This window comes from Treponema bryantii NK4A124, assembly GCF_000421345.1.
In the GTDB taxonomy this organism is placed as follows: domain Bacteria; phylum Spirochaetota; class Spirochaetia; order Treponematales; family Treponemataceae; genus Treponema_D; species Treponema_D bryantii_B.
The window spans coordinates 1-53769 of sequence record NZ_ATWV01000017.1 but is presented as its reverse complement, the minus strand read 5'-3'; the positions used below and the strand labels follow the sequence as shown (position 1 = coordinate 53769).

Sequence of the window (53769 nt, the reverse complement as noted above, 5' to 3'; positions counted from 1 at the left end):
TCTCCCTAGGCAATGCCTGCCTTCCACCGGCTCTCCAAGTCCGTCAACTCAGAGTACAACTTTTTCTCGGATTATTTAATCATAACAACTAACGCAGAGCTTGAAGCTTCAAGTGCAGGAGACAGCGGAAAGAACTTCCATATTGTTGCTAATGAGGTTCGCCGTCTTGCTGCCGGAATTACAAAGTCTGTAGATCAGATTAAGGAACGCATTACTGAGATTCAGCATTCTTCTGATAACCTGATTATTACCTCAGAGTCCGGAACTGAAAAAATCCGCGAAGGTCTGGAGCTTTCAGAAAAGCTTAAGGAAAAGTTCAGCGACATTCAGAGCTCTTCTGAAATTACCGTTGAATCAGCAAATCAGATTAAAGAGATTATTCACCAGCAGTCTGCAGCCTTCGACCAGATTGTTGCAACAGTCCGCCAGATTTCTTCGGGAATTGAAAACTTCTCAAATTCTACAGGAACTGTAAACAACACTGCTCATAAACTGCAGGAAGCTGCAAATCTCCTGGAAAATCTGCATACACAAATTATCTCTTCTAAGATATAATGCAGGTATGAATGCAAAATTTACTTCAATAGCTGCCAGTGCGGGGCTGCTCCTTGCGGCCACAATCTGGGGCTTTTCCTTCGTTATTGTAAAAGACAGCCTCGATTATATCGGGGCCTTTTATATGATTGCCTACCGTTACACAATTGCGGCGGTAGTTATGTCCCTGATTTTTATAAAAAAATGGAAGCTGCTTAACCGCGAATATATAAAGCAGGGAGCCTTTACCGGCCTCTTTTTATTTCTGGCCTACGCAAGTCAGACAGTGGGCTGCGATTACACCACCGCCGGAAAAAATGCCTTTCTTACAACCTTCTATGTAATTATGATTCCTCTTTTGACCTGGCTGCTTTTTAAAAAACGTCCACGTTTTTATGTCTTTATTGCAGCCATTATGTCACTTACAGGAATAGGACTTCTTGCTCTTGGTTCTGATGATAAGGGATTTAATATTGGTGATGTACTAACTTTGATATGCGGAATATTTTTTGCCCTTCACATCATCTTTACAGAAAGATTTAATAAAAAGGGCGGAGATCCTCTTTTTCTGACTCTGCTGCAGTTTATTTTTACTGCCATTGCCGGCTGGGTAAGTGCTCCATTTTTCGACGGCGCCTTTCCTATGGCAACCGCCTTTAGCGGCAGAGTAGTGCTCTCAATGCTATACCTGGGCCTTTTGAGCACAATGGTAGGCTTCAGTCTGCAGAACATAGGTCTTAAATATGTACAGTCATCAATAGCATCTCTCTTTTTAAGCTTTGAGTCAGTTTTCGGCATTCTCTTCAGTACAATCTTCCTGCACGAGGCCTTCACATTAAAAATGTTCTTCGGCTGTTCATTGATTTTCCTGGCAGTAATTCTGGCCGAGAATGGTGATAGATTTTTCCGTAGAAAAGATTAATATACATTTGTTTATATATACTTGACCAAAAGTCCTCTTGCGGAGTGAAAAAAAGTGCGAAGACAACATCATCCCCGTTGGCTTCGTGCTTTTTTTCACGGGAGCAATAGGACTTTTGGTCTTGCATAAATATTGAATAAATATACAAAAAAATGTATATTAATGCATAAGAGGTGTTTTTTATGAAAAAATCAATGATAATTACCGCAGCTCTCGCAGCTGTTTTTGCTTTTACTGCATGCTCTAAATCAAAAGTAGAAATTAATTCTGTTGCTGATCTTGCAGGAAAAAAGATTGGTGTTCAGGCAGGAACAACAGGTGAAGCCTGGGTACAGGATAATGTAGCTGATGTACAGCTTTCTTCATTCAAAACAGGTATGGATGCCGCTCTCGATCTTAAGAATCGTGCAATCGATGCTGTTATTCTTGATGAACTTCCTGCAAAAGCAATTGTAGAACGCAATCCAGAATTACAGATTATCCGTGATTCTATATTCACAAATAACAAAGAAGCATACGCTATTGCAGTAAAGAAAGGAAATGCAGAACTCCTTTCTTCTATTAATAATACTATTGCAAGTATGAAAGAGAGCGGAGAGTATGAAAAACTCGTAAACGCTTTTATGCCTGTTGATGGAAAAATTACAATTCCTGCAAATGTGGCTGCTGATGGTTCAAAGGTTGTAAAGCTTGGAACAAACGCTGCATTCCCTCCATTTGAATATGTTGAAGGAAAGAACATTGTAGGTTTTGATATTACAATGGGACAGATTATTGCAAAGAATGCCGGTATGAAGCTCGAAGTTGTTGATATGGCATTTGACAGCCTTATTCCAGCTTTGCAGTCTGGTACAATCGACTTCATTGCAGCTGGTATGTCTGTAAACGAAGAACGCAAAAAGAACGTAGATTTCTCTGAGACTTATTTCGAGTCTGAGCAGGTTATTATCGTTCGCAAATAAAGCCAATTTTTGAAAACGGTGGCGATATTTTGTCGTTGCCGTTTTTTATTTTTTAAAGGAATTATATGATTCAATCTTTTATTGATACAATGATAGCTGGTGAACGATACATGCTTATTGTTCGCGGACTTGGGAATACACTTTTAATCGCTATCTGTGCAGTTTTAATTGGTACAGTGCTTGGTTTTATTTTTGCCTTAATGAAGATTTCAGGCAACAAGATTTTAAAAGCCATTGCCGAGCTTTATACAACAGTTCTTCGCGGTATTCCTCTCGCAACCCAGCTCATGATTTTTTATTTTGTAATCTTTGCTCCTTTGGGATTGAATCGTCTTCTTGTTGCAATTCTTGCATATGGTTTTAACTCTGGTGCTTACTGTACAGAGATTTTCCGTGCAGGTATTCAGGGAATAGACCCGGGCCAGACAGAAGCAGGCCGTTCTCTTGGCCTTTCCCAGTGGCAGACAATTTTTAAGATTGTCCTTCCTCAGGCAGTAAAGGCCGTTCTTCCAACTTACACAAGCGAGTTCATTGTATTGATAAAGGAAACCTCCGTTGCAAGTTTTATTGCCGTAATGGATATGACAAAAGCCGGCGATATGATTCGTAACGCAACCTACAACGCCTGGATTCCACTGCTTACCTGTGCAGCAATTTATCTCATTCTGACGGTTGGTCTTACAAAGCTTTTCGGCAGATTAGAAAAAAGGATGGCAAAAAGTGATAGAAGTTAAGAATCTTAAAATCAGTTTTGGAAATCTCCACGTATTAAAAGACGTTTCTATAAATATTCAGAAGGGTGAAAAGATTGTTATAATCGGACCTTCCGGCTCCGGAAAATCAACCTTCCTCCGCTGTCTCAACCGTCTGGAAACTCCTGATGGAGGACAGATTCTTTTTGAAGGAAACGATTTAACAGACCCTAAGACCAATCTGGATCTTTGCCGCCAGAAAATGGGAATGGTTTTCCAGCATTTTAATCTCTTTCCTCATCTTACAGTTTTACAGAATATTACACTTGCACCGGTAACTCTTAAACTTAAAAGTCAGGAAGAAGCTGAAAAAGAAGCTATGGAACTGCTTGAGCGCATCGGTCTTCCAGATAAGGCAAATGTATATCCCTCTACCTTAAGTGGTGGTCAGAAACAGAGAATTGCGATTGTTCGTTCACTGGCTATGCATCCGGATGTAATGCTCTTTGATGAACCTACATCAGCACTTGACCCTGAAATGGTAGGTGAGGTTCTTGAAGTTATGAAGGATCTTGCCCGTGAAGGAATGACAATGGTTGTAGTAACTCACGAAATGGGCTTTGCCCGAGAGGTTGCAGACCGCGTTTTGTTTATGAACGAAGGTTATATAGAGGAAGAAGGCAGCCCGGATGAAATCTTCCAGCATCCAAAAAGTGAAAGATTACAGCAGTTTTTTAAGTCGATCTTGTAGGAATACTTGAAAAATTCTCTAAAAAAGTCTTAAAAATCTCTTTTGTAACGCTAAAAAGTAACACAGAATCAGCACACTTTCTGTAACCAAGGTTATTTTTCAATAACCAAGGTTAATTCGTTATAAAAGTTATTGACGACAGTCTTTTTTCACTGTATGTTATAAATATAAATTAAAGTTAAAGTAAAGTTAAAAAGTATGAAGTTAAGAAAGTTACTTATTAAAAAGACATTAGCATTATCTATTCATAGAAGCGTTGCTAAGAAGAGAGTTTACACGGAGAGCCGGTTTATGATCGGTGAGAGAGTTCTTGGACTGTAGATGGAGAGAATACAGTTCGAGAACTTTTTTTTTGCTCTGAAACACGGTGGTTGAGTAGGCGCAGCCGTATCGAAACCACAAGTTATAGAAAGCATTGAATTATGTGGTTTCGATACGTCCTCTGGACTACTCAACCACCGGTGAATTTATTATACTATCCCTGATGATCAAAGAAATAACAATTACAGTCGAAGCACGGGATGAGAAAAACTCCGCCCTGCGTGATAATCTTATCCGAAAAGAACTCAAAAAAAATCATATAAAAGACAGTCAATTTGAAACTGTTTTTGTAAAAAAATCTATAGATGCCCGACACGGTCAGCTTAAGCTGCATTTACGCTATAAGGTTTATATTGGTGAGAAGCCGGATAGTGCAGGTGAATGGAATCCATTATGGAAATCTTGCGCAGGGGCGGGGCCGGAGCGAACGGTAATAATTGTAGGGGCAGGACCTGCCGGCCTTTTTGGTGCCCTCAAGCTTCTGGAAAGCGGTATTAAACCGGTAATTATTGAGCGTGGTACTCAGACCAGCCAGCGCAGAAAAGATATTGCCTTAATAAGTACCCGAGGCCAGGTAAATGGTGATTCAAATTACTGTTTTGGAGAGGGCGGAGCCGGAACTTTTTCTGACGGAAAGCTTTATACCCGCAGCAATAAGCGGGGAGATATAGGCAGCATTCTCCGTATTTTTAATTATTTTGGTGCAGATGAAAAAATCCTTACAGATGCTCATCCTCATATTGGAACAGACCGCCTGCCTCAGGTAATAAATGCTATGCGGGATAAGATTATCGAGCTTGGCGGGGAATTTCATTTTAACGAAAGGGTTACGGCTCTTGTTACAGAATCTAAGGATGGAAAGCTTTGTGTAAAAGGTGTGGAAACTCAGAATGTAGAAAGTGGAGAGAAGGGCTGTTTTTATGGAAAAGCGGTACTTCTTGCTACAGGACATTCTGCTACGGATATATACAAAATGCTTGCAAAACTTGCACCAGACTCACTTGAGGCAAAAACATTTGCAGCTGGGGTTCGTGTGGAGCATCCCCGCAGTTTAATAGATTCTATTCAATATCACGGCAGGGGAGCAGAGGCGGGCCTTGGTGCTGCGGAGTATAGGGTAACCACCCAGGTAGATGGCCGCGGAGTTTATTCTTTCTGTATGTGTCCGGGAGGCTTTGTTGTTCCTTCTTCTTCGGGGCCGGATGAAATTGTTGTAAACGGTATGTCTGCTGCTGCCCGTAATTCTAAATGGTCTAATGCGGCAATCGTAGTAGAAATAAGACCGGAAGATATTCCGGAAAGCTTTAAGGCTGCGGCTGAAAAAGCTGGCTGTCCTCAACTGGCGGGGCTTTTCTTCCGTCGCGAAATAGAAAAACTTGCCTTTGAAAACGGTAATGGCCAGGCGGCTCCTGCCCAGCGCCTTACAGATTTTCTTGCCGGCCGTAAATCAGCTGATTTGCCTGCATCAAGTTATACTCCAGGACTTGTGTCTTCTGAACTCGGAAGCTGGCTCCCGTCTCACATCAGCGAACGTCTTAAAAAAGGCTTTAAGCAGATAGACCAGAGCATGCATGGTTTTATAAGCGACGAGGCCCTTATGATTGCGCCGGAAACCCGTACAAGTACGCCGGTCCGCATCCTCCGCGATAAGGAAACTTATGAGTGTAATGCCATAGGTGGTTTATATCCGGCAGGAGAAGGCTCGGGTTATTCAGGTGGAATTGTTTCAAGTGCAATGGATGGAGAAAATGCCTGTGCCCGTATTGCAGAAATCATAAAATAACTCTGGTTATAACCAGGGTTATTTTAAAAGCAAATAGTTATTGGTAAAAAAACGATTTATATGTTATAATTGAAGAACTATGAATAGAAACAGAATCAGCTCGGAGAGAGTTGTTGCTGTTGTGGGACTCGTATTTTTACTTATTGCCGGTATAATCAGTGTTTTGCTGAACGGCGATCCTAAATCAATTATTGAAAAAATAGCTCCTACTAATATAGTTATTCCTGTTGTACATTTTTTATGTGTCGGTCTCGCAATTGTTCTTCTTATAACTAAGAACTTATATTTTATGATTGCAATTTTTCTGCTTGAAAGTGAGCTGACAATTCTGACTCATTATGAGCAGCTTGGAATCTTTTTCTTTTATGCAGCCCTCATTCTTATCCTTTGTAAAGATCTGGTAAAAAATAAACCACGTAAAAAGATTTTCATACTCTTTTTACTGCATCTTATTACAATTGTACTTTCATATACTCATGGAACAATTTACATGCTGATTAATATCAGTTATTCAGTTTTCTGTTTTGCATTTTATATCTGGATTTATTATGCACTTAAGGCAAAACTTTCCTGCCTCTTCCCTCAGAATGTCCGTGATAATAATACGATTATTGGAAAGCCTGCAGGCTCAACAATCAGTCTTTCTGATTACAACCTGAACGAACGCCAGCGCAACTTCGTAATTGAAAACATTCACAACAAGTTAAGCTACAAAGAAATCAGCGAAAAATACTTCGTCAGCATTTCTACAGTAAAAAAAATCTTCGCAGAAGTTTTCAAGATTTTCAACGTTTCTAACATCGAAGAACTGCGTATTCTTTTATTACAGTATCAGGTGAAAGAATAACGTTACTTTTGAAAAATCTAATGGGCTCCCGCTGGCGTTAGGCACGGGCATGCTCGCTTTCAGCTTTTTGGGATATAAAAAATCACTTTTCTTTGAAAAGTGATTTTTTATTTTTTATGGCTAAGCGCCAAAAGCTTCAAGAGGCAGCCCGCACCTCCCGCCCGCTCCGCCCATTAGATTTTTCACATCACCGTGAGTTTTCTTTCACCCATATTGTGACGAAAGATTTTTTATGGTATAACTCTACTATGAAAGTTGCGATTTTTTTCGGGTCTAAGTCTGATAAAGACACTATGAAAAAGGCGGCCGACATTCTTACAGAGTTCGGCGTTGACTACAAGGCTTATATCATTTCTGCCCACAGAGCCGGGGCTTTACTCAAGCAGACAGTTGAAGAAGTTGAAAAAGACGGATGTCAGGTTATTATTGCCGGTGCCGGTCTTGCGGCTGCACTCCCTGGAGTTATAGCAGGTATTACAACATTGCCTGTAATTGGTGTTCCACTCGAGTGTGTAAGCGATAAGTCTAACGGACTTGGTGGTATGGATGCACTTTTGAGCATTGTTCAGATGCCGCCACAGATTCCGGTTGCAACTGTTGGTATTAATTCTGCTAAGAATGCGGCTTATCTTGCGCTGCAGATTTTAGCACTTAATGACAAAGAACTTTCACAGAAATTAAAAGATTTTAGAAAGAAGCTGGCAGATGACGCTGCAGCATCTGGTATAGACGTAAAATTTTAAGGAGCAAGCAAAACATGGCAAACTACAAAGAGTCTGGTGTTGACGTAGAAGAAGGTTACCGCGCGGTAGATAAGTACAAGGAACAGGTAAAGAGAACTGTTATTCCAGGGCTTTTGACTGGCTTGGGAAGTTTTAACGGTATGTTTGAAGTGCCTAAGGGAATTAAGAATCCTGTTATGGTAAGCGGAACTGATGGTGTTGGAACTAAGCTTGATGTTGCTTTCCAGATGAAGAAGTATGACACTGTTGGTATTGACTGTGTTGCAATGAGCGTAAACGATATTCTCTGCTCTGGTGTTCAGACTCTTTTCTTCCTTGATTATGTTGCCTGCGGTAAGCTCGATGCTGATGTTGCGGCTGAACTTGTAAAGGGTGTTGCAGACGGATGTGTTGATACTGGTTGTGCTCTTCTTGGTGGTGAGACTGCTGAGATGCCTGGCTTCTATGATGTTGGAAAATATGACCTTGCCGGCTTTGGTGTTGGTGTTGGTGAAAAGAAAGATATGATTACCGGCGAGGATATAAAGGAAGGAGATGTTCTTATTGGTTTGTCTTCTACTGGTGTTCACTCAAACGGTTTCAGCCTTGTTCGTAAGCTTGTTCCAAATGTAAATGATCCTTTCATTGTAAACGGAACTGATACTGGTAAAACAATTGGTGAAGTTCTTCTCACACCAACCCGTATTTACGTTAAGCCTGTTATGGAAGTTCTTGGAAAATACCGCAAGGCTATCCACGGTATGGTTCACGTAACTGGCGGCGGATTCTTTGAAAATATTCCACGTATGTATCCAAAGGCAAAGGAAGGAAAGAAGCAGCTGATTTCTGTAATCAAGAGAGCAAGCTGGGATATTCCTCCTGTATTTGGTGAGCTCATTCGCCGTGGTGCTGATTTTGATAACGTTTATAATACTTTCAATATGGGTATCGGTTTTGTTCTTGCTGTTAATGCAAAAGAAGCTGATGCTGTTCTTGAAATGTTCAACGCTAATGCTCATAAATATCACAAGGACTACTGTCCTGATATGAAGGCTTACAAGATTGGCCGTGTAGAATACGCTAAGGGCGAAGTAAAGAGCCAGCGCGACGCTGTACTGTTCGAGGACTAGGCCATGTTGAAGACAGCGGTTTTAGTTAGTGGTGGCGGTACAAACCTTCAGGCTCTGATTGATTATCAGGCTGCGCAGGCTCAGGCTGGGGCTGAATGTCCTTACGAGATTGTCTGTGTAATTTCTGATTCAAAAAAAGCCTTTGCTCTGGAGCGTGCCGCTAAGGCCGGAATCCCGACTGCAATCTGTTCTCCATACGCTGTTATGGGCGAAGAGGCAGCAAAGGCTTCTGACCGCGATACTAAACGTCTTGCTGTTTCAAATGCAATGCTTGAGGCTTGCCGTAAATACGGGGCCCAGGCAATTGTAGAAGCCGGTTGTCTTACAGTACTTGCCGGTGACATTCTCAAGGTTTACGAAAATAAAATCATCAATTTGCATCCGGCTCTCTTGCCTAAGTTCGGCGGAGTCGGAATGTTCGGCCATCATGTTCACGAAGCCGTAATTGCGGCCGGTGAAAAAGAAAGCGGCTGCACAATTCATATTGCGGATGGAGGCTGTGATACCGGCCGCATCCTTATCCAGAAGCGCGTTCCTGTTATGCCGGATGACACACCAGATACCCTCTATGCCCGCATTGCTCCAAAAGAGCACGAGGCTATTGTTGAAGGGCTTTGCATGCTTGCAAACAATTTGAAGAGTTTATAGGAATTGTAAAGAAAAATTATTCTGCACTTGAATAGTAGGCTTCGAGTAAAGGTCGTGCCGCAAGATAATATTTTTCAAGTGTTTTATCAAAATGTTTTCCAAAGCTTTCCATCATAATTGAATCAGCTTTTTCAAAAGACATTGCATCTTTATAAACTCTTTTACTTACAAGAGCATCATAAACATCTGCAACTGCCATAATGCGGGCTTCAAGAGGAATGTCTTCTCCCTTAAGGCCTTCCGGATATCCAGATCCATCCCAGCGTTCATGGTGATAGTGGGCGATATTTTCTGCAAGCAGATGAAAGGCCAGGTCATCTGTGCCTTTTAAAATTTCATGTACAATACGGGCTCCTTCTGCAGCGTGGGTTTTCATCACTGCAAATTCCTCATCTGTAAAACGGCCTGGTTTTCTAAGAATTGCATCATCTACTGCAATTTTGCCAAGGTCATGCATAGGAGCAGCCTTTATGATGTTATGACAGAAATCAGGAGAAAGCTGAAGTCTGTTTTCACTCTTATCTTTCTGAATTTCTGAAATAAGAATTTCTACGACTTTGCTTGTGCGCTTAATGTGACCACCTGTTGAGTTGTCGCGGCTTTCAACCATGGTTGCCATACTCATTATCAGGTTGTCATGCATTTCAATAATGTGTTCAGTTTTCTGAGCAACTTCATCGCGAAGCTTATCATTAAAGCCGTTTAGAAGTGAAATATATTTCTGGTCTTTTGTATCATCTTGTATGTAAAGAATATAACCGCGATTCACACGGCCATCAAAAAGCTTATTAATATCAACCTGAAAAATCTGCTTGCCAAAGTTCTTAAAGAAAGAATTCTGTTTTGGATTGATGATAAACTTGTGAATATTTTCTATAATCTCTTTTTTAAGTTCCGGATCATTAAGAGCAGAATCATCAACGTGCAGCTTTGCAAGTTCCGGGAAAATATCCTTTGCAATCTGATTACTGCCCAGATAATGAAAGCCATCATCAAAAGAAACAAAGCCTGTTTTACCATTAAATGCAATTGTTTCGATTACAGTTTCTGTTACATCATAAAGCACAATTCTTCGACTGATAATAATTAATACAAGACAGCTGATAACATAAGATAAAGGCATCAAATCAACTTTTAGATGAAGCAGTCTTCCTACAAAGAAGGTAAGAACAGAAAGAGTTTCACAGGCCAGCATGTAACGCAGGTTATGACGGGAAACATCATACTTTTTACGAAAAGCATAAAAGGTTGCGCTGATAGTTATAATCGTGTAGATAAAAATCTGTATGTAATATAGGGTATGAAGAATGCCATAGCTTTTATGCAAAATCAAATTTTTTCCAATGAGTTCTCCGGTAAGCTCCTTGTAAAAAATTGATGAAGAGCCGATTGAAAGAGAGGAAAGAAAGAAAAATGTGGAAACAGCCAGCAGTATTAATCTGAGGGATTTTTTTATATTCAGATTACAAAGGTTAAATATTGCATACATAATGAAAGTATGGGTAAAAACACCAAGATATGAAATCTTAATTCCAATTATTGCTTCTGGAACAGTTTGAGAATTTGCAATTATTACATAGCCGAGATTTGCAATTGCAACAAAAACAAAAGTCAATGTGATGAAAACAGAAAACCTTTTTCTCCAGATAAGAGCATATACCCCTGCATTTACAAGGGATAATGCAAAAAGAATTGCATAGTAAACTTTCATAATTTCTTAACACTCCAGAGGTGTATTTTTATTACTCAAAAATTTATTTTATAAGTGAACGGAAGAAATTACATTCATCATCGTTGCACTTTACTGCTTCTTCAAGCTTTGGATCGCAATGGAAGACATGCCATAAAGGCTTTCCTTCTGTGCCGTAGCAGTGGTATTCATTTTTTACCCCAAGGGCATCAAGTGCATTTTTCATAATAGGAGCCTGGGCTTTTAAGAAGTCTCCTTCGCAGGTCATGATAAAGGCCGGCGGAAAATTCTTGTCTGCATGGGCTGCAGTATTCAAAAGTTCAACCTCTTCTTTAGTGCCACCCTTTGGCATAAAGCCGCTTAGGAGAAGTTTTATCTGAGGGTCTTTATCGTCTAGAGTATATTTACCGCAGTTCAGAGCTACGCCTCGTAAGGTCAGATTTTTTTCATGGATAAAATCAAAGTTCTTTCCATATTCTTTGTTTGTAATTGCATCAGTATAAAGTGAAAGAAGATGTCCGCCCGCAGAATCTCCTACAGCAAAAACATTTGAAGTGTCAAAACCGTAAGTTGCAGCATTGTCGGCAGTCCATTGGAAAACCTTTTCTGTGTCCTGCAGGGAAGCCGGAAACTTTGCTTCCGGTGCAAGGCGGTATGAATAGTTGACTACTGCAAAGTCTCTCTGTGCAAGTCTCATGCAGTACCACTGATATTTATCCTTATCACCGTAAACCCATGCGCCACCGTGAACGCTTATAATTACCGGGAGTTTTTTGAGGGAAGCGTCGGCTTCAACTGCAGCCTTTGGGCGGTAAACATCGAGATACTGCCATTTTTTTAGCTTTGTATCATTTCCGTAAAGAATATCATCATAGCGGGAAATATCTTGTGGAGTGGTCTGTCCGGCATCGCGTTTTTTGTCATTGCCACCAAAGGATCTTCTTATTTGTCTCGAGACAAAAAACTGTTTAAGCGTAATCATTTATTCCCTCCTGAATATTGATAATATTATACCATATAATATGCAGAATTCCAAAAAAATAGTAAAATTAAAAATATGATTAAAAATATGAAAACACTTATAAATACAAGTCTCTGCTATATAGAAAAAGATAATTCTTACCTCATGCTCCACCGTACAAAAAAGGAGCACGATTATAATAAAGATAAATGGATAGGAATTGGCGGCAAGTTTGAAAACGGAGAGTCGCCGGAAGATTGTGCCGTGCGGGAGATTAGGGAAGAGACCGGTCTTGTGGTTGAGCCTGCCGATCTTGAGTACTGCGGAATTGTTACGTTTGTTGATGTTTCTGAAGCTGAAGCATACACCGAGTTCATGCACATTTTCCGTGCCCGCAAATTCAGCGGAGAGCTCAAGAGCGACTGCGATGAAGGCGACCTGGAATGGGTTCCCCTTGCAAAATTAAAGGAGCTTCCCCACTGGCAGGCAGACGAAATCTTTTACGATTTTCTGGCAGAAAATCATCCCTTTTATTCGCTCAAGGCTGTGTATAAGAATAACGTTCTGCTTGAGACCTGGCTGAACGGAAAGCCTTACGACCACTTCGGTGGTTGAGTGCCGCGAAGCGGTTTATCGAAACCACCGTTGCTGGCACTGCTTACAATGACCGTTAAAGACTAAAACTCTCCGGCAAGAGCTCGCCCAGTGTAAACACTTTCTGCTCTCCCTTGCCGTTTGCAAGAATGATTTTAAAGTCGCGGTCGCAGAACTCGCTCAGCACCTGGCGGCAGACACCGCACGGCGGGCAGAAGTCTTTAATTTCAGCCTTACCGTCTGCGCCTTCCGGGCCGCCAACAACAGCAATAGCTTCAAACTCACGGGCACCTTCACTAACTGCCTTAAATACAGCAGTACGCTCGGCACAGTTGCTTGGTCCGTAAGCGGCATTTTCAATATTACAGCCAGTCCATACCTTGCCCTTTTTATCCAGAAGAGCTGCCCCTACATGAAAGTGAGAGTAGGGAACATAAGACATATTTGTCATTTCAATTGCAGTTTTTACAAGTTCATCATAATTCATAAGGATATTTTATCACATTTTTGTTTTATTTCAGCAAAAATATTAGTATACTTTAATTGTAGTCATGCTGAACGTGTTTCAGCATCTAATACAAGAGATTCCGAAACAAGTTCGGAATGACAGAATTTTTTGGAGACGACAATGGCAAACGACCTTCAGGTAAATCAGGCAATTAATCTTACAAATCAGCTTATTGGAGAACTGGACCAGGCAGAACGCCAGCTTTCTTCTGCCCGCAACTGGGGCTTTTTAGATGTTCTGGGCGGCGGACTGATTACAGACCTTATAAAACATTCAAAACTTAATAATGCAAAAATCGCTATGGACAGAGTAAATTATCTGCTTCAGGAGCTTCGTCGTGTTCTCGGCGGTATAAGCATGGCCGGAGACTACAGCATGAACGTAAGCGGATTTGCAACCTTTGCAGATTTCTTTTTTGACAGCGGTATTGTTGATGTTTATATGACGGCAAAGATTATGAGCAGCCTCAACGAAGTCCGTAACCTCAAAAACCGCTGTTACGAACTCCGTTCAAGACTGTCAAATTTAAGATAATAAGTTGTCATTCCCGTGCTTGACACGGGAATCTAGAAAGGTCCGCGATGCCTGGATTGCCGGATCAAGTCCGGCAATGACAGTGTCATTATGCGAATTGAGCCTGACGAAGTTTATAATATTCGCCTTTCATGTTCATCAGTTCTGTCGGGCTGCCACTCTCCACGATTCCTCCTTTATCAATTACAAAAATGCGGTCGGCATTCTGAATTGTTGAAAGGCGGTGGGCAATTACAAAGCTTGTGCGGCCCTTGAGCATCTGTGCAATTCCTTTCTGAACAAGCAGCTCTGTCTTAGTATCAATACTAGAAGTTGCCTCATCCAGAATCAGAATGCGCGGGTTACTGAGCATGGTACGCGCAAAGGCAACCAGCTGTCTCTGTCCGTTGCTCAGTTCTCCACCGCGGGCTGTGAGCTTTGTGTCGTAGCCGTCCGGCAGTTCGCGGATAAAATCATCTGCGTGAACGGCGCGGCTTGCAGCCAGCATTTCTTCTTCACTCGCATCCAGCTTGCCATACATAATATTTTCACGGATTGTGCCGCTGAAAATATAGTTGTCCTGAGTCATAATTCCCATCTGGGTGCGCAGGCTTGCAAGCTCTACATTACGAATGTCTTTTCCGTCAATCAGGATGGCCCCGTCCTTAATATCATAAAAACGGCTCACCAGATTAACTACCGTAGATTTACCGGCGCCCGTAGGTCCTACAAGAGCAATTGTTTCACCCTGAGTCACAGAGAAATCAACATTTTTAAGAACATCTACATCTTCCTTATAACCGAAGGTAACGCCCTTAAAGTCAACATTTCCCTTGATTGCAGGCATCTGTTCTGCATCCTCGCGGCTGGTAACTAGCGGCTGCTTATCAATAATTTCAAAGATACGCTCAGCACCGCTGGCCGCATTAATAAACTGGTTGTAAAAATTACTCAGGTTCAAAATTGGCTGCCAGAACATTCCCACGTAGCTTCCAAAGGCTATGTAAGTTCCAATGGAAACACCTTCAATTCCAAGCAGCTTGATTCCTACCATATATAAGGCCATGGTTCCAACGCTCCAGCACAAGTCAATCCAGGAACCAAAGCCGTCGCACCAGCGCACAGCACGAAGGAACTCGCGGCGGTCATCCCAAACCAGCTGCTGGAAGGTCTTGTCGGTTTCCTGCTCGGCGCGGAAGCTCTGAATGATTTTTATGCCCGAAAGGTCTTCGTTGATAAAGGCATTAATATTCGAAGACTTCTGGCGTTTTGCCTTCCAGTGCTTTTCTGCCATAATCGAAATCAGAAAAACTCCGCCAATCAAAAATGGCAGACTGCAGAGGGCGGCCAGAGCCAGCTTCCAGTTTTTAATGAACATAATTACCATTACCGCAATAACCGTAACAAGGTTCGGAATTAAAGTAGTAACGGCATTTTCAATAATATCCTTGAGCGAGTTCGAGTCGCCGATAATTCTCGCAAGAATCTTTCCGGATGGTCGTGAGTCAAAAAAGGCCAGGTCCAGACTCTGAATGTGGTCGTACAATTCTTGCCGCAGCTCCTGAATAACCTTGTTACTGGTCTTTGCCATCAAAAGCATACGAAGCTTAATTGCCAGCACCGCAAGAATATTGATGGTCGCGCCAAGAGCCACAATGCGAATCAGGCCCGCAACATTTCCCGGAATAATATAGCGGTCAATGGCCCTCTCACTCAAAAGCGGATTCACAAGGTCCACCGCCGTACCAAATGCCATGAGTGCAAAAACTCCCGCAATCCGTTTTTTATATTTAAGCAGGTAACGGAAAAGCCGTGGCATCGTTTCGAAGTTAGACTTCTGCACCTGCTGTTCGTCGATTTTATAACTGTTCATAATTTTCTCCGTAATGACCGGTGGTTGAGTAGGCGTAGCCGTATCGAAACCACCAGTCCATCGGCTCACAGGTGGTTGCGATATGATGCTTCGCATCACTCAACCACCGCTTTGCCTATTTCTAATACTGACTATCGTAAGTCTCCTTATAAAGACCTCCGAGTGCCAGAAGCTCTTCGTGAGTGCCACACTCGGCAACTTTACCCTTATCAAGAACAATAATCTTATCTGCCTTGCGAACCGCGCTGATTCTGTGGGCGATGATGATTTTTGTCATGCCGGAAAGTTCTGCGAGAACGCCCTGAATTTCCTGCTCGGTTTCTGTATCCAGAGCCGAAGTTGAATCATCAAGAACCAGCACCGGTGTCTTTCGGGCCAGGGCTCGCGCAATTGTGATTCGCTGCTTCTGTCCACCGCTAAGGCCGACCCCACGCTCACCAATTACGGTGTTTTCTTTTTCTTCCATCTTGTCTACAAACTCAGAAGCGTGCGACTGGTTCAGAGCCGAACGAACTTCTGCAGTTGTAATGCTCTCGCGGGCACCAAGGCGGATGTTTCCATCAATTGTGTCGCTGAACAAAAAGATGTCCTGCATAACACAAGAGATTGCGCGTCGCAGGGTAGGCAAGGGCAGCTCCCGGATATCAATTCCATCAAGCTTGATGCTTCCGCCTGTAACGTCGTACATGCGCTTAAGCAGGTTGATGATTGTCGTCTTTCCGGAACCGGTTGAACCCATGATTCCCAGAGTCTGGCCGGCTTTGATGTCGAAACTTACGTCGTCGAGAATCTTGCGTGGTTCTGCAGATTCTGAAGATTCTGTAGCTTCAGAATTCTTTTCGCTGGAATCTTCTTCGCCTTCATTTTTTTTGCCACTAACTTCGTAGGTTACATGCTCAAAAGAAATATCTCCCGCAATATCAAACTGCGAGAACATTGCGTCTGCAAGTTCTACGTCGTCACCTTCTGTAATCTTCGCAAGCTCGCTGTTTTCTGTAATATCCGGCATCTCGGCATAAATCTTGTTCAGACGTTTAACGCTTGCTCTTGCACTGGAAAGTCCGTTTGTGAGCCAGCCAAGCATTTCCATTGGCCAGATCATTCCGCCAACGTACTGGGTAAAAGCAATCAGCTCACCCACAGACATTTTTGCGCCGCCCTGCAGCGGATTTCCCTTCATTACAATCAGGCCGCCCAGGAGCAAAGAAATCACCGAAAGCAGTCTTGTAATTGTCTGAATCATCGGGTTGTACTTTACGAAGACACGGCTCAAATCAATGTTGAGCTCATAGAACTTCTGGTTGTGCTTGTGGAACTTTGCAATCTCAAAGCCCTCGCGAGCGAATGCCTTAACTGTGCGCACTCCCGCAAGATTTTCTGCCGCAGTATTGTTCATCTCTGAACCTTCCTGCATAACGGCGCCGTACAAATCATCCAGCTGCTTTTCCATCATAATGGCAATTACGCCAGAGCCAATCATTCCCACAATCGGAATCAGGGCCAGCTGCCAGTTTATGCGGACCATAAAAATAATTGTGGTCACAGTGCGGATGAAAACTTCGGCCATCAAAATACCCATAAAGGCTGCAATATCCCAGATGCGGTCTACGTCGTCCTTTACGCGGCTCATAAGCTCTCCGGAGTTTATGCCGTCAAAAAAGTTTGCAGAAAGGCTCTGAATCTTCTGAAAAAGATTTATGCGGACCTCACTTGCAATTTTACTTCCGGCATAGTCGCAGGCATATTCCTTTGTGTACTGGAAGATGCAGCGGCCCACTCCTATTCCAAGAATGCCAAGCAGAAGGAAGTTCAAAATTTCCATGCGCTTCGCAATCAAAACATCATCAATAATATGCTGGACAATCAGAGGTGCTGCCTGGTCCAGCATTGTGCCTGCGCTCATGGCAAGCAGGGCAATCAGATACAGAAAACTGTAGCGTTTAAAATAGCGAAATAAATTCAGTTTGTTCATAATTCAAGTTACAAATAATAAGCAGGAACGATTCGGTAACGAGCCGAAAACAATAATACACACGCCGAGGTATCGTGCGGTCGATTTTCGTGAGGTACTTTCCTAAAGGAAAGTTTTAAATTTTAAGTGGGAACTAATTCTCTTTTGTGCGAGGGAGAATCATTCCGCACTTAAAATCAAAATACACTACACTGTTATCCATGGGAGTGACCTCCTTAAAAAGAATTTCTAGAGCGCGCGAGGATGTTTGCGCTCATCAATGTTTTCAATCTAGTGGGAAGAAAAATTTTTGTCAAGGGGTTATTATTTCAAATACTCCTGAATTATCTGGTTGAGCTCAATTGAGGAAGGTTTTGTCTTTGAAGTTTCCATCGTAATGATCAGATTTTTTCCGGGGAAGTAACCGTTCTGCTGGTAGAGTATTATTTTTTCTGCGGCACGAGTTGAATACTCTGCCTCATCCATCATTCCAAAATGTTCCCAGATATATTCTTTTCGTGTCCGCAAATTCAGACAATAAAAATCCGGGTGAAATGTTTGGATGACAGGAACTTGTGATGGATCACCTGCTTTAAGATTTATTTTGATTGGAAACTCGTAACGATAGGGAATACCTGAAGTTTTCATCGCATTTGCAATTAAAACTTCAGCTTTGGAACGAACCTGTTCTTTATTATCTGTAAAGAGTTTAGGGATATCCGGTGGAATCTTCTTCCTGGGATATTTTTCTGAAAGCCAGAGTTCTGCATATTTAGAATCTGTGAGTGTAAGAGGAGTAACTATTTTCTGGCGGGAGTCCGGCAGTTTTTTGAAATGATGATTTGTGTTAGTTGTCTGATATTTTGTAAGAAAGAGTTTTATAAATGAGATTTCCTCTTTGATGGCTGCGAGGGCTTTTTTATCATAATCAGATTGAATTAATTTGTAGGCGAGTTGATTTTGTGAGCGTGGCATGTAAGTGCCCTGTAAATCTGATTTTGATTTGCGTTTATAAAATTGCAGCTGACCGTGATTTTTTACAATTCGAATTAAGCCGGATGGATTTCGTTTTACCTCCAGCTGCTTTGTTTTGTAAGCCTGTTCGAGTTCTGAAAGCCGTGTGTGAATAGGTGCGATAAACTGTTCCGGTGATAATAATTCTTTTAACTTATACATTTTCCTCCGTTTGCGGTGATATTTATAAGATATGTATAAATTGCAGGGGAGGCAAGAAAAAAATGAGAGAGAATTACATATTTTTAGATTTGATGGTGTGAAAAATATGTAATTTTGCTGGTGAAGAGGCTAGTTTTGAAATGAGATGTAAGTGGATTTACATATTATTTGTGATTTGAATTGAGATAATATGTAAATTGGTGGTCGAAGCAGAGTAATGATGAATAAACTTTTGTGTGAATTACATATTAACTGGATGATTTTTCAAAATAATATGTAATTCACTTTGATTAGTTGTAATTATTGAAGTGGCGTAAACGATATTTTACATATAATTTAGCTGATTTAGATTAAAAATATGTAAAAGTACACGAAGTGTGTGCCAAACACTGCATGTGGATTGCTTCGTCGCCTGTCAGCTCCTCGCAATGACAGCTAACTTTTTCTGCCGTCGCGGTAATCAATCACCCAGCCGCCGTTGTAAAAGCCGTTGTCATTGCGGGTTGGAGTGACGAAGATTACCTTTGTCGGGTTTTCTGTGTTGTATTCAAAAACATTTGATTCCCACTGGAAGGGCTGACTTTGCGAATATTCTGCGACACCGGATTGAAGCGCTGTTCTGGCTTCTTCTCCTGACTCCGGGTAAACAAAATTGTTCTGCTGGTCAACAGGGGTGTAGAGGGAAATCTTATAACGGCCCTTTTTGAGCTTGAGGTGCATGGCCATGCCGCCGCTGAGAAAATAGGTGTGCTTGTAATTACGGATGATGTCTGGGGTACTCATCCATTCGTAAGTGGCTGTGATGCGGCTTGTGTCGTAGGTGATGTCCTTGCCGGCTTCCTCTTCGATGCGCAGAAAACAGCGGATGTCGTTGAGAACTCCGACATTGTCCGGCCGGTAGATAATCAGCGAGGTTTTGTCGTGGCCAGCCGGCAGTTTTTTTGTGGCGTCGATAAAGTCGTAGTAGGAGCCTGGTACCGGCTGGGCGGCAGCGGAAAGAGTAATTAGAAAAGAGAAGAGTAGAAATAAAAAAGATGGTTTCGATACGCCCTTCGGGCTACTCAACCACCGTGACTTTAGATTCCTCATACCGTCATTATCTGCTGGATTTTTGCGTGGTCTGTTTTTTCATTTCCAGCCTCATTCGCATTTGTTCTGAAAGGACAGAGTGGTAATCCGTTCTTGCCGTAAATTGTAACAGGTCCATAATTGTACCAGCCGTAGCGGGCTGCAAGAGGCTGGCTTACTTTTTTACTGCAAACTACAATTGTATTCTGTTTGCCGTCAGCTCCTCCAAGTGCAAATTCTGCAGGGTACCATACTCCGTCACTTCCGCAAACTTCAAAGCCAGTGAAGTCTTCGCTCACAGTGTTGCCCTGAAGCTCTTCCATTTTTTTATATTCTTCAAACCTAACTTCATCTGAGCGAACTTCAAAACCAAGAGGAGCATTTGCGAAAGTCATAAGAATACGGCCGAAGCCACTTTCATCATAAAGAGTCATACAGCTTTCAAACTCAGGTTCACAGGCATCTACAGAAGGAATCAGCTGATATACCTTTGCACGAGCAAGGTTTTCCATGCGCTCAGCGAGAACCTTTTTTGCACGCGGATGAATGTCGCTGTACTGGCCCAAGTCAAAGGCACTTGTAAGCCATACATTATTGATTCTGGCTGAAGCCTTTGCCTGCTCTTCGCGTACTATGCACCAGTGTTTAAAATCAGGATCTGCCTCGTATCGGTGAACAGGTAGCTGTACACAAACGAACGGTAGTAAGTTATCTCCCCAGTCACTGCGCCAGTTATCTACCAACGCGCGGAAGAGTTTGTAGTAAGAGCTCGGTTTGTGGTCATCACTTTCTCCCTGATACCACAAAACACCCTTCAGTGTGTAAGGTAAAATCCGCGAAATCATACAGTCATATAGTCCGCAGGGGCGGTAAGGGTTTTTACAAGACTTTGGACCCGGCCATGGATTTTTGCCTAAAACTTTTTCTGCTTCCTCCCAGGTAACTCCCGGCTGCTTTTCCCAAAGTTTAGCAAACTTTTCCTGCCATTTATTGTTTTCAATTTCGTAATCATCAAATTCTTTACACTGCTGCTCAATAGATTTACCACGGGTTGCTTCTTCATATTCTGTAAGATAGGTATTAAGGTCTTGGTCTGCTTCAAGATACTCACGACGCATCCAGGCAGAGGCAGAAGTTCCTCCCCAGTTACATCCGATTACCCCGACTACGCAATCTAAATCAGACGCAAGCTTTTTCGCAAAAAAATAACCAACTGCAGACCAGGCTCCCCGCGAAGGACTTTCCCAGGTCTGCCAGGCAGTCTGCTTTTCTGCCTCATAAAAGTGCTGGTCCTTCCAGCCAATTTTATTTGTATAATAGAAGCGCACGTTTTTGCCCGCAGCATCATCAGCTAATTCAGCCGGGCCTTCTGTGCAGTTCTGTAATTCAAATTCCATATTGCTCTGACCGCCTGCCAGCCACACTTCGCCAAAGGCAATGTCAGTAAAAGTTTTGATTTCACAATCGCCATAGCTTACAACAAGCTTACAGCCGGTCTGAGCAGGCTGAGGTTCAAGCTTTAGAAGCCATCTGTCCCCTTCTGCGACAGAGCTGTTTTTACAAAGAAGCTCCCCCTTTGCATTAAAAAGCTCAGCACTTATAATCGCCCCGTCCGAAGCATCCCCAAAAACTGCTGTATATTTATTTCTCTGTAAAACCATGTGGTCAGAAAAAATTGCTGCTACCGAAAAACTTTTAGAATCTGTCATATTGTCCTCTTTGTTCTATTATAATGTAATAATAAAAATCAGGTAAATACAGAGACTTTCTTATAAGAAATATTTTCATTATTCGCTGACAGTTTTTATCTACACTTTATATTCCTTTTTGTTTTTAAAGATTTGTTATAAAAATCAAAAGGTTTGCGAATTTCTATATACAGTAATAAAATTAATATGAAGTTTAAAATACTACAGGGAGTTTTAGTATGAATGCTAAGCTTAAGAAAATTACGATAATTGTTTTTACAATTGAGGTTATTGCAGCAATCGGTTTATTTACTCTTGTCAGAACAGTTGCCAGAAATCATGCCAGAACAAATGCTTTTGCAGATATGGAGATGACAGCCCGCGTAAAGCGAGCAAGCTTTGAAACCTCCATGAACGAGCAGCTTACACTTGCCCTTCAAATGGTAAAGATGCCGGCAATTAAAGAGTATATGCTTCATCCGGAAAATGAAGAGCTTCGACAGGCGGCATTTAAGGATTTTTTACCTTTCAAAGATTCATTTAAATCAAAGTCAATTTTCTGGGTTTCAGATGCAGACAAAATGTTCTGGAGTGATATGCAGGCCAGTTATGTAGTTAATCCTTCTAATCCGGATGAATACTGGTACAATATGACTTTGCTGGAGACACAGGTTTACAACTTTAATATCAACTATAACCCTACGCTCAAGCAGACAAACCTCTGGGTAAATGCTGTTGTCCGTGATGATGCAGGTAAGCCTATTGGTATTCTAGGAACCGGAATTCCCCTTACAGATATGATTCAGGAAATGTACAAGGGACTTGATCCATTAATTACAATGTACCTTTATAATGATGCTCAGGAAATCACCGGTGCTCTGGATGATTCTATAATTGAAAAGAAACTACCGATTCTCGAAAAAATGCCTCAGGTTGCAGAGCTTGATTATTTGACAAAGGATATTTCTTTTGAAAGCAAGACTGCGTCTGATTTTGTTTTTGCCTCAATTCCTCTTGTAGGCTGGCATCTTGCAATGCAGAGAGATTATACCTTTGCTGATTTTATTCTAAACGGACGTACAGCTCTTATTGCGGGAATCATTACTGTTATTATCATTGTCTTCCTTTCTATCCAGCTTGTGAACATGGTTAATCAGCTTACAATTTTGAGTGATGCTGTTTACGATTTAAGTTCAGGTAATGCCGACCTTACAAAACGCGTGACCTTGAGCCGACGTTCTATCTTTAAGGTATTTGGAACCCTGGTTGAAAATGAAAACCTCTTTATCGAAAAACTGCAGGGAATTATTGAAAAGCTTAAGGTTTCGGAAAAGGAGCTGGATGCAGTTGGTCTTGATATGACTGGCAGTATGCAGAATACAGCAAGCGCTATTACACAAATTATTTCTAATATTGATTCTGTTCATGCACAGATTAATCAGCAGTCGGAAAATGTTCAGGAAACTGCAGGAGCCGTAAATGAGATTTCTGCAAATATCGACTCGCTTGAAAGAATGATCCGCCAGCAGGCTGATGGAGTTTCTGAAGCTTCCTCTGCTGTTGAACAGATGATTGGAAACATTCAGTCTGTAAATACATCTGTAGATAAGATGGCAGAATCATTCTCTCAGCTTGAAAAACAGGCACAGTCAGGTCAGGCTAAGCAGGCTGCAGTAAATGAAAAGATTTACCAGATTGAAGATAAGTCAAAGATGCTTCAGGAAGCTAACCAGGCAATTGCAAATATCGCCGAGCAGACAAACCTTCTTGCTATGAACGCTGCTATTGAGGCGGCTCATGCGGGTGAAGCAGGTAAGGGCTTTGCTGTCGTTGCAGATGAAATCCGTAAGCTTTCTGAAACTTCTACAGAACAGTCTAAGACAATCGGTGATCAGTTGAATAGTATTCAGTCTTCTATTCTTGAAGTTGTTGAAGGTTCTCAGGAATCTAGCCGTGCCTTCTCTATGGTATCTCACGAAATCGATAATACAAATCAGCTTGTAAATGAAATTAAGATTGCCATGTCTGAGCAGAATGAAGGTTCAAAACAGGTTATTGAAACTCTTCGTGTAATGAACATGAGTACTTCTGAAGTTTCTACTTCTGCTCAGGAAATGATTGAAGGAAATAAACTGATTTTCAACAACATTGCCAGTCTACAGGATTCATCTAATACTATGAAAGAAAGTATGGAAGAAATGTCTCTTGGTGCAGAAAAAATCAATGAAAGTGGAAAGCAGCTTTCTTCTATTTCTGAGAAAATGAAGGATTCTATTACGGATATGGGAGAACAGATAGATCAGTTCACAGTATAGTCTCTAGTTCAGCATCTATAATATTTTTACGAAATTATTTGAATCCCTGTCTGTCGAAAAGCCTAATTTTTGCAGGTATTTCTGATGGGCAGGGTTATTTGTTTCTGCATAAACTTTTCTTACTCCAATCAGTTTCAAATGATTGTAAATAAATTTACCGGCTGAACAGTCACGGTAGGCTGGAGTGGTGTAATCAAGTTTTACAGTAAAGCTGCCATCGCCCTTGTCTTTTGCAATAAAAACTCCGGCAGGTGCCTGGCCGCAGGTAATCATAAAGATTGTGTCGTCCTTTTCTGTAGTGGAAAAATCCGGAAAAAACTTTTTGATGTCCCTTTCATTTGCACAGAGAAAGTAATAGAGAAATCCATCTGTAGAAGAAACGTTTACTGCCGAATACTGCTTCTTGGTATTATTGAGCTTGTAAAGATTTATTATGTTTATGATAATCAGACAAACCTGCATGGCGGCTGTAGGGTAAGAATGAATTGCAAGTGCATAAGCGCAGAAAATCACACTGCCTATTGTGTTTATAATTCTCAGCTTTACAACCGAAGTCATAAGCATAGAAACAATAACCAGCGCCGAGCCAAGATAACCGATAAGTTCTAAAATAAGGTTAATACTCATACATCAATTTTAATATATATTCACTAAAAGCACAATTTTTACTATAATATTCCCCATGGCAACACAACATAAAGAAATTGATGAAGAGACACTTACAAACTTACTTTATTTGTCTCGTTTGTCTCCGGAAAGTACTGACATGGAGACTTTGAAAAAACAGGTTGATGATATCGTAGGATATTTTGATATTCTCTCTAAATATGATGACAGCGAAAATCCTTATGACGCTTATCCTCGCACAGAAGCAGACAAGCTTCGCGGTGACACTGTCGTAGAAGGACTTGAAATCAGCGACGTAAAGAAGGTTTCAGAAAACTTTATGGACGGCTATTTCCAGGTTCCTAAGGTACTCGGGGAGGGCGCTTAATATGTATTACACAATTAAAGAAACACGCGACGCTCTCAAAAAAGGCGAAACTACCAGCGAAAAACTCGTTCGTGACGCAATTGATACTTTCAACAAAGATAAATCAGCACCAATTCCGCTTAACGCATTTATCGAAATGTTCGACGATGCTGCAGATGTAGCCGCCGCTGCTGACAAGGAAATCGCCGCTGCCCGCTCTACCGGCGCCGATGCCCTGGACAAGCTTTTTGCAGAAAAGCCACTCCTTGGAATTCCTTTTGCATTAAAAGATAACATGAACTCAAAAGGCCACCGCCTTACCTGTGCTTCAAAAATCCTGGAAGGCTATGTAGCTCCATACAACGCAACTGTAATTGACCGTTTGGAAAAGGCTGGTGCAATTCCTCTTGGCCGTTGTAATCAGGATGAGTTTGCCATGGGTTCTTCTACAGAATACTCATGCTACGGTCCAACCCGTAACCCAATTAACCGCGAGTTTGTATCTGGTGGTTCTTCGGGAGGTTCTGCTGCCGCTGTTGCTGCAAACCAGGCTCTTTTTGGTCTTGGTACAGAAACTGGTGGTTCAGTTCGTCTGCCAGCCAGCTACTGTGGAATCTACGGTCTTAAGACAACTTACGGTGTACTCAGCCGCTGGGGTATCGTTGCCTACGGTTCATCTCTGGATCAGGTTGGTATTCTTGGCCACACTCCTGCCGATATTGCTGAACCACTCAGCCTTATGTGTGGAGTTGATTTTTATGATGATACATCAGCTGATTTACCGGAAGGAAAATCTTTGAATAAACTCGAAGCCCTCAGCGACGCAGAATTCAAGGCTCTCAAGATTGCAATTCCAAAGCAGTTCCTTAAGACAGAAGGTGCTGACCCTGATGTTGTAAAATGCTTTGAAGAAACCCGCAAGTGGTTTACAGATAAAGGTGCAAGCGTAGAAGAAGTTGACCTTCCAATTCTCGACGCTTCTATTGCCGCTTACTATGTAATCGCTCTTTCTGAAGCAGCCAGCAACCTCAGCCGTTTTGACGGTATCCGCTATGGCCGCCGTGTAGACAATGGTCAGGGCTATGATGAGCTTTATGTTGATACTCGTTCAGAAGGCTTTGGACCTGAAGTAAAGCGCCGTATCGTAATTGGAAACTATGTTCTTTCTGAGCAGTTCTCAGGAGATACTTATAAAAAGGGTATGACAGTTCGTGCCCGCATTCAGCGCGAGGTTGCAGCTGTATTTGAAAAGTACGACATCATTCTCTGTCCAACCTGTCCTACTGCTGCATTTAAGCTTGGTTCAAAAGTTGATAATCCTCTTGAGATGTACCTTTCAGACCTTTATACAACCTTTGTAAACCTTGCCCGCATTCCTTCTATCAACGTTCCGGCCGGACGTACAAGTGCAGACAATATGCCAATCGGCATGCAGTTTGCAGGTGCCATGTTCAGCGAGAAGAAGATTCTTCAGCTGGCACAGAACTGGGAATGTGATCATCCGGAAATTGGTATTCCTGTGAAATAATAACAGCAACCGGTGGTTGAGTAGGCGAAGCCATATCGAAACCACCGGTTGAGTCGGCAAGCACAGCTTGCCTCTGAGCCATTCTTTCGATGAACCTAAACAAACCGCTGTCGCGCTTTGTTTTTAACGGTTCTTCGATTATAGGCTTATTTGACCTTCATTTCAAACACACCATCCCACTTCTTCGGAGGTGGGTTTGTTTTAAAGTGAGAGATGCGGTCAAGGAATACTACAGACGGCATGTCCTGATATTTTTCGTTACAAAGCTGGAACATTTCTTCTGCCTTATCCCAGCTTTGTTTACGGTAGGCGGCAAGGCCTTTTTCAAATAAATCTTTAATTTCAAAAAGCTTATCTACAGCAGCAGCCTTAGTCTGTAAAATCTCATAAATACGAACCGGCTCGTTCTTTCCTTTGACCTTGATAAAGTCGAGTTCACGGCAGACAAAAGAATCCTTGAGCTTTTCAAAAACAGCCTCTGTAATGATTGCTTTTGAACCGTATGCCTTGTTAGCGCCCTCTAACCTTGCTGCAAGGTTTACAGTGTCACCGATAGAGGTAAAGTCCATGCGGCTTCGGGCTCCAACTGAACCAAAAACAACTCGGCCGGTATTAATTCCAATTCCCATTGAAATGTAGTCTGAACCATCGGCCAGAGCCTGCTCCTGCTGAAAGCGCATGGCGGCCCTGATTTCCATTGCAGCCTTGCAGGCATTGTATTCTTTTTTCGGACCCGCAAAAAAGGCCATCATCTCGTCACCTACAAACTTGTCTATATCTCCGCCGTTATTAAGAATGATTTCAGTTTCAATATCAAGATAGTGATTTAAAATTTCAACAACATCCTGAGGTTTCTTTCCTTCGCAAAGGGTAGTGAAGCCGCGGATATCTGTAAACAAAAAGCATAGCTCTCGCGAAGTTGTAGCTTTTTTCGTATCCTTGTCGGCAGCCTGCAGGGTTGAAAAAGAAATATATGGAATAATTCCGCGGATAATACCGACCATGTTTTTAATTTCTTTTGAAAGGTCTTTTGTTTCATCACGGGTTTTGATGGAATCAATAAAGGTGAGCTGCTCTGCAGTAATCTTAGAATTACCATCAAGAATCTCTTCGAGTGTATTAGCAGACTTACGAACGTTAGTCTTAAGATACAAAAGAGGATTAGTGATAAAGTCTGCAATTAAAAGAGAAAAAATAATCGAGATGTAAAGAAACATTACAACCATAGTGTAAACAAAAATCTTTACATGGAAATAAGAACGCATAAGGATTTCTGTTTTATAAGTTACAATAGAAAAGCCTACAAGTTTAAAACCGGCCTTGCGGGTAAAAGAAACCGGGTAAATGTACTTGCAAAGGTTGCCGTCTAATACAGGCTGCTTTTTATAGTTTCCGTTCATAAAGTTTGTAAAATATTCACGAGCTCTGGCAGCAGAAATTTTCTTTTCTGTGTCCGGTATGTCTTTTACGTGACCGGTGGCTGTTGTGTAAGAAAATACATCATATTCGGGCCAGTCAATACTATCAATTGTAAGTTCAATGCCTTCTTCTACAGGCACAAAGCTTACTTTATCACCTTCCTTTTTGAAGATAATGTTACCAGCCTGGCTTGCAGTAATGATATCAATGCGTTCAAAAGGAGTATCGGCATAGGAGTTTGCTTCTTTCTGCTGGGTAAAATAAGGGGCAATTTTTTCGTATTTACCATCAGCTGAATCATAAACTGTAGAAGTCTGTTCAGCCTGTGAACGACCTACATCACTTACAGCTTCAGTAAACATTTTTTTATAACTGCGCAAAATCAGGATTGTAAAGAAGACCATGATTACGGCAATAACACTTATGATTGTAATGGTAAGCTTTGTCTTAATAGAAATCTTTGTCTTCTGTTTAGATTCTGCCTGAATCTTTTTATACTCAGCAAATTCCGGATTCATCTCCCTCAAAAAGAGAATTCCAAAAATAGACATTAAAGCATGTGAAATAAAGGCAAAGCCAAAGGCTGCATAAACAGGAATCGGTAAATGCAGAAACCATCTCCAGCAGTTTGCAAAAATCACAAGACTGGTAACTGAACAGAAGAGATAAACGGTGAAACTAAGATAAGTTATTACATAAAGAAGAACGTTTACCTTTCCTTTTATAAAAAGAGAAATTAAAAGGAAAAGAGCTGTAAAAGGCAGAAAGTAAATCAAAAAGTAAACAAAATGAAGCAGCGATTCCTGAATGGCCTGGGCCTGGGTAAAGGGCAGCAGATAAGGGTAAATAAGGCTTGCTGTGCTTTCGGCATCTCCAAGACTTATGCTTTGCATTCCCATTGGTAAAAGGAAAAGCGTAACCATAACGGCGGCCGGAACTATTCTGCAGAAAAAGAAAAAGAACTTTTTAGAATTGAATTTGATTTTGCCCTTGAAAGGTGAGCGGGCTTTTTTTGATTTTGTACTTTTACTTGCCATCTTTTTTCCATCTTACAATTTATATTCTATAAATTATATTCTATGAAATGGAAAAAAGAAAGATATTTTGCCAGCATCGATAATTCTATATAATCATTTAAAATTGTGGTAAACTAAAAATATGAAAGATACAAGTCGACTTATATTGCGATTCCTGCTGGTTACTCTCGGTGCTTTAATTATGGCTGTAAACCTCAATACCTTTGTTCATGCCGCAGGACTTCTTCCTGGTGGTTTTACAGGAATAACTCTTTTAATTCAGGAAATCTTTGCAAAGTATCTTAATATTCATATTCCCTTTGTTGTTTTCTACTGGGGCCTTAATGTGGTGCCGGCTCTTATCTGTTTTCGTTATGTGGGCAAGCGCTTTACTCTTCTTTCTCTTTGGGCAATTATTGCATCCGGACTTTTTACAGATCTGCTTCCTGGCCTTGATGTAACCAGCGATGTTATGCTCTGTTCAATTTTTGGTGGCATTATTAACGGCGTTGCAATAAGCTTCTGTTTGTTAGCGGGGGCTACCAGCGGAGGAACAGATTTTATTTCAATTTATGTTTCTGAAAAAACTGGCCGCAGTATCTGGAATCATATTCTCTTTTTTAATGTGCTAGTTCTTGCAACTTTTGGCCTTTTGTTCGGCTGGAATAGAGCACTTTATTCAATCATATTCCAGTTTGTAAGTACCCAGATTTTGAATACGCTTTATAAACGTTATCAGAAATCAACTATTCTTATTATTTCAGAAAAAACTGATGAACTTGTTCAGGTGATACGTGATGTTACCGGTCACGATGCAACTCTTTTTACCGGCCAGGGCTGTTATCAGGGGGCAGAGCGAAAAATGCTTTATACCGTTGTTTCTTCTGATGAAGAGGATAAGCTTCTGCGTTCAATCAAAAAGACGGACCCTGCAGCCTTTATAAATATCCTTCAGACTAAAATGCTCAAGGGCAATTTTATTATGAAAAAACAGGATTAGATAGCATTTTTTCAAAAATTATATTACTATGCTCTCATTATAAATCAATGTATTTTGAGGAGTAAAAAAATGATAAATAGATTCAATATCGGCGACAGCTTTGAAACTACAGTTGTTGCAGTTACAGATACAACAGTTTTTGTTGATTTGAGCGCTAAGTCTGAAGGCGTGATTGATGTTGCTGAGTTTAAGGATGCAGACGGCAATGTAAGCGTAAAAGAAGGCGATAAAATAAAAGTCTTCTTTACCGGCGAAATTCACGGTGAAATGCGCTTTACTACAAAAATCGGCGGCAGCTCAGCTGATGATACAATGATTGAAAATGCTTATAAAGGTGGCATTCCGGTAGAAGGCCACGTTGAAGCAGAGATTAAGGGCGGTTTTGAAGTTAAGCTTGGCGGAAAGCGAGCCTTCTGTCCTTATTCTCAGATGGGCTTTAAAGATAAAAAAGAACCTGCCTTCTATGTAGGAAAAACTCTCAGCTTTATCATTACAGAATATAAAAATGATGGAAAAGACATTCTCGTAAGCAACCGCAAAATCGGTGAATCAGAATATGCAAACAAACTCGGTAAGCTTGCCACTCAGATTACCGAGGGGGCAGTAGTTACTGCCACAGTTGAAAGCATTGAAAAGTTTGGTGCTTTTGTAAACATTCAGGGCTTTAGAGCTCTTCTCCCAATCAGTGAGCTTTCTTTTGACCGCGTTGCTGATGCCGGTGAGGTTGTAGAAGTAGGGCAGGAGCTCAATGTAAAGGTTATCCACACAGACTGGAAAAACGAGCGTGTTAGTGTAAGCCTTAAGGCTCTGCTCCGCGACCCTTGGGAAGAGGCTGCAGAAAAGTTCCCTGTTGGCACAAAGGTAGACGGCAAAATCAGCAAGATTATGGACTTTGGTCTCTTTGTTAATCTTGATAAGGGAATTGATGGTCTTGTTCACATCAGCGAACTGGAAGGCTTGAGCGCAAATACAAACCTCCGCAAGGTATACAAGCCTGGGCAGGAAATGAGTGTTGTTGTAGAAAAGGTTGATGCTGCTGCAAAACGTATTTCTCTTGTTCCGGCAACTTCTAAAGAGCAGGATGATACAGCTGCCCGGTACATGAGCAGCCAGGATGATGACGGCGAAACTTATAATCCGTTCGCGGCGTTGTTGAAGAAATAGATTGCCACGTCGCTACGCTCCTCGCAATGACGACAAGGCTCTGTCATTGCGAGCGCAGCGAAGCAATCCATATAATTAAGATGTCTTTGATTGAAATAACCCCTGAAATCTCATATCTTCCCTCTGTTGAAAATCCCCTTTCGAGCGATGTGGTTTTTATAAAACCAGAAGGCTCGGATATCACCTGGATTTTCGACACGGGAACCTGTGGCGAAGCTGCAAACCTCATCAATCAGATAGAGGGCAAAAAGAATATCGTCATTTCTCATTTTCATCCGGACCACATTCTAAATCTGCTTAAGGTAAAATACGACAAGCTTTACGTTACAAAATACACAAAAAAATATACAAGGGCAGGGGAGATTGTGGAAGGCGAAGAGTCTTTTGCAGACGGCATAAAGCTTTATCCAATCCCTTCCAGCCACTCAAAAGGCAGCCTTGTTCTGGAATATAAGGACTATGCCTTTCTTGGCGATGCCACTTACTGTCATTTCCGTCTTTCAGCCCGGGAATATAACGTACAGCTGCTGGAACAGATGATTAAGAAGATGGAAGAAATTCAGGCTCCAAACTTCTGCCTGAGTCACGACAAAGGCTTTGTTCAGCCAAAAGAAAGCGTTTTACGAATCTACCGGAAAATCCTCGCCCGCCGTAAAGCCGGCAACCCTACAATCAATGTTAATGACTTTTTCAACGAAGACGGCGGCGTAAAAGAAAGCGAAGATGCCCTTGGGAATAACGCTAAGGTGAAAATTTAATCCTTAAATTCTCTTTTTTTCCTGCCGATAATCAACTATATGCCTAAAAACTCTTATGAAAAACCAGATTACTGGTCACAGAAAGCTTTCTCAGAAGGATATCCTGCACGCTCAGTTTATAAGCTCAAGGAAATTGATGAAAAATTCGGAATGATTAAGAAAAATTATACCGTTCTGGATTTGGGATCAGCTCCTGGCAGCTGGACTACTTTTTTGCTGCGCACAATGGATGGAACCGGTAAAGTTGTTTCCTGTGACTTGAATCCACTTTCAAAGTCTGTAAAGGGCGATAATTTGATTTTTATTCAGGGAGATCTTAATGCACCTGAAATTAGAAATCAGATCAAGAGTGAGGGGCCTTACGACCTTGTAGTTTGCGACGCAGCTCCAAAAACTACAGGAAATCGTACTGTAGATACAGCAAGAAGTGAACAGCTGGTTGAAATGGCTATCTGGTATGCACAGACCATGCTAAAACCGGGTGCTAACTTTTGCGTAAAAATCTTTCAAAATGGAGATCAGCAGAGACTCTTAAAGCTTATGCGCGAAACCTTTACTTCGGCTAAGGGTTTTAAACCGGAAGCCTGCCGTGCAGAGTCTTTTGAAACATATCTAGTGGGGATAAATAAAAAATGAGCGAAAAAATTGGGGAAAAGTCTTTTCTAAAAAAGTGTGAAGCAAGTCGAGAAGCCTCGTTTGAAACAAGGTCTGCGCCAAAAACAGAAAGAAAATTTGAACTGAATTTTGAGATAAGGCCGGAAATTAAGCCTCAAAAAAAATACTTTATTTCTGAAAGATTTCAATGTATAATGAATAAATTGGTAAAAAGTATCACTATGAGCTTTAAATCTAATTCAGTACAGGTAGTTTGTCTCTCCGTTTTGGGCTTTTGTGCCGGTGTTTTCTTAACTTGTCTTTTGATTACAGCCCGCCGTCCTGATTTCCGCCATGGTGTCGGAGGTCTTGAAACCACTGCCGAGCCTGAATATGAGGAAAATCTTTCAAGCCTGCTTGCAGACGTAGAAAATGACATTGCTCTTGCAGATGCTGCAGAAGATTCAGCCCTTACTGAGGCAGTCCTTCCAGAGTCAGATTCCATTATTACCTATCAGACCTACCGCGTAAAAGCCGGTGATATGATTGGTTTTATTGCAGATGCTTTTGATGTAACTCAGGATACAATTATCAGTGTAAATAACATCAAACAGAGTCGCCTTATTCAGCCGGGTCAGTATCTTAAGATTCCTTCAATGCCAGGAATTATTTATACAGTAAAGAAAAATGGTGAAACTGCTGCTACTATTGCAGAAAAATATAAGGTAAATGCCGAAAAGACAGCTTTTGCAAATAATATAAGCCTTGATTCAGAGCTTAAGGCCGGTACATCACTTTTTGTTCCGGAAGCAGAGCTTGACTGGGCAACACGTCAGGAAATTAACGGCGACCTCTTCAAAAAGCCTCTTCATGCCCGCTACTGGCTTTCTTCAAATTATGGCTGGCGTAATTCTCCATTTAATGCGGGAGCTCGTACTTTCCACGGCGGTATTGATATGGCAGTTTCTCAGGGAACTCCAATTTACGCAGCTCTGGACGGAACTGTTACTGCTGTAGGTTATAATGCAACTTACGGAAACTATGTAATCATTACCCATCATTCAGGATATAAGACTCTCTACGGTCATATGAAATCTACAGCCTGCCGCAAGGGTAACTTCGTTTATACAAATACTGTAATCGGCTATGTTGGTTCAACAGGTATGAGTACCGGTCCACATCTTCATTTTACAGTTTATAAAAATGGTAAGACAATTAATCCGATGGCGGTGCTTAATTAGTTCTATAACACGGTGGTTTCGATATGCCCTACGGGCTACTCAACCACCAGTGAGTTCCGGTGGTTGAGTGATGCGAAGCATCGTATCGAAACCACCATGCCAGACAGAAAGCTCCCTATTTTATTTTTCTCGCAAATTCTATATAATCTCACCTTATGGAAACACGAAACATTTTTGAAAACCTTTCTTGTATCGATCACAGATACTCTTTGTCGGAAGCCGATGCATTTGCCGGCCTTTCTAAGTATATTTCAGAAGAAGCTTCTATCCGTTCCTGCGCAAAATGTGAAGCAGCCCTTGTAAAAGCCCACCTTAAATTGCGCGGCAAGTTGACTGATGAGATTGCTAAAACTCTCGATGACGTTGCCGCAAATATCGACCCTCAGGAAGTTTACACAGAAGAAGAAAAAACAAAGCACAATATCCGTGCCCTTGTAAATGTAATGAAGACTAAGGTTGATTCAGAAATCGGACCTCTTATTCACCTTGGTGCTACTTCGGTTGATATTCTTGATACAGCCCTCAGCTGCCGTATGCGCGACGTTACTCAGAATGTTGTGCTTCCAGAACTTAAAAAGCTTGAAAATTATCTTTGTGATATCGCTGAGCGTGAATGCGCTACTCCACAGGTTGGCCGTACACACGGACAGCATGCTGTACCTATTACTTTCGGATGGAGCATTGCTGAGTTTGTAAGCCGCCTTGGAAAGTCTATCTTGCGCATTGAAGAACTCTCTAACCAGCTGGTAGGAAAGCTTGCCGGCCCTGTTGGTTCTTACAACGGCCCAAGCATGATTGTAAAGGATCCTGAAGAACTCGAGCGCACATATACAGAGTTCCTCGGCCTTACACCATCTGAATATTCAAATCAGCTTGTTGAACCTGAATATGTTCTCCGTCTCTTGCTTGAGATGAACGTAGCTTTCGGAATTATTGCTAACCTTGCAGATGACCTCCGCAACCTCCAGCGCTCTGAAATTGGTGAAGTATTCGAATACTTTGCTGCAACTCAGGTTGGCTCTTCAACAATGCCACAGAAACGTAATCCATGGAACAGCGAGCACGTAAAATCATTGTGGAAGGCAATGTGTCCACGCGTAATCACTTTCTATATGGATCAGATTTCTGAACACCAGCGTGACCTTACAAACTCTGCAAGCCAGCGCTTTATTGCTGATTATGTTTCTGGCTTTACAATGGCAGTTGCCCGCATGAACAGCGTTGTTAAGGGGCTCCAGGCTGATAAGGAAGGCATGGCAAGAAATCTCGAAAATGCCGGCGGAAAAGTTCGCGGTGGTGTTTTGGCTGAACCAGCTTACATCCTTCTTGGCGAAGCAGGCTACAACGACGGTCACGAAATTATCCGTAAGATTACCCTCGAAGCAGAGCAGAGTGGAAAGACCTTCTTCGAGGTTCTCAAGACTCACGAAAAAGAATACGCAGATATCACAGCCCAGCTGGAAAAACTCGGCGTAGAAAATCCTGCAAACTTCTTTGAGCATCCTTCTAACTACTGCGGCTTGGCTGCAGTTAAGTCTAAGAGACTGGCACAGAAGTATCGCGAACTTATGAAATAAATTTTACGTTAAATAAAAAAAGCGGCGGTGGTTGAGTGATGCGAAGCATCGTATCGAAACCACTACCGCTTTTTTTTGTAAACGGTGGTTTCGATACACCCTTCGGGTTACTCAACCACCGTATTATTTTTACTTCAAATTAATCATACTTGCATCATAATCACTAGGTGGCACAAATCCCATCAACATCATCAAAGTTGCAGGCCAAGACGAAATACCAAGTCCGCTGTTGAGCTCGAGTTCATACTCGCCCTTGTACTCTGGGTCGTAGATGATACCTGGAACAGGGTTCAAGCTGTGACTTGTCTTTGGCTTTGGTTCGCCGTCAGCGCCCATAGCAACAGAGCCGTCCTTCTTATGCTCGTACATATCGTCTGAGTTTCCGTGGTCAGCTGTAAGACAGAGAATACCGCCTGCCTTTTCAATAGCTGCCTTAAGGCGGCCAAGCTGAAGGTCCATACCTTCCATAGAACATACAACAGCGTTGAATACACCAGTGTGTCCAACCATATCTCCGTTAGGGTAGTTAAGACGGATGTGGTCATATTTTCCGCTTTCAATAGCTTCGATTACCTTGTCAGTAATTTCTGCACACTTCATCCAAGGGCGCTGTTCAAAAGGAACAACATCAGATGGAACTTCAATATATGTTTCAAGATTCTTGTCGAATTCACCAGGGCGGTTACCGTTGAAGAAGTAAGTAACGTGACCATATTTCTGAGTTTCAGAAATTGCCATAAGATGAACGCCAGTCTTTGTAAGATATTCACCCATTGTGCGGTCAATGCTTGGTGGGTTTACGAGGAACTGAGCCGGCTTGTGGTTATCTCCGTCGTATTCCATCATTCCTGCATATTCAACAGCAGGGCGGCGTACGCGGTCAAAGTGAGTAAAGTTGTCTTCTTCGAAAGCAGCAGTAATTTCAAGAGAGCGGTCACCGCGGAAGTTAAAGAAGATTACGCTGTCGCCGTCAACAATAGGTCCAACAGGCTTTCCGTCTTTAGCAATTACGAACTCGTGCATATCCTGATCCAGGAGGCCGGCATTTTCACTGCGGTAAGTATTGATAGCTTCTGTAGCGCTTGCAAACTGACGACCATCAGCAAGAACATGAGCGTGCCATCCGCGCTCTACCATAGACCAGTCAGCCCCATAGCGGTCCATAGTGATGTACATACGTCCACCACCAGAAGCAATCTGATAGTCAACATCGCTGAAGTCAGCAAGGAATTTTTCAAGTGGTTCAAAATATTCAAGGGCGGAAGTAGGTGGAACATCGCGACCGTCAAGAAGAGCGTGAACGCGGAGAGTCTTAACACCTTCCTTGTGAGCCTGAGTAATCATAGCCTTAAGGTGGTCAATGTGAGAGTGAACGTTACCATCAGAAACAAGACCAATAAGATGGAAAGTAGTTCCCTTGTCCTGAACATTCTTTACAAGCTTCTTCCATACAGCGCCTTCGAACATGCTGCCAGAAGCAATAGATTCACCAACAAGCTTAGCCCCCTGAGCAAAAACTCGGCCACAACCCATAGCGTTGTGACCAACCTCAGAGTTACCCATATCATCATCAGTAGGAAGACCAACAGCAGTTCCGTGAGCCTTGAGCTTAGTGTGAGGGCAGTTAGCAGTAAACCAGTCCAGGTACTTCATCTTAGAAGCCTTAACTGCATCTCCCTCTTCATACTTACCATATCCAACGCCGTCCATAATAACCAGAACAACAGGACCACGACGACCCTTCCATTTAGGGTTCTTTTCCAATGCATGCATTGTGTCTGCCATATATATTTTCTCCTATAAAATACTATATTTCTTTCAATAATATAATGAATTTGGGGAGTTTTTACAACGAGGGGGTATGCAGACTGGGCGTGCACGCGGGGGCCTGCAGACGGGATGGGCAAAAAAAAACACCTTCGAAAAGTTGAAGGTGTTTTCTGGGATGGAGAATAGGGGGTTCGAACCCCTGACCCTCGGCTTGCAAAGCCGATGCTCTAGCCAGCTGAGCTAATTCCCCAGAAGATGGTGTTATACTATAGTATTTTGACTTTTTGTGCAATATGATATCGGGATTTTATTGCGATGATACTTAGATTTTATTGCGATTTTGTATTTTATGCCTTATAATAAAATATTATAGATATAGCCTGATGGCTGTGCACAGGAGATGTTTTATGAGTGATGGATTGGATCCGGAAATTGCTGCGCTTTTAGATCAGTCAGGAGATAACGATTCTGCTAACCAGGCTTCGGCTGAATCAGCAGTTGCTTTTTCTCCAGATTCTTCTTCTGGCAATACTTCTGCACCTTCTTTTTCTTCATCTTCCGTTTCAAATAGATCAATTCATGAAGTTGATTTAAGTAAAAAAGAATTTGCTCCAATTGAAAAATTTGTCAGCGATACTCCTTCTGATGTTTATAATGATACTAAGTATTATAAAATTGCACTGACCGGCGAAAATCAGTCGGCTCAGCGTGTTCATCAGGTTCTTTCAAAATATCTTACCTGCCAGGATCCTAAAGACCGTGCTGTTTACCGCCAGCAGATAATTACAGCATACTGGGAACTTCTACGTGGAATGGTTGGAAAAATGGCTTATCCTGACACTCCAATGCCTAAGAAGATGCTGGTGCGTTTTGGGGTTCTTCTTCCATCTCTTTTCAGACAGGAATCAAAAGACTTCTTCTCGAAAATCTTTTTTGAAAATCGTGAAGGTGAGCCAATCATGTATGTTGATGAATGGTTCAAGGAAATTGCTTCCGGTCGAATGGGAAATTCTGCAACTGATGAAAAGAAGCAGGTAAAGACTGCCAATATGACTCCGGATCAGGCAGCTTCTGCAGAACAGTCCCGCCTTATGCAGCTGCAGTCAAAGAACTCTGGAAAGCTTCAGAGTGCAGAAAATGTTCTTGGAATTAAGGAAAATGAACGCCGTATGCTCGAAGGTGAGCTTCAGCGAAATATAGAAGATTTATGTAAACACAATCCAATTCTTGGACTTGATAATCATACAGCCGGCTATACAGAGCAGCAGAGAAAACTTCTTCCTGCTATTACAGATATCCTTCACCGCCTTTCAAAAAATGACAAGGAATTGTCTAAGGTTCTGGAAGAGTTTAAGGAAGCTAAGGCAACTTACGATAATGTTCAGGATAAGATTAATCAGGGTGGAGGAGCTTCTGTTGCTACAAACGATACAGAAGCAGTAAAAATTGAATTTGAAACTGTTCGCCAGATGGCAAAGATGACTGTAGGTCGCCGTGGTAATCAGTTCCCTATTTTTACACGTGAGTTTTACCACTGTACAGAACGTGGAACCGGAACCCGCGAAAATGTAATTGATGTTCTGCGCTGGATTGAAAGTCTGGATCCGGGCGTATTCCATCGTATTCACAAGAATATTCCAAATCGAATCGTACCTTATGTTTTGTTAGTACCAACTTACGGTGACCGTGGTTTCTGCTGGGAACCATTTGACCGTTATAACCGTGTAACAAGCCGTGGACGTATTGTTGTTCCAATGTATCCAAAAGATCTTAAGATTGCTGTTCTTACTGCCGTTGCTGATTTACGCTGGCAGGTAGCAAAGGAAAAGGCTTCTTACTATTGGATGGAGGAAGGTCTTACCGGTCAGTACTATCAGCATTTTGACCAGATGAAGCTTAAGGGAGATGTAAAGGAATTCTTTATTGAAGATTACATCCTCTGGATGACAAAGGAATCTACAGGTGTTCAGCGTCTTGATAAGGATGTTCGCGGAATCTTCTGGCGAAACATGCCTTATCCTAAGGAACTCAAGGAAGATTTGAGAAAGCGTTCTCTGGTTTACGACGAGCTCTGTAAGAAAGATGCCAACCGTGAAATGTCAGATGGATACTAATTCTAGATTGTCGGGTCAAGCCCGACAATGACACATCTGTCACCCTCGGGCTTGACCCGGGGGTCTTTTTTTATTCCCCGCTCAGCGCAATTACAGGATCCAGCTTTGCAGCCCTGCTTGCCGGATTCAATCCAAAAAAGATACCCACAAAAACAGAGAATACAAAAGAAATTAAACAGGCATTCCAGCTGATTATAAGCGCATTAGACTGCACATACTCTACAGCAAGACTCACCGCAATACCGACGATAATTCCCATTATTCCCCCAAGAAGGGTAATGCTTGCAGATTCAATCAAAAACTGCTGACGGATATCGGCCGGGCTTGCTCCAAGTGCTTTTCTTATTCCTATTTCCTGCCTGCGTTCAGTTACCGTAACAATCATTATGTTCATAATGCCAATGCCGCCAACTAAAAGAGAAATTGCAGCAATGGCACTAAGCATAATACTCATGGTACTGGTAATCTCGCTCATCTGCTCCAGCATAGACTGCATGCTGGTCACGTTTACATAATATTCAGAGCCAGTTTTTTCTGTGTAATAGCTTTTGATTTCTGTTGCAAGAGATACGGCCTTGTCTTGTGAGGTTGCCTGAACCATTACATTTGCAGCGGCCGGATTCGGTTTGATTTTCTTTGCATAAAAGCCGCGGGGAATAAAGGCAGATCCATTTTCCATTCCGGTTGTCTGTTCTTTTAAGACTCCTATTACTTCAAAGGTAAAGGTGGTTTTGCTTGCAACGAGAATTACCTGTTTGCCTACAGCATCTCCGTCCGGAAAATAATTTTCAGCAGTATCATGGTTCAAAATGATTTTCTGAGTGCCTTCCTCATTGTCGGTGACAGTAAAGAAGCTTCCTTTTTCAAGTTCAAGATTGTACATCTCCAGGTAGCCGCTTTCTATGGCAGAACAGTTTACAGACGATGAGGTTTCGCCGTAGGTCATGGTAACATTGAGGTTGTTTTTGTACCAGATTTTTTTGATGTCGGCAATGTTGTCAAATAATTCAGTACGGGCCGCTTCATCAAAAACGACAGATGAAGATGCACCGCGACGGCTCATAAAACCGGCACTAACATTTACCACATCAAGACCCGCACTGCCAAAGGTATTTTCAATCTGCTTAGTTGAGCTGCTTCCCATACTGGTAATTACGATTACAGATGCAACGCCTATGATTACACCCAGCAGGGAAAGAAAGGTGCGGGTTTTATTGCTCTTAAAGTTTTTGAAAGCATTAATGAAATCTTCTAACATAAAGTCTCCTTACAACGTGGTTTCGATACGTCCTTCGGACTACTCAACCACCGGCGCTACAAGCTGCCCGTCAAGTATACGGATGCAGCGTTCAGTTGACTCTCCAATCCGCGGGTCGTGGGTTACAATGATAATTGTGGTGCCCTGGTCGCGGTTTATCGCGCGGAACATTTCCATTACCTGCTTACCGGTTTCTGTATCCAGAGCACCAGTTGGTTCATCCGCTAAAAGAATCTTGGGCTGGGTAACCATGGCGCGGGCAATTGCGACACGCTGTTTCTGACCACCCGAAAGCTCGTGGGGTTTATGATGGATTCGTTCTCCAAGGCCTACCGCTTCCAGCGCAGCCTTTGCTTTTTCCATTCTTACGGCTCGCTCTACCTTCTGGTATTTCAAAGGCAGCATTACATTTTCCATAATGTTCATAGCCGGAATCAGATGATACTGCTGGAAGACAAACCCAACCGTCTGATTTCGGAGGAGAGCAAGCTCCTTTTCCGACATAGCGGCAGTTTCCCTTTCATTAATTTTTACAATGCCCGAAGTAGGGCGGTCCAGACAACCTATCATATTCATACAGGTTGATTTTCCAGAACCCGAAGGTCCCATGATAGAAACGAACTCACCCTGCTTAATATCAAAACTGATTCCACGTAAGGCATGAACCTCGTTTTCGCCCATGACATAGGTCTTTACAACGTTTGTCAGACTGACAACATTTTCCATATCAGCCTCCTACATTGGACCAGGTCCGCCAGGGAAGCCGCCACCTGGGAAGCCACCAGCCCCAGAACTTCCGTTGCCACCGCTTCCATTTCTTTGTGAGCCGCTGCCACTACCATTCCTGTTTCTGTTCATGCCAGAGCGTTTAGGAGTTGTCTGTTGAATCAGAACCTCGCCGCCTTCAAGTCCTTCAAGAACCTTTACATATTCATTACCATAAGGCTGAACCTTTACAGAAATTTTCTCATTTCCCTTGGCAAGTACAACATAAGGCTCTTTGTTTTCATAACCTATTGCATAGCGGGAAACTACAACATACTGCTCGGTTGGACTGATTTCAATTTTTCCTGTGAATGAAAAGTTTGGAAGAATTTCTTCCGGGTATTCATCAATACGAAGCTTTGCCTTTACAACAGTTGCACCACGCGAAGTAATTTCTCCAATTGCAGGCCAGCCGGTTACGTAGCCTGTTACACTTTTATTGCCGTAGGCAGGGAAGGTGAAGTTTACAGTCTGACCAACCTTGAGCTTGGAAACATCTGTTTCAGTTACTTCAACTTCTGCTGTAAGATAATCAATATTTACAAGAGTTCCTACGGTGTCTTTAGCTTCCAGGGAATCTCCAACAGCAACATCTAAATCCGCAATAATTCCGTCAAAGGTAGCAATAACCTTGCGGTCTTCCACCTTCTGCAAAAGCGAGTTCCGCTCAGTTTCCAGCAGCTTCAATTCACGCGCCGAGGCGGTCAGCTTCTTTGTTGCCATGTTGTATTCCTGTTTTTCCAGGTTATAAAGCTGCTCCGAATCATCCAGCTGAATAATTACATCGCCTTTCTTTACCTTGTCGCTGGCCTTTACGTAAACAGCTGTAACGGTACCTGCGCTGCGGGCCTGCAGAGTCTGCTCCTGGGCAGCGGCAACAGTTCCGGAGATTTCTATAATATTTTCATAAGTCTCCAGGTTTGCAGTATAGTAAACCTTTTCGCTTCCCTTCTTACTCAAGAGAGTTTTTAATACAAAAAGTCCGGCTCCAATAACAAGCAGAACTGCAATGCAGATAATAATAATTTTTATTTTTCGTTTCATAGTTCCTTCCTTATATATAATGTCATGCTGAACTTGTTTCAGCATCTTTATTATAGATCCCGAATCAAGTTCGGGATGACGTTAATTGTCACTAACAAAATTAGAAATTACATCGTCGTTATATATAATCAAATCAATAAGATTTGAAATTTTCTTTATTATGCTGCTGTTGAGATTATTCTTAGCAGAAAGATATTCTGTTTCGCTGGTATAGCCCTGCTTGTATAACTGAGCCATATCCTTTTCCAGTCCTTCGTACATAGAAAGATTTTCCTCAGCACTTTTCTTTTCCCAAAGCAGGGTATCCAGTTTCTGTTCAAGCTCGACAACCTTAGTTTCATAAGCTGCTTCTGCTGTCTGAATTGCCAGCAGCTCCTGTTCTTCTGTCAGTTCATTCTGCTGCTTTGTAATGGAGTTTTTACGGAAGGTGTTGGGGTTGAGCGTGGCGCTTAGGGTATAGGCCGGTGAGGTTTTAGAATTACTTTCACTTGTATTTCCCACCGGCATACTGATTCCGGCTCCAAGGGTAAGTCCCCCGATGCTTCCGCTTAGCCCTGCATCAATAGAATCTGATTTTGTAGAAGAATTATCAAAGGTGTAGCCTGCACTGGCAGAAAGACTGTAGTTCTTTTTAGAAGAACGCTCCATTGAATTGATGTAGTAGGTCCAGTTTGCGCTTTCAATATCAGTGTAAAGTTCCTTGTCAAAGTCTTTAATATCAACAGCATCAACCTCTTCAATTCCGGCCGGAACAAAAGTCATTAGGTCTGCCTTGTCATCAATCTCAAGGTCATAGCCGCATTTTTTATAGAAGACAACGCAGTCATATTTAAAGCTGTGAATGGCAGAATCTACATCATGCTGGTCTGAAATAACCTTGAGTTCTGCCTGTCTGTAGGTGGAAGAAGCTTTTGAATAGCCCTGAATCTTTATAGCCTCAAAAGAAATGGAATCTTCATAAAGAGTCTGGCGTTTTGTCATGATGGAATTGATTGAGGTAAGAAGGCCTTTAAGGGCAGTGTAAAATTCTTTTTCAGCTGCAATAGCACGTTTCTCAATTTTCCTCTGAGCTTCGGTAAGGTTGCGTTCTGCCTTAAGCTTTGTAAGTTTGTTAGAGATTAGTGCAGAAGAGATTATATCTACTCCCAGAGAAAGAGAAGTGTCGCTGAGCTTTGTGCCATCTGATTCTGAAGAATAAATTGTCTGTGCCGAAACAGAAAGATTCGAAGCCTGGGGAAGGCTTGCCTTTACCGAAGGTTTTGCTGTAAGGTCTGCTCCGTCGTCACTTACCTGCAGTGTTACAGTTCCGCTGGAAAGGGTAACATCAAAGCCTGTGTCTATTTTTGCACTCTGATAAGAAAGAGCAGCTTTTTTTGCGGCAAGGGTAAGATTCTTTAGTTCTGAATCATTTTCAACATAAGACAGAAGCAGGGTAGTGGTATCAGGAATTGAAGCCTTCAAGACAGCATCGGTATTTTCTGCAAAAGCAAGATTTGAGAAGACTAGTGCTGCTGTTAAAAAAAATAAGTGGTTTCTTTTCATTTGTTCCTCGTTTATAAGATAAACCGAAAACAATAAAAAAAGAAACCACTTTTTGTGAATATAAGAATTATCTTATGTTACTTAAGATTCCAATAATATCTGCACCGCCGATAAAGGTGCCCAGTGTACTTCCGATTGATGAAAGTATAAATACCAGCAGGGTGCGGAGAATTCTGTTTTTGTAAAAGCCCTTGAGGTTTACATCATCCTGCAGAGTTTCCATATCGCTTATTTTTGGCTTACAGACAAGAGCCTGAACAATTGCGGTACAGAAACCTACACCTATAAAAGGACAAAGAGATGTAAAAGGAGCTGCTACGAAGCCCACAAGAATTGCAAGCGGGTGACCAAAAGCAATTGCAGTAAGAAGAGCTGCAGGAATTGCATTCCAAAGGAACCAGGTAGAAAGTATTTGTGCTCCTGCGTGGACTCCACCATAAATAAAGCCTGCCACAATAAGACCGATAATACAAGCCGGAATCAGGAAGGCTAAAATCTTACCCGCAATACCAGGCTTTGGAAGCTGGCTGATTTCTTCTACATCGGATGATTCAGAGCCGGCTCCTAATTTTTCAAGATGAGCCTGAACTCCCGGCAGGTGGCCTGCACCTAAAACTGCAACAATATTGTTTCCTTCAGATTCCCAGATTTTAGAAGCAAGGTACTGGTCGCGCTCATCAATCAAAACCTTTTTAATGACAGGCATAGATTCAGAAAGCTCATCCATCATGGAATCCATTTCATTACGTTCTTTGAGTTTTTCTATTTCTTCAGGTTCAATTTCTTCTTTGCTGAAGGCACTGGAAAGCAGCATGGCAAAAAGCTTGCATTTTCCCCAGAAAGAGTTTTTGCCCCAGGCACGTTTTAAGGTAATCTGAATAGGACGGTCTACCAGGGTACAGCGGATATTTGCTTCTTCTGCGGCATTCATTGCCGCAATCATTTCATCGCCAGGCTTTACACCTGCATTAAGCCCCATTCTTCTCTGATAAGAAGAAAGAATAAGGTTTGCCAGCAGCATAAAGCCTTCTTTTCTTTTTAATACTTTTATAAGGTCCAGCTGACTGTAGCGTGACGGATTTTTGATTGAATCGGCACGCTTTTCGTCTAGCTCTACGGCTACACAGTCCGGCTGTATATTTTTGATTGTTTCTTTTACTTCTTCAACACTTTCTTTTGAAACATGAGCTGTACCTACGAGCGTAATTTTACGTCCGCCCAGTTCCAGCTTAATCTGAGTCTGGCTCATTGCAATCCCCATTCGGCAATCCTGTATTCAAAGAACATAGGAGCCTTCATACTTGTAACTTTAGCATAATACTCTCTTGCGAGGTCTTCTGCTTTGTTCAATTCATAATAAAGTCCCATGTAGAATAACATTTTACCGCGGTTATTGCTATTAGTTTCTTTTGTGATTTTCTGTACGAGATTTGATTCTGCATTTCTGTTGTAAGGATCATTAAAGAAGCGTACCAGTGCATATTCGTTTGATGCTGCATCAAGCTTTTTGAGCTGTTTTGTAAGTACATCCTTTGCCTGAAGAGGCTTGTTAAGCTTAAAGTAACATGCTGCAATCATAAGTGTATAAGCATAGCTTGGGCTGTATTCATAAGTCTTGCTGAAATATTTAATTGCGTTCTCGTAATTTTTAGCACGATATTCAAGAATTGCTGTAGATTCATAGGCATAAAAATACTTAGGGTTAGTTTCAATTACCTTATGGTAGTTTTCAAGAGCTTCGTCCCATTTTCCTAAATCATCATAATTTCCTGCCAGATATGCATAGGCCAGGAAGTAGCTTGGGTCTAGTTCAGTTGCTTTTTTCCAGGCATTTGCTGCATCATCAAATTTTCCCTGATAGCGCAGATAGGTTCCGTAATCCATCCAGTAGTCGTAGTTGTAAGGATCCTGTTTAATAGCCTGCTGAACATATTTTGTAGCACGCAGATAGTTGTCGTCTTCGTAGGCAAGCTTACCCATATAGGCCAGGGCAGGGGCATTTTCAGGGTCTTTATCAAGAATCTGCTGGAAGGTTTCGCCGGCAGTTTTTACATCATCTGTATAATAAGACATCTGTGCATAGCCAAAGAGGGCATCTGTATTTTCCGGGTCACCGCGAAGAGCTTTCTTATAAGAATCACGTGCCAGCTTATATTTTTTGTTTACGGCATATTCTTCTGCACGCTGAATGTTTACAGAAGCATTATAAGGGTCTGTTGCAAGAATGCGGTCTGTTGTGGCCTTGTAAGCTGCTTTATCGCCTTTAGCTTTATTGCACATAGAAATAAGCTCAAGGGCTTCCATATTATCTGAATCTATAGCAAGAACTTCGTTTGCTGTAGCAATTGCATTGTCATACTGGGCATCAGAATAATAAAGGGCTCCAAGAAGATTTTTAAGCTCCAGATCGTCTTTAAGGGAAGAAGGAATTGAATCAAAGTGAGCAATTGCCCCCTTTGTATCGCCTTTTTCGAGCATAGCCTGAAGCTGCTTAACGAATTTTACGTTTGGAGGATCTTCCGGCTCCTTCTTTTTTGTCTCTTTTTTAGCTTCAGTTTTTACTGCCTCTGGCTGAGACTGAGTTTCTGCAGAAGGCCTTGTAGCACAGCCTGAGATAAAAAGTGTAGTGGTAAAAAGTGCAGCTGCGGTAAGAATCAGAAGAAGCTTTGACTTAATTGTCTTAATCATTTTTCTTTCCTTTATATAGTTGAAATTAACCGAATCATTGGCTAAACTGTATTTACAATGAATTTTCGGATATTAAAAAAAGCATTAGGACTGCTTATTGTCGATATCGTTATTATCATCGGCATTTTTGTCCTGCAATTTAGAACAGATTCCACAATTATAAAAAAAATCGGAAACCTTCAGATAACCCTCGAAACTCAAAATGAGCAGAACGGCATAATAAGTTATAAAAATAAGGCTAGAATCTCCTATAATGGCATTAATTTCTTCTTTGATGAGCAGAATCCTGCCTCTATAAAAAAAGACAACAGAGAATCTACTGTAGTACTGCAGGATGTAGTACAAAATGAAGAATTATCTATTACATTAAACTTCTCAGAGGATGTAAAGGTTACGTTTGAACTTGCTTCTGCAGATTTGTCAGCTTCTCTTGCTATTCTTACTGATTTACCTGATGGAGTTTCAGACTTTTCAATGCCTTACAGTTATTCCTCTAATATGACTGTTCAAAAGGTGGAAAAAGACAGCATAGTATTTGGCGGAAAACGTAATGCCTGGGAACTTTCAGGACATTCTGTTCGTGCCGGATATTTTGATTTTACACCTCGAAATTATGTTGCTACATATTCTGTTTACAATGCAGATCAGAAGTTTACCTTTGAGGATATCGTAAACGAACCTATAGCAAATGCGGCTGAATTCTCAAAGACAATTGCTCAGCTTAAGAGAAATCTTATCAGTGCCTTTGAATCAAATAATGTTGAATCTAATATTACAGAGCAGGTTGCTGTTTCCTTTGTTGCAGCTCAGGCAGAATCAGGAAACTATAACCGTGCAGTAGAAATGGTTCCTGACAGCTTAAAGAAGAGTCGCCAGAGAACTTATCTTTCGGCTCCATATTTCAATACACTGGAAGATATGAACGTAAATCTTGAAAAGGCAATGAAAGATTATGAACGCCGAATAGCAGATTCAGCAGACCGTGGAAGCTTTGATTTATTTACCGTTCATAAGATTGCCGACTTTATTTATCTGAATCAACAGCAGAATTCTGTTACTAAGCTTTTGAATAATGTTGCTTCTGCAGATATGGAAACTCTTACAATTGCACAGATTTCTGGTATTATACAGGTTTATACAGACCTTGCAGAGCTTTCTTCTTCTTATGCAGCTATTCTTGAGCCAGTTCTGGAAGCCGGAATTGAAAGAATCACAGATGCCTGCAAGTTCGAAGGTAATATACTTACAATTTCAGAAAATGATACCTTCCTTTCTGTAAATCAGGCTGTTGAAACTGGTATTGCCCTTCTTCGTTATGGTAAAGCAAGTGCTAATGAAACACTTGAAAAAGCCGGATATGCAATCATTAATTCATATCTTTCTGAAAGTTCTTCATTTGATTTACGCACTCTCAGTAATCTCTATGCTGTTCTTGCTTATGATAATATCTTCTATCCTCATTTTGAAAAGGTTGATGAGTCTGACGGCAAAACAATCTGGGCCTGGACTTGTGCTAAATCAATCAGACTTAATAAAACAAAAGAAGAATACAGCTTTACAATTGATTTCCCTGAGGGTGATACTCATTATATTATTCTTAAGGGTATTCCTCCGTTTAATTCAATTTATATTTATGATATGGCATTCCGTACAGACCCTCGCTTCGAAACCTATAACTCTTCTGGTTATGTTTATAAGCGTCCGTCAGAAACATTGCTGCTTAAGTCTCGTCATAAGACTGAATTTGAAAAGGTTCGCCTTGTTTATAAGGAATCTAAACCGGCACCAGCTCCTGTAGTTGAAGAAACTCCTGCACCGGCAGCAGAAGAAAGTGAACCGGTAGAAGAACCCGCTGAAACAGAAAGCACAGAAACAGAAGAATAGATTGCTCCGGTGGTTGAGTAGCCCGAAGGGCGTATCGAAACCACCATGTTCTATATCTCTTCGATATAGTCTTTAGAATTTACTCGCTTAAGAACAATAAGTGTTATATCATCAGTAATTTTTTCCGAACCTACAAAATCAGCAAACTTATCCATAATGCGGTTCATAATCATAATGGCACTTTCTTTATGATATAACTGTGCTGTTTTTATGATACGTTCCTTTCCAAACTCTTCACCCTTGTGGTTCATACAATCAGTAAGTCCGTCTGTGTAGCAGATGATTATATCATCCTGGGCAGCACGGAAGTTCACAGGAGGGAATGAAACGTCTAGACCTTCAACACCAAGAATACCATATTGCTTTTCAGTATCCTGTTTGAGTTCAATTACAGTATCCTCTGCGGCACTGTAAAGAAGAGGATATGGGTGACCTGCATTTGCAAATTCTACACTGCAGACATCCTTTTTGTTGAATTCACTAAAGCGGAAAAGAAGACCGGTAATATAGTTTTCAACATTTACCTTTTCTTTGATATATGATTTGTTGATGTCTTTAAGAACATTTGAAATCGATTCATCCTGATTCATTCCGTTTATAAAATGCTGGCTGATAATGCTTTTTGCAAGAATAGTCATAAGACCGGCTGGAATGCCATGACCAGAAACATCAAAAATACCAATTCCATCAAGAATGCCTTCGGTAAAGTAGTAGTCATACAAATCACCCGAAACATTATTGTCCAGAGCGTTATAGGAAATTGCAAGTTCCCAGCCACGGAAGGATTTGTTTTTTACAGGTAAGAAGTTCTTTTGAACATGTGCTACAGTTTCAAGACCTTTAGAAAGTACATAATTTGCTTCTGAAAGTTCTTTTGTTCTGAGAGCAACTACATCTTCAAGGTGATTAGAAAACTCAGAAAGCTTGCTGTTTAATTCAGTGTTATGCATATACATAGCACCAAAACGCAAAAGAAGGGATCCTAAGAAAATCCACAAAGTTACCTGCCAGCCGTAGATTGTGAAGAATGGCAGATTATTATTCAGATTTCCAAGTTTAAGTATTATGTCTAATACTACACCAGCAAGAACCGGAGAAAAGCCGGCAATAAGATAAAGAGAGTTCTTTCTTGTTTCTTTATGAATGATAGAAATAATAAGTTTTGGAATGCTGAAGCAGAACTGCATCAAACCAAAAACAACTATATAAGGCATAAAGCTGTTAAGGGCTTTAGTTGTTTTTAATGAGAAAGCAATTGCCAGAGGAATTATAAGGAAGATTAATCTTGTAATGATTTCCCATTTTTTTTCTTTTTTACGCAAATAAGAAATGATAAATGAATTTGCAAAATAAATGGTAGTAAAGGCTCCTCCATAGAAGAAGAAGCGTATCAGCATGGTATAAGATAACCATCTTGGTTTTGCCCAGGCCACTTCAGATGCAAAGAAAGGCAAAAGGAAGTGTATGGTATAAAAATTCAAAAGGGCAAAGAAAAGATAAACATTTCTGCCTTCATAATTCTTCATGACAATGTAGAGGAATAAATACATGAAGAATATAAGAAGCATTACACCGGCAAAGGAGAGTGTGATTTTTGAGTTATAAAAGGTAATTGTCTCGCCGTAAGTATGCACGTCTGGCCTTTCTCCAAGGAACATTTTATTAGAAATACTGCCAAAGGCATCTGGCCAGACTTTTATAAGTACAGTATTTAAGCCGTTTTGATTTAAATCGGATTTTGAAAACATAAAATACTGGCCGGTAAAGCCTGCACTGTTTTCCATTGGAGGAAAATCTCCATACTGACGGATGGAAATATTGTTCAAAAAGAGTAAGTCTGCACCACGGATGTAGCCTATAAAAAGACCAATATCTTTATCTTTGAATTCTTCCGGAAGTATAAACTGAATCTTTAACCAGAGGTTGTTTCCCTCTTTAGAAATCAGTTTTACAAGGGACCTCATATTTTTTTTATCAAGATGTTTGAATTCTCCAATACGGGGTAAAACGTAGCCGGGCCCTTTATCTGGAGTAGTTTCTATATAACTTATATAATTTGAAACGTCGTAACGATAAAACTTTGGTTTGCCACAAGATGAGAAAAAAATGCTTGTGAGAATAAGAGTTATAAAGGGAATAATAAACTTCTTCTTCATCTTAATTCTATATTATAAACTACAATATAGAAAAAAGATAGAAAAAAAAGAGCTTGGTTTTATATGGAATTAGAAGCGTTCTGCCTTTTTGTTTGCCTTTTTATAAGCTGCGGCGCCACCGGTTTTGCGTGATGATGAACGTTCGGTCTGGGCGTGAACGTTAGGCTTGCTGCTCTTTGCGTTCAGGCGGCCGCGTAGGGCTTTTTCTGATTTGCCAGAGTCGCGTTTGCCACGGGCAGGGCGGTCGCTGAGGCCAGCACCTTCCTTTCGGCCATCTCGTTCTGCAAAAGCAGCCTTGCGGGTACGGCGTGAGCCACGGTCTTCTTCCTTATCATCATAATGCATGTGAGGAATTTTTCGATTAGACTTAGAAAGCTCAATGGCCTTGCGGGCAGAGGCTACCGGCAGGCTTACAAGAGAGAACTGCTGGGCAACATCAATGTCGTCTACAAGGCGGCCAGGAATATGAAGCAGCTCGCTGAAGTAATCTGCAATTTCGCGTGCATGGTAGCCGTCGCGTTTTCCGAGTGAAATAAAAATACGTTTCTGGTCGCCGCGTGGGGCAGCTGATTTAGTATTGATTTTTCCGTAGTGTTTTGCAGAGAGCTGGTCGCCATATACAATAGAAAGAACTCCGGCTAAAACCTGCTGAGGCTCCTGATTTTCGCAGAGGGCTGCGGCCAGGTCGGTGAAGGTCTGGGTAAGGAGTTCGGTACGTACGGTGGTTGAGGGCCCTTTACCGGTGGTTGAGTAAGCCGAAGGCTGTATCGAAACCACCTGTGCTGAAGATTCTTCGAGTTCTGCGGTGGTTTCGATACGTTCGCTCTGCGAACACTCAACCACCGGGCTTTCTGAGGTCTCTTCGTCGGTGGTTGAGTAAGCCGTAGGCTGTATCGAAACCACAGGGCTTTCGCTTGTGATAAACAACTTTTCTTTGAGTTCTGCAATTACGCGTTCGTTCTTAACAGCGAGAACTTCTTTTACTTCAGGAATCTTTCCTTCTATAAAATCACTCTTGGTTGCCTTTTTGATATTCTTGGAAAGGAAGCCAAGCTTGCGGCGTTCTTCTGGTCTTACAAATGTTACGGCAATTCCTTCTGTTCCGGCGCGGCCTGTACGACCAATACGGTGAACATAAGTTGCAGTATCAAAAGGAAGAGAGTAGTTTACAACATGGCTTACACCCTTGATATCGATACCACGGGCAGCAACGTCTGTTGCAACGAGAATACGGGTCTTTTTCATGCGGAAGCGTTCGAGAACTTTTTCACGCTGATTCTGCATGATGTCTCCGTGAAGGGCAGCGGCTTCGTAACCTCGGAGGTCCAGTTCACGGGTAACGCGGTCTGCATCAGACTTAGTCATTGTAAAAACAAGACCGTAGAAGTCCGGAGAAATGTCGATGAGGCGGACAAGAGCTTCAATCTTTTCACTTTCCTTTACAACCCAGTATTTCTGGTCGATAAGGAGGGCTTCGTCAATTACGTTTTCCTCTTCAATAATATCATATTCGCCCATAAAGTCGCCGGCAATCTTTAAGATTGGGGCTGGCATAGTAGCGCTGAAAAGGAGAATGCGACAGTCAGGATTTGCGTGACGGAAAATCTCTTCGATATCGTCAATAAATCCCATGTCCAGCATTTCATCACCTTCATCAAGAATGAAGTATTTGATTTTGCTCAGGTCAAGAGTCTTGCGTTCGATGTGGTCTTTAATACGGCCAGGAGTTCCAACTACAACTTCGCAGCCGCGCTTAAGATCTTTAATCTGATTAGCATAAGAAGCGCCACCGTAAAGTACAGTTGTACGAGGGTAGGCATCAGTTGCAAAAGACTGCATCTCTGTGCAGGTCTGAACTGCAAGCTCGCGGGTTGGTTCAAGAATCAAGGCTTCTACGTGGTCCGATTTACCGCGTACATTCTGAATGATTGGCAGTCCAAAAGCTGCAGTTTTACCTGTACCGGTTCGGGCGCGGGCAATCAGGTTAGTATCGCCGGTAAGAAGGCGGGGAATAGCAAGCACCTGAATAGGTGAAGGAGTAACAAAGCCTTTTTTCTCAACGGCTTTCAATGTGTATTCATCAAGTCCTAAATCTTCAAAAGTAACAGTGTCTGGAGTTTCGTTTTCGATTTTGTCTTCTGTGAATGTCGATTCTGCAGTCTGATCTGCAGTGTTTTCAATAAAATCTGTCATATAAGTCCGTCTAATATACAAGAAATAGTAAAGTTTTGCAACAAATGTCACAGTTTGCAATGATGTATACTCCCCGTTTACTTTTATAAATATCACAAAATAAACGGTGGTTTATAAAATCTCATGGGCGTGAGTGAAGACGATGCAAAACTGCCTCTCGAGCTTTTTGGCGCTAATATGTTGTGTCTTCTGTCAAGAACAAAAAACAGAAAAAGATTTCTCGGCAATTTACCACTCTAATATTCTTGGATCATGAATAAATCATGCCATATAGGGCAATGGATTCTCCGAAGTTCTTATCGTCTTAGCTCGGGCATAGTAATTATTATAAATACCGCCAGCAGCGCCAATCAAAGATAACTAATCCTTGTCGTCTGTATTTTTGTTCTTTTTGCAGAACAGCTACAAAAAAAAGCTTTTAAACTCTCTCTCTGTTTTTATATTTAATTCAGGCAATGTGATCTGTCATCATTCCCCAAATAAAACATGCCAGTTCGCGTGCAGCTGCCGTTGTTGCTACATTTGCTGATTTTCCCCTTAATTCTAAATAAGCTATCTTACTACGTAATCTGTAGCGACATTTATCGGCATATGCAATAACCTTTGGATCTTTTTCCTTCTGCCGATCTAATAATCGTTTTGACTTTTTCCCCTTGATGCTCGTTTTCTTTATACTTTTTGCACATTCCGACAATAAGCACCGTAGTTCCCTGTCTCCAGATTTTGTTATTCCTAAATGTTTTTCCTTCTGGCCACTAGATTTCTCTCCACATGTTAATCCTAAATAGTTTGAAAAATGATATGCTTTTTCAAATCTGTTAAAGTCACCGACTTTTGAGACTATAGTCACGGCCGATACTGTTTCAATTCCACAGAAACAAACAAGTTTATCAACCTTATCTTTAACCGCAGGGTCTAGTGATATTTGTTTCAACCGATTTTCTATAGCTTTTATCCTTGCTTCATAAGTATTTACTGAAATCATGTATTCATTTAGAGCTTCATTCAGATAATCTTCTTCAAAATGAATTTTGTTAAGCCAGTTACGATATTTTAGCGTCCAGGTATTTCCTTCTGCAAATTTCTTATCATGACGCAATAAAAATGTAACTTGTAAATAATAATGTCGCCAGTTTCTTTAAACTGGTGATATTTTTTTATATTGGAATCTTAAAATTCATACCTATATGTTTTTGAAGTTCCAATTCTGGAGTTGACCCTTTAAGGATTTTTCTCGGATAGTTATTCATCCATTCCTGAACTTCAGCAAAAAGTTTTGGATTCAATTTAGAAAAATCCGTTCCCTTTGGATAAAATCGTCTGAATATCCTGTTGTGATTTTCATTAGTTCCTCGCTCACTTGCACAATAAGGATGCGCAAAATACAAACAAGTTCTTTTTCTTCCATCCTTAGAATTTTCAATTCCTGAGAAATC

Annotated in this window: 43 protein-coding genes, 1 tRNA gene and 1 pseudogene; 23 read left to right on the top strand and 22 right to left on the bottom strand. The window is 41.5% G+C overall.

Features of this window, described 5'->3' with window-relative positions:
* Nucleotides 1-12: 12 nt before the first annotated feature.
* The 10 genes from G626_RS0113705 to purN all read left to right on the top strand — a co-directional run bounded on the left by G626_RS0113705 (nt 13) and on the right by purN (nt 9312).
* Nucleotides 13-555, top strand: coding sequence for a methyl-accepting chemotaxis protein (locus G626_RS0113705; RefSeq protein WP_022933357.1), 543 nt, complete (start codon nt 13-15; stop codon nt 553-555).
* 7 nt (nt 556-562) lie between these two features.
* On the top strand, nt 563-1456 hold the full coding sequence (locus G626_RS0113700) for a DMT family transporter (protein WP_022933356.1): 894 nt from the start codon (nt 563-565) through the stop codon (nt 1454-1456).
* 182 nt (nt 1457-1638) lie between these two features.
* A complete protein-coding gene (locus tag G626_RS0113695; RefSeq protein ID WP_027727210.1) occupies nt 1639-2418 on the top strand; it encodes a transporter substrate-binding domain-containing protein in 780 nt (259 codons plus the stop codon).
* Between the two features lie 65 nt (nt 2419-2483).
* Nucleotides 2484-3152 carry an amino acid ABC transporter permease gene (locus G626_RS0113690; protein WP_027727209.1) on the top strand — a complete coding sequence of 223 codons (669 nt, stop codon included), beginning with the start codon at nt 2484-2486 and terminating at the stop codon, nt 3150-3152.
* On the top strand, nt 3139-3861 hold the full coding sequence (locus G626_RS0113685) for an amino acid ABC transporter ATP-binding protein (protein WP_022933355.1): 723 nt from the start codon (nt 3139-3141) through the stop codon (nt 3859-3861). Before G626_RS0113690 ends, G626_RS0113685 begins: the two co-directional genes overlap by 14 nt.
* Before the next feature lie 484 nt (nt 3862-4345).
* Entirely contained in the window at nt 4346-5965 is a 1620-nt protein-coding gene (locus G626_RS0113680) for an NAD(P)/FAD-dependent oxidoreductase (protein ID WP_022933354.1), read from the top strand.
* Between the two features lie 79 nt (nt 5966-6044).
* Complete coding sequence (locus G626_RS17745; RefSeq protein ID WP_022933353.1) at nt 6045-6812, top strand: helix-turn-helix transcriptional regulator; 768 nt, start codon at nt 6045-6047, stop codon at nt 6810-6812.
* 248 nt (nt 6813-7060) lie between these two features.
* Nucleotides 7061-7555 (top strand): 5-(carboxyamino)imidazole ribonucleotide mutase, encoded by a 495-nt coding sequence (gene purE, locus G626_RS0113670; RefSeq protein WP_027727208.1) that lies wholly within the window; start codon nt 7061-7063, stop codon nt 7553-7555.
* A 14-nt stretch (nt 7556-7569) separates the two neighbouring features.
* Complete coding sequence (gene purM / locus G626_RS16835) at nt 7570-8664, top strand: phosphoribosylformylglycinamidine cyclo-ligase (RefSeq protein WP_022933351.1); 1095 nt, start codon at nt 7570-7572, stop codon at nt 8662-8664.
* 3 nt (nt 8665-8667) lie between these two features.
* Nucleotides 8668-9312: a phosphoribosylglycinamide formyltransferase gene (gene purN / locus G626_RS0113660; RefSeq protein ID WP_022933350.1), complete on the top strand. Its 645-nt coding sequence runs from the start codon at nt 8668-8670 to the stop codon at nt 9310-9312.
* Nucleotides 9313-9328: 16 nt separating this feature from the next.
* Here purN and G626_RS17740 read toward each other — a convergent pair whose 3' ends face one another.
* Both G626_RS17740 and G626_RS0113650 read right to left on the bottom strand, forming a co-directional pair.
* On the bottom strand, nt 9329-11023 hold the full coding sequence (locus G626_RS17740; protein ID WP_022933349.1) for an HD domain-containing phosphohydrolase: 1695 nt from the start codon (nt 11021-11023) through the stop codon (nt 9329-9331).
* Nucleotides 11024-11066: 43 nt separating this feature from the next.
* Nucleotides 11067-11984, bottom strand: coding sequence for an alpha/beta hydrolase (locus G626_RS0113650; protein WP_022933348.1), 918 nt, complete (start codon nt 11982-11984; stop codon nt 11067-11069).
* An 87-nt stretch (nt 11985-12071) separates the two neighbouring features.
* Between G626_RS0113650 and G626_RS0113645 the strand changes: the two genes are divergently transcribed.
* Nucleotides 12072-12578, top strand: a complete 507-nt coding sequence (locus tag G626_RS0113645) for an NUDIX hydrolase (protein ID WP_033421906.1) — start codon at nt 12072-12074, stop codon at nt 12576-12578.
* Between the two features lie 55 nt (nt 12579-12633).
* Here the strand turns inward: G626_RS0113645 and G626_RS0113640 are convergent, their stop codons facing one another.
* Nucleotides 12634-13044, bottom strand: a complete 411-nt coding sequence (locus tag G626_RS0113640; RefSeq protein ID WP_022933346.1) for a cytidine deaminase — start codon at nt 13042-13044, stop codon at nt 12634-12636.
* A gap of 141 nt (nt 13045-13185) precedes the next feature.
* On the opposite strand from G626_RS0113640, the gene G626_RS0113635 reads away from it, so the two are divergent.
* Nucleotides 13186-13599: a hypothetical protein gene (locus G626_RS0113635; RefSeq protein ID WP_022933345.1), complete on the top strand. Its 414-nt coding sequence runs from the start codon at nt 13186-13188 to the stop codon at nt 13597-13599.
* An 88-nt stretch (nt 13600-13687) separates the two neighbouring features.
* Here the strand turns inward: G626_RS0113635 and G626_RS0113630 are convergent, their stop codons facing one another.
* The 5 genes from G626_RS0113630 to G626_RS16825 form a co-directional block, all read right to left on the bottom strand.
* Nucleotides 13688-15451 carry an ABC transporter ATP-binding protein gene (locus tag G626_RS0113630; protein WP_022933344.1) on the bottom strand — a complete coding sequence of 588 codons (1764 nt, stop codon included), beginning with the start codon at nt 15449-15451 and terminating at the stop codon, nt 13688-13690.
* Between the two features lie 121 nt (nt 15452-15572).
* Nucleotides 15573-17423 carry an ABC transporter ATP-binding protein gene (locus G626_RS0113625; protein WP_022933343.1) on the bottom strand — a complete coding sequence of 617 codons (1851 nt, stop codon included), beginning with the start codon at nt 17421-17423 and terminating at the stop codon, nt 15573-15575.
* A 303-nt stretch (nt 17424-17726) separates the two neighbouring features.
* Nucleotides 17727-18578 carry a hypothetical protein gene (locus G626_RS0113620; RefSeq protein WP_022933342.1) on the bottom strand — a complete coding sequence of 284 codons (852 nt, stop codon included), beginning with the start codon at nt 18576-18578 and terminating at the stop codon, nt 17727-17729.
* 435 nt (nt 18579-19013) lie between these two features.
* Nucleotides 19014-19643 carry a hypothetical protein gene (locus G626_RS0113615; protein WP_022933341.1) on the bottom strand — a complete coding sequence of 210 codons (630 nt, stop codon included), beginning with the start codon at nt 19641-19643 and terminating at the stop codon, nt 19014-19016.
* Between the two features lie 20 nt (nt 19644-19663).
* Nucleotides 19664-21355, bottom strand: a complete 1692-nt coding sequence (locus tag G626_RS16825; RefSeq protein WP_022933340.1) for a sialate O-acetylesterase — start codon at nt 21353-21355, stop codon at nt 19664-19666.
* Between the two features lie 218 nt (nt 21356-21573).
* Here G626_RS16825 and G626_RS17735 point away from each other — a divergent pair, with 218 nt between their 5' ends.
* Nucleotides 21574-23649 carry a methyl-accepting chemotaxis protein gene (locus G626_RS17735; RefSeq protein WP_022933339.1) on the top strand — a complete coding sequence of 692 codons (2076 nt, stop codon included), beginning with the start codon at nt 21574-21576 and terminating at the stop codon, nt 23647-23649.
* A gap of 15 nt (nt 23650-23664) precedes the next feature.
* Here G626_RS17735 and G626_RS0113600 read toward each other — a convergent pair whose 3' ends face one another.
* Nucleotides 23665-24276, bottom strand: coding sequence for a YgjV family protein (locus tag G626_RS0113600; protein ID WP_022933338.1), 612 nt, complete (start codon nt 24274-24276; stop codon nt 23665-23667).
* Between the two features lie 55 nt (nt 24277-24331).
* On the opposite strand from G626_RS0113600, the gene gatC reads away from it, so the two are divergent.
* Both gatC and gatA read left to right on the top strand, forming a co-directional pair.
* Nucleotides 24332-24643 (top strand): Asp-tRNA(Asn)/Glu-tRNA(Gln) amidotransferase subunit GatC, encoded by a 312-nt coding sequence (gatC, locus tag G626_RS0113595; protein ID WP_022933337.1) that lies wholly within the window; start codon nt 24332-24334, stop codon nt 24641-24643.
* Between the two features lies 1 nt (nt 24644).
* Nucleotides 24645-26150 (top strand): Asp-tRNA(Asn)/Glu-tRNA(Gln) amidotransferase subunit GatA, encoded by a 1506-nt coding sequence (gatA, locus tag G626_RS0113590; protein WP_022933336.1) that lies wholly within the window; start codon nt 24645-24647, stop codon nt 26148-26150.
* Between the two features lie 146 nt (nt 26151-26296).
* Here the strand turns inward: gatA and G626_RS16815 are convergent, their stop codons facing one another.
* Nucleotides 26297-28606 carry an adenylate/guanylate cyclase domain-containing protein gene (locus tag G626_RS16815; protein WP_022933335.1) on the bottom strand — a complete coding sequence of 770 codons (2310 nt, stop codon included), beginning with the start codon at nt 28604-28606 and terminating at the stop codon, nt 26297-26299.
* A 121-nt stretch (nt 28607-28727) separates the two neighbouring features.
* Here G626_RS16815 and G626_RS0113580 point away from each other — a divergent pair, with 121 nt between their 5' ends.
* The 6 genes from G626_RS0113580 (at nt 28728) to G626_RS0113555 (ending at nt 34919) form a co-directional block, all read left to right on the top strand.
* Complete coding sequence (locus G626_RS0113580; protein WP_022933334.1) at nt 28728-29585, top strand: YitT family protein; 858 nt, start codon at nt 28728-28730, stop codon at nt 29583-29585.
* Between the two features lie 69 nt (nt 29586-29654).
* Complete coding sequence (locus G626_RS0113575) at nt 29655-30749, top strand: 30S ribosomal protein S1 (protein ID WP_022933333.1); 1095 nt, start codon at nt 29655-29657, stop codon at nt 30747-30749.
* Between the two features lie 80 nt (nt 30750-30829).
* Nucleotides 30830-31507 carry an MBL fold metallo-hydrolase gene (locus G626_RS0113570; RefSeq protein WP_022933332.1) on the top strand — a complete coding sequence of 226 codons (678 nt, stop codon included), beginning with the start codon at nt 30830-30832 and terminating at the stop codon, nt 31505-31507.
* Between the two features lie 39 nt (nt 31508-31546).
* A complete protein-coding gene (locus tag G626_RS0113565) occupies nt 31547-32143 on the top strand; it encodes an SAM-dependent methyltransferase (RefSeq protein WP_022933331.1) in 597 nt (198 codons plus the stop codon).
* A 173-nt stretch (nt 32144-32316) separates the two neighbouring features.
* A complete protein-coding gene (locus tag G626_RS0113560; protein WP_156003358.1) occupies nt 32317-33342 on the top strand; it encodes a peptidoglycan DD-metalloendopeptidase family protein in 1026 nt (341 codons plus the stop codon).
* A gap of 155 nt (nt 33343-33497) precedes the next feature.
* A complete protein-coding gene (locus G626_RS0113555) occupies nt 33498-34919 on the top strand; it encodes a lyase family protein (RefSeq protein WP_022933329.1) in 1422 nt (473 codons plus the stop codon).
* Between the two features lie 129 nt (nt 34920-35048).
* On the opposite strand, the gene gpmI is transcribed toward G626_RS0113555, so the two are convergent.
* Nucleotides 35049-36704 (bottom strand): 2,3-bisphosphoglycerate-independent phosphoglycerate mutase, encoded by a 1656-nt coding sequence (gene gpmI, locus G626_RS0113550; protein ID WP_022933328.1) that lies wholly within the window; start codon nt 36702-36704, stop codon nt 35049-35051.
* Nucleotides 36705-36865: 161 nt separating this feature from the next.
* Nucleotides 36866-36939, bottom strand: a tRNA-Ala gene (locus G626_RS0113545).
* Nucleotides 36940-37096: 157 nt separating this feature from the next.
* Between G626_RS0113545 and G626_RS0113540 the strand changes: the two genes are divergently transcribed.
* A complete protein-coding gene (locus tag G626_RS0113540) occupies nt 37097-38803 on the top strand; it encodes a hypothetical protein (protein ID WP_022933327.1) in 1707 nt (568 codons plus the stop codon).
* 70 nt (nt 38804-38873) lie between these two features.
* Here the strand turns inward: G626_RS0113540 and G626_RS0113535 are convergent, their stop codons facing one another.
* From G626_RS0113535 to G626_RS0113505, 6 genes are all read right to left on the bottom strand, one after another.
* A complete protein-coding gene (locus tag G626_RS0113535; RefSeq protein WP_022933326.1) occupies nt 38874-40061 on the bottom strand; it encodes an ABC transporter permease in 1188 nt (395 codons plus the stop codon).
* 39 nt (nt 40062-40100) lie between these two features.
* Nucleotides 40101-40787, bottom strand: coding sequence for an ABC transporter ATP-binding protein (locus G626_RS0113530; RefSeq protein ID WP_022933325.1), 687 nt, complete (start codon nt 40785-40787; stop codon nt 40101-40103).
* A gap of 9 nt (nt 40788-40796) precedes the next feature.
* Nucleotides 40797-41870: an efflux RND transporter periplasmic adaptor subunit gene (locus G626_RS0113525; RefSeq protein ID WP_033421898.1), complete on the bottom strand. Its 1074-nt coding sequence runs from the start codon at nt 41868-41870 to the stop codon at nt 40797-40799.
* An 81-nt stretch (nt 41871-41951) separates the two neighbouring features.
* Nucleotides 41952-43412: an HlyD family secretion protein gene (locus G626_RS17730; RefSeq protein ID WP_022933323.1), complete on the bottom strand. Its 1461-nt coding sequence runs from the start codon at nt 43410-43412 to the stop codon at nt 41952-41954.
* A gap of 67 nt (nt 43413-43479) precedes the next feature.
* On the bottom strand, nt 43480-44661 hold the full coding sequence (locus G626_RS0113510; RefSeq protein WP_022933322.1) for a TraB/GumN family protein: 1182 nt from the start codon (nt 44659-44661) through the stop codon (nt 43480-43482).
* Nucleotides 44658-46100, bottom strand: coding sequence for a tetratricopeptide repeat protein (locus G626_RS0113505; RefSeq protein ID WP_022933321.1), 1443 nt, complete (start codon nt 46098-46100; stop codon nt 44658-44660). Before G626_RS0113505 ends, G626_RS0113510 begins: the two co-directional genes overlap by 4 nt.
* Before the next feature lie 57 nt (nt 46101-46157).
* Between G626_RS0113505 and G626_RS0113500 the strand changes: the two genes are divergently transcribed.
* Nucleotides 46158-47984 (top strand): hypothetical protein, encoded by a 1827-nt coding sequence (locus G626_RS0113500; protein WP_022933320.1) that lies wholly within the window; start codon nt 46158-46160, stop codon nt 47982-47984.
* 50 nt (nt 47985-48034) lie between these two features.
* Here G626_RS0113500 and G626_RS0113495 read toward each other — a convergent pair whose 3' ends face one another.
* From G626_RS0113495 to G626_RS18235, 4 genes and pseudogenes are all read right to left on the bottom strand, one after another.
* Nucleotides 48035-50140 (bottom strand): SpoIIE family protein phosphatase, encoded by a 2106-nt coding sequence (locus G626_RS0113495; RefSeq protein ID WP_033421897.1) that lies wholly within the window; start codon nt 50138-50140, stop codon nt 48035-48037.
* 69 nt (nt 50141-50209) lie between these two features.
* Nucleotides 50210-52333 (bottom strand): DEAD/DEAH box helicase, encoded by a 2124-nt coding sequence (locus tag G626_RS16805; RefSeq protein ID WP_022933317.1) that lies wholly within the window; start codon nt 52331-52333, stop codon nt 50210-50212.
* 448 nt (nt 52334-52781) lie between these two features.
* Complete coding sequence (locus G626_RS16800; RefSeq protein WP_051142244.1) at nt 52782-53432, bottom strand: IS110 family transposase; 651 nt, start codon at nt 53430-53432, stop codon at nt 52782-52784.
* Nucleotides 53433-53490: 58 nt separating this feature from the next.
* Nucleotides 53491-53769 (bottom strand): annotated as a pseudogene (locus G626_RS18235) (IS30 family transposase); the annotation flags it as partial.

Excerpts from the sequence above, each read along its gene's own strand:
- G626_RS0113705 (WP_022933357.1), top strand. The coding sequence starts at position 13 with ATGCCTGCCTTCCACCGGCTCTCCAAGTCCGTCAACTCAGAGTACAAC.
- G626_RS0113700 (WP_022933356.1), top strand. The coding sequence starts at position 563 with ATGAATGCAAAATTTACTTCAATAGCTGCCAGTGCGGGGCTGCTCCTT.
- G626_RS0113695 (WP_027727210.1), top strand. The coding sequence starts at position 1,639 with ATGAAAAAATCAATGATAATTACCGCAGCTCTCGCAGCTGTTTTTGCT.
- G626_RS0113690 (WP_027727209.1), top strand. The coding sequence starts at position 2,484 with ATGATTCAATCTTTTATTGATACAATGATAGCTGGTGAACGATACATG.
- G626_RS0113680 (WP_022933354.1), top strand. The coding sequence starts at position 4,346 with ATGATCAAAGAAATAACAATTACAGTCGAAGCACGGGATGAGAAAAAC.
- G626_RS17745 (WP_022933353.1), top strand. The coding sequence starts at position 6,045 with ATGAATAGAAACAGAATCAGCTCGGAGAGAGTTGTTGCTGTTGTGGGA.
- purE (WP_027727208.1), top strand. The coding sequence starts at position 7,061 with ATGAAAGTTGCGATTTTTTTCGGGTCTAAGTCTGATAAAGACACTATG.
- purM (WP_022933351.1), top strand. The coding sequence starts at position 7,570 with ATGGCAAACTACAAAGAGTCTGGTGTTGACGTAGAAGAAGGTTACCGC.
- purN (WP_022933350.1), top strand. The coding sequence starts at position 8,668 with ATGTTGAAGACAGCGGTTTTAGTTAGTGGTGGCGGTACAAACCTTCAG.
- G626_RS17740 (WP_022933349.1), bottom strand. The coding sequence starts at position 11,023 with ATGAAAGTTTACTATGCAATTCTTTTTGCATTATCCCTTGTAAATGCA.
- G626_RS0113650 (WP_022933348.1), bottom strand. The coding sequence starts at position 11,984 with ATGATTACGCTTAAACAGTTTTTTGTCTCGAGACAAATAAGAAGATCC.
- G626_RS0113645 (WP_033421906.1), top strand. The coding sequence starts at position 12,072 with ATGAAAACACTTATAAATACAAGTCTCTGCTATATAGAAAAAGATAAT.
- G626_RS0113640 (WP_022933346.1), bottom strand. The coding sequence starts at position 13,044 with ATGAATTATGATGAACTTGTAAAAACTGCAATTGAAATGACAAATATG.
- G626_RS0113635 (WP_022933345.1), top strand. The coding sequence starts at position 13,186 with ATGGCAAACGACCTTCAGGTAAATCAGGCAATTAATCTTACAAATCAG.
- G626_RS0113630 (WP_022933344.1), bottom strand. The coding sequence starts at position 15,451 with ATGAACAGTTATAAAATCGACGAACAGCAGGTGCAGAAGTCTAACTTC.
- G626_RS0113625 (WP_022933343.1), bottom strand. The coding sequence starts at position 17,423 with ATGAACAAACTGAATTTATTTCGCTATTTTAAACGCTACAGTTTTCTG.
- G626_RS0113620 (WP_022933342.1), bottom strand. The coding sequence starts at position 18,578 with ATGTATAAGTTAAAAGAATTATTATCACCGGAACAGTTTATCGCACCT.
- G626_RS16825 (WP_022933340.1), bottom strand. The coding sequence starts at position 21,355 with ATGACAGATTCTAAAAGTTTTTCGGTAGCAGCAATTTTTTCTGACCAC.
- G626_RS17735 (WP_022933339.1), top strand. The coding sequence starts at position 21,574 with ATGAATGCTAAGCTTAAGAAAATTACGATAATTGTTTTTACAATTGAG.
- G626_RS0113600 (WP_022933338.1), bottom strand. The coding sequence starts at position 24,276 with ATGAGTATTAACCTTATTTTAGAACTTATCGGTTATCTTGGCTCGGCG.
- gatC (WP_022933337.1), top strand. The coding sequence starts at position 24,332 with ATGGCAACACAACATAAAGAAATTGATGAAGAGACACTTACAAACTTA.
- gatA (WP_022933336.1), top strand. The coding sequence starts at position 24,645 with ATGTATTACACAATTAAAGAAACACGCGACGCTCTCAAAAAAGGCGAA.
- G626_RS16815 (WP_022933335.1), bottom strand. The coding sequence starts at position 28,606 with ATGGCAAGTAAAAGTACAAAATCAAAAAAAGCCCGCTCACCTTTCAAG.
- G626_RS0113580 (WP_022933334.1), top strand. The coding sequence starts at position 28,728 with ATGAAAGATACAAGTCGACTTATATTGCGATTCCTGCTGGTTACTCTC.
- G626_RS0113575 (WP_022933333.1), top strand. The coding sequence starts at position 29,655 with ATGATAAATAGATTCAATATCGGCGACAGCTTTGAAACTACAGTTGTT.
- G626_RS0113570 (WP_022933332.1), top strand. The coding sequence starts at position 30,830 with ATGTCTTTGATTGAAATAACCCCTGAAATCTCATATCTTCCCTCTGTT.
- G626_RS0113565 (WP_022933331.1), top strand. The coding sequence starts at position 31,547 with ATGCCTAAAAACTCTTATGAAAAACCAGATTACTGGTCACAGAAAGCT.
- G626_RS0113560 (WP_156003358.1), top strand. The coding sequence starts at position 32,317 with ATGAATAAATTGGTAAAAAGTATCACTATGAGCTTTAAATCTAATTCA.
- G626_RS0113555 (WP_022933329.1), top strand. The coding sequence starts at position 33,498 with ATGGAAACACGAAACATTTTTGAAAACCTTTCTTGTATCGATCACAGA.
- gpmI (WP_022933328.1), bottom strand. The coding sequence starts at position 36,704 with ATGGCAGACACAATGCATGCATTGGAAAAGAACCCTAAATGGAAGGGT.
- G626_RS0113540 (WP_022933327.1), top strand. The coding sequence starts at position 37,097 with ATGAGTGATGGATTGGATCCGGAAATTGCTGCGCTTTTAGATCAGTCA.
- G626_RS0113535 (WP_022933326.1), bottom strand. The coding sequence starts at position 40,061 with ATGTTAGAAGATTTCATTAATGCTTTCAAAAACTTTAAGAGCAATAAA.
- G626_RS0113530 (WP_022933325.1), bottom strand. The coding sequence starts at position 40,787 with ATGGAAAATGTTGTCAGTCTGACAAACGTTGTAAAGACCTATGTCATG.
- G626_RS0113525 (WP_033421898.1), bottom strand. The coding sequence starts at position 41,870 with ATGAAACGAAAAATAAAAATTATTATTATCTGCATTGCAGTTCTGCTT.
- G626_RS17730 (WP_022933323.1), bottom strand. The coding sequence starts at position 43,412 with ATGAAAAGAAACCACTTATTTTTTTTAACAGCAGCACTAGTCTTCTCA.
- G626_RS0113510 (WP_022933322.1), bottom strand. The coding sequence starts at position 44,661 with ATGAGCCAGACTCAGATTAAGCTGGAACTGGGCGGACGTAAAATTACG.
- G626_RS0113505 (WP_022933321.1), bottom strand. The coding sequence starts at position 46,100 with ATGATTAAGACAATTAAGTCAAAGCTTCTTCTGATTCTTACCGCAGCT.
- G626_RS0113500 (WP_022933320.1), top strand. The coding sequence starts at position 46,158 with ATGAATTTTCGGATATTAAAAAAAGCATTAGGACTGCTTATTGTCGAT.
- G626_RS0113495 (WP_033421897.1), bottom strand. The coding sequence starts at position 50,140 with ATGAAGAAGAAGTTTATTATTCCCTTTATAACTCTTATTCTCACAAGC.
- G626_RS16805 (WP_022933317.1), bottom strand. The coding sequence starts at position 52,333 with ATGACAGATTTTATTGAAAACACTGCAGATCAGACTGCAGAATCGACA.